This window comes from Pseudomarimonas arenosa (assembly GCF_014841215.1).
In the GTDB taxonomy this organism is placed as follows: Bacteria; Pseudomonadota; Gammaproteobacteria; order Xanthomonadales; family Xanthomonadaceae; genus Pseudomarimonas; species Pseudomarimonas arenosa.
Map to the genome: position 1 here is coordinate 1 of NZ_JACYTR010000034.1, position 47,672 is coordinate 47,672.

Below are 47,672 nucleotides of genomic sequence, written 5' to 3' on the forward strand. Positions count from 1 at the left end.
GGTCAGTCGTCCCTGCGAATCCTTGCTGTAGATGTAGACCTTTCCTTCGGAGTCCGTCACCTTGGTCAGGCCCACGACGCTGAGATCGATGATGACGCTCTGGCCGCCGTCTCGATTGATCGTGATGCGCCTATCTGCCCCAGCACCGTCGAGAACATAGGAGTACGTCCACGACAGGCCGTGAGTGTTGATGATCTTGCTGACACGAAGATCAGGCCCGAAATGGATGGCGCTATCGTCGTCACGCAGCAACATGTAGCCGCCATCGACGCTGCGCGTCATGTAGGAGAACCGATCGCCTTTCAGCTCCCAGCGCGAAATGGTTCCCGGCATTTTTTCATATTTGAATTGCTGCCCTTGATTCATCTGAACCAGCAGCGATGTGCCGCGGAGGGTCAGCGACACTTCGAGATTACTGGTCCAGCCGCGACCGAACCAACCACCCGGCGATCGCATGGCAGCACCGGCAGAGTAATGCCGAACCAGCCCGAGCCCCATGTCGCCTTCAGCGTGGAAGTCGGCGTCGTGTCGCAGCTTGTTGCCCGAGCGGTAGGCCACCGGGTTGGCTGAGGCTTCGCACGGATCCTCCGGCATATGGTCTGGCAGTGAAATCTCTCCGAGCTCCCCACTGAGCGGCTCCAAGAAACTTCCCAAGTCGAAAGGCCGATGTGTCGAACCCCAGCCGGTCGGCCGGGGCCAGTAGGTAGCACTCACCTCGACTTCGTCCATCGGCGTCCCTCGGTCGGTGTCGTCCCCTTTGGACTGAGGAGCCGAGCCTACGAGCTCGATCTTGCTGGCCGTGTTTGCCGAGGCAGCGCTGGCACCGACCATGCCGCAAATCAAGGTCCAGCGGCAGGCTCTCAGCAGCGCGTTGCTCAGGATCGAGCGCCTAATTTGATTGAAGGCGTTGCCCTGATAGGAGACAGCTAGGTCAGCATCGAGCGGTTTTGTAAGATTTTTCACAGCGGTAGCCAAGTCGAAGTTTGGAGGAACAGGAGCGAGCGAAAGCGAGCGGCACGACCCTAGATCGTGCAGGCGGCTTGATCGCAGAAAAGAAGAACTGGAGAGTTCCGACCGAGGTCTGGTGGCGCCGAGTTCGGGAGAGACTCAAGCCATCGGCAACGTCGGCTCAAAAATTCGGCGTGAATGCTATGTGATGGGGGGGTAACGCAATAGCATCTGGGCGCTTTTTTGTGTGAACTAGTTCACATCGGATAGAGCCGCGACGGGAGACGGCAGCAGGATAGGGCGAATCTTGACGTCTTGGCCCGCCAACCGGGCGCATGATGAGGCCATCGAATCCATAACACATGGTTTAGACACCAGTCGCAACCTCACGCGACCCAGGACGATCGCAATGCAGACGATCAAAGGCGCGCGCAGAAAACCCGCTACCGACGTGGGTTGAGAAGCAAGATGGCGGGCCAGGGCCCGCCCTACGCTGGCATCCCACATAACCGAACGTTTCACCAGACCGCCCTACGACCCGCCTGTAAAGCCGATACGTCCGAAAGCAACCAGCCGATCGCCTTCGGCGTGGTTGAAATCGTGATGGCGGGCCAACCCTACCCTACCCCAGCTCGCGAGCGCAGCCAGGCCCAGCCGCCGACCAGCATGCCGCCCAACAGCAACAACAAACCGCGCCAGTCGTAGCTAGGAATCACCGCAGGAGGCGCAATCGCAATACCGTTGGCCGGAATGGTGACTGTGGCACTGGCATTCGTCCCCAGTGTGGCTCCACCTTGCGGGTTGCTCAGGGCAATGCTGAAGGTCTCGGCAGGCTCGGTCAGTGCGTCGGCATTCACCGTGATCACAAACGATTGATTGCCGGCCACCCCATCGCCCCAGTTCAGCGTGCCGTTGCTACTGACATAGTCGCCAGGCGCCATCGCCGTACCGTCGGCGGTGGCGAACTGCGCACTCACCGCGCCATCGCTGCCGCCGCTGCGCACCGCATTGATGGTCAGCATGGCCTTGCCGGGCGTGCCTTCCACGATGGTGTAGGCCGCTTGCTCGAGCTGGATCGAGCCAGGCATCGGCGCCAGCGCATCCTCGCTGACAATGGTGACGGTCGCAGTGGTCGATTCCGACAGGCCTAATCCACCCAGCGGATTCGATAGCGTGACCTCAAAGGTCTCGTCAGCCTCGATGTCAGGGTCATCGAGTATCGTCACCACAATCTGTTTCGCTGCGCTGTCGCCACTGGCCCAGTTCAAGGTGCCAGAATTGCTGCTGTAATCGCTGCCTGCTGTCGCCGTACCGCCGCCGGTGGTGAAATCCAGGCTGACCGCGCCGTCGCTGCCAGCGCTACGGTTGACGCTCAGCGTCACTGAACCTGCCGTTTCGTTGACATTGGCAGTCAGGCTGTCGAAGCTGGCAGTGCCGGGATTGACCTCCACGGCACCGATATCGATCTGGCTTCCCAGGATTCGCGCCGAACCACGCTGATCGCTGCCGGGCGCACCGACAATGGCCGGGTCGCCGGCATTGATCACCACGCTGCCGGCGGCCGGCAAATGGGTAAAGGTCGCTCCACCGTTGTCCTGCAACGGGCCAAGCTGTGGGTCGGCGGGCGCGGCGTTGCCCATTCCGCTGAATGGATAGGAGGTCGCCGTCTCAAGCAGGGAGAAATTCAGCGTCAGCGCCGGTCCGCCACCGGCGCCCGCCAGCTCCTCGTTGACGCCGTTGGCCAGATTGTCGGCGAGCAAGGTGTGATCGACGGTCAGTGACTGCACCATGCCCTTGCCCGTGCCGCGCCAACGCAGGTGATTCTCGCGCGCCACCTGCAAGCCTTGGTGCCTGCCGCCACGGTTGCGGGTGCTGGCTCGGCCCTGGCGAAGTCCGCCTGCGGCCAGATACAGGCCACCGCCGTCGTTGGAAGCAGTGTTGCCGGCAATCGTGCTGTGGGCGATGCGATTGCCGACGCCGTAGATCGCCGACAAGTAGATGCCACCGGCATCGCCGCTCGAGGCAGTGTTGTTGCTGATGGTGCTGTTGACCACCCCGATCGGGCCGTTCACATTGAACACCGACATGCCAGCATCAGCTTGTGCGGAATTGCCGGAAACCGTGCTGCTGCTAATCGTAACTGCGCCCACGGCATTCAGCAGCAATCCGCCGCCAAAGTAATAACCCTCGTTGCCGACCAGCGAACTGTTGCTGATGGTGACATCGCCGTCAGCGCCGGTCACCGAGACGCCGCCGCCATACAGATACGAATAATTGTTCTCCACCCGCGAATCGCTGAGGCTGAACGCCACATCCGAACCATCGACGCCGATTCCGCCGCCGAGGGCGAAGGCATCACAATCGCTGACCGCCACCCGCTGCAGCGAGACTGTGGCGTTGTTCACCATCAGGCAGCCGCCCACCTGCTGGTCGAACTGCGATCCGAAGGCGTAGCCGTTGACCAGGCTGAGGTCGGAAATGCTGACGCTGGACATGCCCAGACTGCCGACGTACAGCACCTGCGAACTGTCATTGCCGGAGACCGCCAGGGTGGCCGTGCCGGGCCCGCTGATGGTGACACCGTCCTGGATGTCGATGCGACCACTGGTGAGGGTAATCGTGCCAGTGACCGAGCTGTCGAACAGGACCAGGTCATCGCCCATCGCCGCATTGGCATCAGCGATCGCCTGGCGCAGGCTGCCGGCGCCGGCATCGTCGGTATTGGTGACGGTAAACGTCGCGGCAGCGGCGGGTTGTGCCGCCCACATCGCGCCGAGTGCTGCCAATACCGCGGTAGGCAAGGCCAGCCGTTGGCCAGCGCGCGCTGGCAACGCAAGCGCAGCCGGCAAGTGACGGATGGAAAACGTGTTCTGCATGACTCCCCCTGGAAAGCTACAACTCGCGCGTCTTCACGAGCACGCGACATTGGGCGCTCATGCGCTCGTCGGGTCAAGGGGCAGCCCGACAATCTCGTCATCGCGTCGCGGGCGCTTTCTCGCTCAGCCTCGCGGCGGATGACGCGGCAAGTCGATCAGAATCCGCGCGCCGCCAAGCGAACTGCGTCCGCAGTTTGCCGAACCGCCGTGGCGCTCGGCAATCTGACGCACCAGGGCCAAACCGAGACCCACGCCAACGTTTTCTTGCCGCCCACCGATGCGAAAGAAGGGTTGGAACACGTGCTCGACGTCGAGTTCGGGAATTCCCGCGCCGGAATCCTCCACGCTAAGCTGCAATCGGCCCGGATCCGCCGCAACACCGAGGCGGACCGGCGGCGCGCCGTACCGCTTTGCGTTTTCCAGCAAATTGCGGATCAGTCTGCGCATCAGCTTGCGGTCGGCATCCAGACGCAAGCCGGTTCGACCTTCAATCCTGATGTCGAGCTCTGCGTAGCGTGACGCTTCCTCGGCAACCAAGGCAAGCGGATCAAGATCCGTTTCGTAGTTCAGAGGCAGTGCCGAATCCAACCGACTGGAGAGCAGGATCTCCTCCAGCAAGTCGTCCAGCTCATGCAGATCCCGAATCAGGTCTTGTCTTCGCTTCGAATCGGCCTTGTCGACAACCAGTTCCACCCCAAGACGAATTCTGGCCAACGGGGTGCGCAACTCGTGGCTCGCGTTAGCCAGCAAGGCTCGGTGCAATTGCACGTTCTCTTCGATTCGCGCGGCGGCCTCGTTGAATCCACGCGCCAAGTCTGCGATTTCGTCATGCCCTTCCACCGGCGCTCGCCGTTGCAGATTGCCTCGCCCGAAATCGGTCACCGCTTCGCTCAACCTTGCTAGTCGGGACGAAATGCGCCTCGCCAACGGGTAGGCAAGGATGCTGATTAACATGGCGACCCCGATCAATAGCAAGGTGCCGTCAGCAAAGCTCAGGCCCTGCATACCATGGCGAATGCTCATGCCCAGCAACAAGTACAAGAGAAGGGAGGCCAGCAGGAGCAGATAGAAACGCTGGAACAGATGCGTCAACTTGAGCACGACTACTCCTGCGATCGAGCAAACAGGTAGCCCACCCCGCGCAAGGTGAGAATACGGGTGGGTTGCTTGGGATTGTCTTCCAGCAGCTGACGCAGTTTGGACACATGCACATCGATCGAGCGATCCAGGCTTTCGGCGCTCTGGCCGCGTAGCGACTCGAGCAGAAAGTCGCGACTCAATACGCGCCCTGCATGCTCTGCCAGAATTCTGAGCAATGCGAACTGGTGCGCAGTGAGCGGCACCGGCTCGCCATCCTGGCGAACCTGAAACGCATCGCGGTCGATCTCAAGTCGGCCAAAGCGCAGGATCGGCTGAGTCTCGCTGGCGGCTGATTGGCTGCCGCGGCGCATGACAGCGCGCACCCGCGCCAGCAACTCGCGTGGATCAAACGGCTTGCTCAAGTAGTCATCGGCACCTAGCTCCAGACCGATGACACGATCGGTAGTGTCACCGCGTGCCGTGAGCATCAGAACGGGCAAGTGTCTAAGCGTTGGCTCACCCCGAATTCGGCGGCAAACGTCAAGACCGTCGGCATCGGGCAGCATCAGGTCAAGAATCAGCGCATCGAAGCCCCCGCCCGCAAGGCGGGCGAGAGCATCGTTGGCCGAGAACGCGTGACTTAGTTCAACGCCATTGGCGCCGAGATAATCGATCAGCATCTGGGCCAGCCGACGATCGTCTTCCAATAGGAGAACTCTTGCGCTCATTAGATCTGTCGACCGTCAATGATTGAAACGTCGCTTTTGCTCCGGCGTCAGACTGTCGGCCGCATCCGCTAGAAAGCGCAGGTAGCGCTGGCTGCTTTGCTCAACAAGGGCCAACTGTGCGGCGACGATCTGATCCCGATCTTCGCTGCTCGCCCTGCCGCCGACCAGTGCCAAGTGCAAATCTCGTTGACCCTGCGAGTACTCGCCCTGCAAGGCCAGGAGCTCAGCCGATGCAGTGCTGGCGGTCGAGACCAAGCGACAATCCGCACCCGCATCGATCACCTCACAGACATGGGCGGCCAGACGTTCGGCTCGCCCTGCGAGCTGACTCGGGCTGCCGGTGATGGACAGCAGATCAGGATCGTGTGGGGCGGAATGTGCAGCGGAGTGAACATGGCCATGCACTGCCATCGCCGCGCCGCCCAGCAGCAGTCCGCAGCAAGTACCCATCAACATGTGTCGCAGTTGCCATTGCATATCGAAGTCCTCGTTGGCGGGAAGGTTCCCGACCCCAAGCATCCTGGGACTCGATTTGCACTTGATGTGTCGAAGGTTAAGAAGTGTAAAGGGAGCTAATGCCGCTTGTCGTAGCTGCACTCCAGGCGCTTGACGATCGCGCCCTCGGCGTTCACCGATTCCAGATTCACCGCAAAGCGCCATAGCCGGGCGATGTGCTTCATCACCTCCTGCGAATCATCGTGCAGGGGGCGGCCGTGGTGCTGGAAGTGGCGCAGGGTGAGGTGGCGGTTACCGCGAATATCCACATCCCAGACCTGGATGTCGGGGTCGCGGGCGGCCAGGTTGTATTGCTCGCTGAGCAGACGGCGTACTTCGCGGTAGCCGACTTCGTCGTGGATAGCGGTGACTTGCAGCTCGGGGTTTTCCGGGTTGTCGAGCAGGCTGAAGAAGCGAAAATCGCGCATCACCTGCGGTGAAAGAAATTGCGCGACGAAACTCTCGTCGCGATAGTTGCGCATCACGTAGTCGAGCGTCTTCAGCCAGTCGCTGCCGGCGATGTCCGGGAACCACTCGCGGTCTTCGTCGGTGGGTGTCTCACAGATGCGCCGTATGTCGCGCATCATGGCAAAGCCCAGGGCATATGGATTGACCCCGTTGTACCAGCGATCGTGCACGCCGGGCTGATACACCACATTGGTATGTGAGCTGAGGATCTCCAGCATGTAGCCGTCGCTTACCACCCCTTGGTCGTACAAGGTGTTAAGCAGGGTGTAATGCCAGAAGGTGGCCCAGCCTTCGTTCATCACCTGGGTCTGACGCTGCGGATAGAAATACTGGGCGATCTTGCGCACGATGCGCACCACTTCGCGCTGCCAGTTCTCCAGTAGCGGCGCGTTCTTCTCGATGAAGTACAGCAGGTTCTCCTGCGGCTCCTTCGGGAAGCGTTCGCGCAACTGCACCGCTTCGCGTTCCGGCGTACTTGGCAAGGTGCGCCAGATGTCGTTGATCTGCGATTGCCGGTAGCGCTCGCGATCGGCACGACGACTAGCCTCCTCGGCCAGACTGAGCTTCTTCGGCCGCTTGTAGCGATCGACACCATGATTCATCAGCGCGTGACAGGCATCCAGCACTTCTTCCACGGCGTCGATGCCATGGCGCTCTTCGCATTCGTTGATGTAGTTCTTGGCGTAAACCAGATAGTCGATGATCGATGACGCATCCGTCCATGTCTTGAACAGATAGTTTCCCTTGAAGAAGCTGTTGTGACCATACGCGGCATGGGCAATCACCAGCGCCTGCATGGCCATGGTGTTCTCTTCCATCAGATAGGCGATGCAGGGATCGGAATTGATCACGATCTCGTAGGCCAGACCCATCTGACCGCGCTTGTAGCCACGCTCGGTGGCCAGGAACTGCTTGCCAAAACTCCAGTGCGGATAATTCACCGGCATGCCGACCGAGGCGTAGGCATCCATCATCTGCTCGGCGGTGATCAGCTCCAGCTGCACCGGGTAGGTATCCAGGTGATAGTCCGCTGCCACCCGGGCGATCTCGCGGTGATACTGCTCGATCAGCTCAAAACTCCACTCCGAAGGGGCGGGCAAGGCCTCATGGCGTTCCATCAGTGCGCTCATGCCTGTTGCACCTGTTTCTTGAACAGCTCACGAAATACCGGATAGATGTCGGCCGGCTGGCGGATCTTCTGCAGGGCAAAGTTCGGCACCCAGGGCTGCAGTCGGGCGTACTCGTCCCACAGGTTCTGGCCTGGCCCATCGCAGATCTCGACATAGGCGAAGTACTGGCACAGCGGCAGCAGCTTGTCGGCCAACAGGGTCTTGCAGGTCACTGAATCGTTATCCCAGTTGTCGCCATCCGAAGCCTGAGCGCCGTAGATGTTCCATTCTTCGACCGGGTAACGCTTCTCGATCACCTGCAGCATCAGTTTCAGCGCCGAGGACACCACGGTGCCGCCGGTTTCGCGCGAATGGAAGAAGGTCTCCTCATCGACTTCCTGGGCCTGCGTGTGATGGCGAATAAACACCACATCGATGCGCTCGTAGACTCTCTCCAGGAACAGGTAGAGCAGGATGAAGAAGCGCTTGGCCATATCCTTGCGCGATTCATCCATCGAACCGGACACGTCCATCAGGCAGAACATCACCGCCTGGTTGCTCGGCCGCGGCACATTCACCCGGTTGACGTAGCGCAGATCGAACGGATCGAGGAAGGGTATACCGAGCAGGCGACCCTTCAGCACGTGCAGTCGCTCTTCCAGACGGGCAATGTCCTCGGCGCGATCGCCCGGATCGGCGCGCAAGGATGCCAACTCCTGCTCGACCACGTGGATCTTGCTCATCAGCGGGCCGGCCAGGGCAATACGCCGCCCGATTGCGCCTTTCAGACTGCGCACGATATGCAGGTTGGTTGGCACGCCGTCGCTGGTGAACCCGGCCCGCACCCGATCGAACCTGCGCGGCTTGGAAAGATGCTCCTTGACCAGGTTGGGCAGCTCCAGCTCATCGAACAGGTAGTTCAGAAACTCCTGCTTGGAGAGAGTGAAGCTGAAATCGTCCTCGCCCTCACCGCTGTCGCTGGCCGAGCCCTGGCCACTGCCATCGCCGCCACCACCGCGCGGTCGCGGGATGGTATCGCCAGCGACAAAATCATCATTGCCCGGATGCACGGCCTCCCAGACGCCGCCACGTCCATGGTGAAACGTCGGCTCTCCGATGTCGCGCTTGGGAATATTGACCTTCTCGCCTTCACTGACATTGGTCACACTGCGATTGCGCACCGACTTCGCCACCGCCTCCTGAATCTGCCGCCGATAGCGCCGCAAGAACCTCTCGCGATTGATCGCGCTCTTGTTCTTCGGATTCAAACGGCGGTCGATGATTTGGGGCATGGGTAAAGAGCCGTGATTCGTGATTCGTGATTTGTGATTCGTTTCAGCGCGCAGGCCGCAAACTGAGGCGCGATCAAGCCGTGAGTGAGGTCGGGACTCGCGATGGCTCGCTCTGAACTAATCACCAATCACAAATCACCAATCACCAATCACAGAGTTCATAAGTCAGCTTGACTTACGAACTCTCAAATACCACTCACACAACAAGCGAACCTGCTTGGCGGTATAGCCTTTGTCCATCATGCGTTCGACGAAGTCCTGGTGTTTCTTCATTTCGTCGGCACTGGCTTTGGCGTTGAAGCTGATTACCGGTAGCAACTCTTCGGTGTTGCTGAACATCTTCTTCTCGATGACGCGACGGAGTTTCTCGTAACTGGTCCAGTTCGGGTTCTTGCCCTGGTTGCTGGCGCGGGCGCGGAGGACGAAGTTGACGATTTCGTGGCGGAAGTCTTTCGGGTTGGCGATGCCGGCAGGCTTCTCGATCTTCTCAAGCTCGTTGTTCAGTGAGCCACGGTCGAAGCTCTCGCCGGTATCCGGGTCGCGGAACTCCTGGTCCTGAATCCAGTAATCGGCGAAGGTGACGTAGCGGTCAAAGATGTTCTGCCCGTATTCGGAATAGCTTTCCAGATAGGCGGTCTGGATCTCCTTGCCGATGAAGTCGACATAGCGCTGCGACAGATACTCTTTCACATAGGCCAGGTAACGCTGTTCCTGCTCAGGCGGGAACTGTTCTCGCTCGATCTGTTGCTCGAGTACGTAGAGCAGATGCACCGGGTTGGCAGCGACTTCACTGTGATCGAAGTTGAACACCTTGGCCAGCACCTTGAATGCCCAGCGCGTGGAGATGCCGGTCATGCCTTCGTCGACGCCGGCATAGTCGCGATACTCAGCAATCGGTTTGGCCTTGGGATCGGTGTCTTTCAGGTTCTCGCCGTCGTAGACCCGCATCTTGCTGAAGATCGACGAGTTTTCCGGCTCCTTCAGGCGGGTCAACACACTGAATTGTGCCAGCATCTTCAGCGTGCCTGGGGCGCAGGGCGAGGCGGCAAGCGAGCTGTGGCGGACCAGTTTCTCGTAGATCTGCACCTCTTCGGTCACGCGCAGGCAATACGGCACCTTGACGATATAGATGCGGTCGAGGAAGGCCTCATTGTTCTTGTTGTTCTTGAACATCTTCCACTCCGATTCATTGGAGTGGGCGAGGATGATGCCGTCGAACGGAATGGCGCCAAAGCCTTCCGTGCCCTTGAAGTTGCCTTCCTGGGTCGCGGTCAGCAGCGGATGCAGCACCTTGATCGGCGCCTTGAACATCTCGACGAACTCAAGCAACCCCTGGTTGGCCAGACACAGGCCGCCGGAGAAGCTGTAGGCATCGGGGTCGTTCTGTGCGTATTGCTCGAGGCGGCGAATGTCGACCTTGCCGGTCAGTGAGCTGATGTCCTGATTGTTTTCGTCGCCCGGCTCGGTCTTGCTGATGGCGATCTGCTTGAGAATCGAGGGATAGCGCTTGACCACGCGGAAACGACGAATGTCTCCATCGTACTCATCCAGGCGTTTCACCGCCCAGGGCGACAGGATCTTGGTCAGATAGCGCTGCGGAATGCCATAGCGCTCTTCCAGGATCGGGCCATCCTCGGCCCGATTGAACAGGCCAAGCGGCGACTCGTTCACCGGCGAGCCCTTCAGGGCATAGAACGGGATGTGTTCCATCAACTGCTTCAGTCGCTCGGCAATCGAACTCTTGCCGCCGCCCACCGGACCGAGCAGATACAACACCTGCTTGCGCTCTTCCAGGCCTTGTGCAGCGTGACGGAAGAACGCCACCACCTGCTCGATCACCTCTTCCAGGCCAAAGAACTCCTCGAAGCTGGGATAGGATTTGATCAGCTTGTTCTGAAAGATGCGCGAATAGCGTGGATCACTGCGGGTATCGATCAGCTTGGGCTCACCGATCGCGGCCAGCATGCGTTCGGCAGCGCTGGCATAGACCATGGGGTCCTGCTTGCAAAGATCGAGGTACTCCTCCAGCGAGTACTCCTCTTCGCGGGTGCGTTCGTAGCGATTGGCAAAGCTGCTGAAGATGTCGCTCATGACGTCCTCCTCGAGGGCGCTGAGCAGCGCACCGTGCGCTGCCAAAGCGCGGCTGCTCGTCCATGAGGCGGACCGACGATCGTCCATGCGTTGCGCCGGACCTTGACTACATTATCGACTTTTACGTGAGTCTTTGTCTTTTACCACATCACATCTCAGCTTCTGTTTAGGGAATCGCTGAACACGTCCGTGTTCAGACCTTCCTTAGGCAACGGACGGCGAATGCATATCCGGCTCAGTCATCCAGCACATCGTCATGCGGCATTTCGTTGATGATACTGAGACAGCGCCGATCGAGATGGCTGCGAAACTGACTGAACAACACCTCGTCGTCCAGCCACAGATGCCGCGCCACCCACTCCACCGCGGCCGGCGCCAACTGACACAGGCGACAGACCTGACGCCAGCGATACATTTCCAATGGGCCTTCGTAGGCATCGCATTGGCCCAGCGCGCGCTCGGCGAGTCGACGTGCCCGGGCATCGGCCAAACGATGCAGTCGCGACAGGCTGTCTGCGGAGCGCCGAGCGCGGCGCCGTGCACAATCAAAGATACGCAGCACCCAGCCGCGCAGATGCTCGAAGTCGGGGCCGGTCTGGCGCGGCGCGCTGAGCGCTAGTGGGGGAAGACAGATCACGGCCATGGCGGGCGCTCCTCAACTGCAACATGTGCAGGTGTTGCTGCAAAAGACGCGCCAGGGCCGAGCTGCGGCTCAGCTGATCTGTACATGCTCACCTAACCGCATGATTTGCTGAGAGTTATGCGCTCGAACCGGGTCTGGCCCCGGGCCGGTCATGGCGGGCGCGTCAAATCCTTGTCGCCCATCCCACCGCGACGCAGCATCCACCTGTAACGGCGCAAATGCAGGTAAGGTGAGGCTCCGATGCACGCCGGAGTGCCGATCATGGCCCAGCCCACCCACCATGACTTCGATCCCCAGGTACTGGTGTTGTTCGATGCCTATGTGCATGGCGAGCTGGACCGCCGCGGCTTTCTGCAGCGCAGCGGCCAATTGGTCGGCGCGGCCGGCGCCTTGAGCTTGCTGGGGCTGCTCAGCCCCAAGTTTGTCGAGGCGCAACAGGTGGCCGAGGACGATCCGCGCCTGCTGATCAGCCGCCCGGAGTTCGATTCGCCGAGCGGCTATGGCCGGGGACGCGGCTATCTGGTGCGCCCGGCGCAGGCGACGGGCGCACTGCCCCTGGTGCTGGTGATCCACGAAAACCGCGGTCTCAACCCGCATATCGAGGATGTGGCCCGGCGCGTTGCACTGCATAACCATGTTGCCTTCGCGCCCGATGCGCTGTTTCCGCTCGGCGGCTACCCCGGCAGCGAGGATGAGGCACGCGCCAAGTTCGCCACCCTGGACCAGTCCAAGTGCCGGCAGGACTTTCTTGCCGCGGCGGCCTTCGCGCGCCAGCAAGACGGCCTGAACGGCAAGTTGGGCGCAGTGGGTTTCTGCTACGGCGGGGCGATGGTCAATTTCCTCGCCACGGAGCTTGGCGATCAGCTACAGGCCGCGGTGCCGTTCTACGGTGGCGCTCCGGCACTCGATCAGGTCAAACAGATACGCGCCGAGCTACTGATTGTGCTCGCCGCTGATGATCCCCGGGTCAACGCCAGCTGGCCGAGCTACCAAGAGGCACTGGACCAGGCCAAGGTCACCTACCAGCTTTTCCAGCCTGCGGACACCGTGCACGGATTCCACAACGACACCACACCGCGTTTCGCTGCCGAGCCCGCGGCAGAGGCCTGGAAGCGGACCTTGGCCCTGTTTGAGCGGACCTTGCGCTAACCCGAATATCCGGGCTAACCCTGCAGCAGCGCCATCACACGCTGTTTGTAGGTCTGCCCGATGGGAATCTCAGCGTCGCCGATTTGCAGCGACTGACTGCCGATCGAGCTGATCTTGTCCAGCGCCACCAGATAGGACTTGTGCACGCGCAGGAACTCGGCAGCGGGCAACTCCTGCTCGAAGTCGCTCAGTCGTCGATGGGTGATGATGTTGGCATCGATGGTACGCAGCACACAGTAGTTGCCACAGCCCTCAACATAGCGGATGTCGTGCAGCGCAACCTGGTGATGCTGGCGGTCGCCTTTGACAAAGATCCGCTGCAGCGGCGGCGGCGCCGAGCTGCGATCCGGCGCGGGCTGCGGGGCGGCTGCGCTGCCCAGGGCGCGATTCACTGCCTTGACGAAGCGCTCGAAACTGAAGGGCTTGAGCAGATAATCGGCGATATCGAGGTCGTAGCCATCGAGGGCGAACTCCTGATGCGCACTGGTGACGATGACCTTGGCCCGGATCGGCATGCTGCGCAGCAGATCAAAACCCTTCAGCTTCGGCATGTTCAGGTCAAGGAAGATCAGCTCAACGGAATGCTCTGCCAAGTAGGCCATGGCCTGCATGGCGTCATAGGCATGATGGGCCAGGCTGAGATGCGGCAGGGCCTGGCAGTAGTCGTCGATGATCCGATGCGCAATCGGTTCATCATCGACCACCAGATAGCGATACACGGCACTGCTCATGCGCTGGCCGCCGGCGCGTCCAAACCGAGCTGCAGCGAGGTCCGGTAGCGCTGGCCCAACACCCCGTGCTCCAGCCGGTGGCGATTCGGATACTCAAGCTCCAGCCGCCGGCTGAGGTTTCGAAGACCCATGCCACTGGCCACCGGATCGATCACCTTGGTCGGATCGTAGTTGTTCTCAAGTTCGAAGCTAAGCTGGCCGTTCAGCACGCTGAGATTGAGATTGAGCTCGGCCTCCCCAGGCTGCGGTTCGACGCCGTGCTTGTAGGCGTTCTCCAACAGCACGATCAGCAGCAGCGGCGCAATCGCGTAGTCATCGCGATCCTGTTCAATCTCGAACCGCACCTGCACCTGTTTGGCGTAGCGGATCTGTTGCAAGGCGATGTAGTCCTTGAGATAGCTGATTTCATCGTCCAGCGCCACCCGCTGACGAGCGCCCTGATACACCGAGTGCCGCAGCAGGGCGGAGAGCCGCAGAATCAGCTCCGGCGCAGCAGGTGAGTGCTCCTTGGTCAGGCCATACAGATTGTTCAGGGTATTGAACAGGAAGTGCGGATTGATTTGAGTCTTGAGCATGGCCAGCTCGGTCGCGATGCGCTCGCTTTCCAGCTGCTTGACGGCTCGCCGCTGCGCCAGAGTCCAGCTCACCACCAGGTGCAGACCCAGCAGTGCGCACAGCACCTGCAGCTGAAACTGACTGCCCAGTGGATCCCTATCGTCGACCGTGGGAATGCTGGCGATCAGCAAAAGTATGCCGACGCCGTAAAGGATGTAGATCTTCTGCCCCGACCAGGTCAGCGCCTGGCCGCTGGCAGCCAGCTTCCAGCGCATCAACAGCACGATATGAAACAGCAGCAGGCCAAACGCCAGGGCAATCGACAGATTGTTGATCAGGCGAATCGTGTGGCTATGAGCAAAGATCGGCAGCAGCAGCACGGCGATTGCAATGCTGATCGCGATGTTATGACGATGGATCGCTGCCGCCATGCCGAACCACCAGCGGCGGCGAGTGGCTGAATCGGCCCGCGCAGTCATCAGTGCGGCCCACAGCATGACCGCAAGCAGCAGGTAGCCGAGCGCCAGATACAGTGCCGCCAGCCCGGCCAGCAGGCCCTGCCCTGGGTAGGCGAGAAACGCCGGGCAGTCGCAGCGCTCCACCCAGTGATAGCTACTGATAGCGACCCATAGCCCAAACACCATCGTCAACCAGATCGGCCACGAGCGACGCAGATACTCGATAGCCAGCCACAGTTTGCCGCTGTCGACCTTGCCAGGCTGAGCAGCTTCGGTGGAAGCTGATGTTGAGAGGAACCTGCTGGACACCGCGACCTCAGGAGACGACCCATGTCGCCGGTAGGATCTGAAATGGAATCGCAGCGCGACCCTGAAAGCAAGTCCGAACCGAAGCATTGATGACCAACCCGATCCAAACCAGGGTCAACCGGCGCTTGTTGGTGGCGAACGCGCTTCACCCTGTGCCCCTTAGCGCTGGCACGCGCGCCTTTCCAGTTGGTCACAAAGCACGCTGCCGGGCCGAAATTCCGCTGCGCAGCGCCGTATAAGGGCGATTCCGTTGGCTAGGCAAGGACTCCTGCAGCTATGCACCATTTGATTGGCGGATCGACCGAATCCCATTCGGCCGACGTTCGACTTAGCCTGCACCAGGTCTGCAAGACCTACGGGAGTGGCAGCAAGGCCCTGCAAGGGCTGAGCCTCAGCTTGGGCAATGGCATATACGGCCTGCTCGGACCCAACGGCGCCGGCAAGTCGAGCCTGATGCGCAGCCTGGCCACCCTGCAGCAGATCGACAGCGGCAGCATGCGGTTCGACGGCATCGACCTGCAACGGCAGCCGCAGCGGCTGCGCAACCAGATCGGCTATCTGCCGCAGAGCTTTGGCGTTTATCCCGGAGCGTCGGCGCTTGAGCTGTTGCAGTATCTGGCCATTCTGAAAGGGGTACTCGATCGAACCCAGCGCCGCGAACAGATCGATCTGCTGCTGCATCGCACGCATCTCTACGCCGATCGCAGGCGCGCGGTGTCGGAGTTTTCCGGCGGCATGCGGCAGCGCTTTGGCATCGCCCAGGCGCTGCTGGGCTCGCCGCAGCTGTTGATCGTCGACGAGCCCACCGCCGGACTCGATCCGCAGGAACGCAACAGCTTCCATCAGCTGCTGTGTGGTTTGGCCGAGCAGCGGGTGGTGATCCTGTCGACCCATATCGTGGAGGATGTGCGCCATCTGTGTCCGCGGCTGGGCGTACTGCAGCGCGGCCAGTTGCTGTTTGACGGCACACCCGCCGAGCTGATTGAGCCACTGCGGGGCCGGCTCTGGGCGCGTGCGCTGGCAGCCGGCGAAGCAGCCAGCGCCCCTGAAGACAGCGTACTGCTGTCGTTCCGAATGCTCGGCGGCCAGCGCCAGCTGCGGGTGTTCTGCCCGGATCAACCCAGCATGGCGTTCCACCCTGCAGCGCCTGATCTTGAGGACGGCTACTTCCACGCGCTCAGCCAAATGCCGGCCAGCAGCGCAGAGGCCACGCCAAGCGAAGCGCGGTCGCGGGACATCTGTCATGTTTAGCCGACTGCTGAGCTTCGATCTGCGACTGCGACTGCGTCAGCCGAGCTTCCTCATGCTGGCCCTGGCCAGCATCGCCTACGGCATCACCCTGAGCGTGCAGGACATCGGCGAGGGTCTGTCCATGCTCGCCCTTAACGCACCGTATCGCCAGACCTACTTCCTGGCGCTGTGCTCATCCTTGGCCTGCTTTGCAGCGCTGATTTTTGGCACCCAGGATCTGCTGCGCGACGAGACCCACGGTTTCAGCGAGCTGATCGGCGCACGCGCACCCTTGGCGCGAGGCGCAAGCCGCTGGCTTACGGTGCAGATCGCCGTACTGGCCGTGCTTAGCCTGATCGGCCTGGCGCTAACGCTGGGTTTCGCCCTGCCGCGCGCCGACCGCGACGCGCTGCTGCCGCTGCAGCTGGCACCTGCACTCGGCGCTTGGCTGCTGTTTGTCATTCCAAATTGTCTGATCAGTGGCTCGCTGCTGCTGTATGTCACCCTGCGTTGGCGTCGCACCGGCATCAGTTTTTCCGCGGCGCTGCTGCTGTTCTCGATTGCATCGGGCCTGCTGATCGCCAGCGGCGCCCCATTGTTTGGCCCTTCGATCATGCGGTCCGCAGACTCCCTGGCCTGGATGGCACTGTTGGATCCGTTCGGCCTGGTTGCCTTCTTCGCTCAGACACAGTTTCTAAGCCCAGCAGAAAAGCAGGCGCCACTACCGTGGCCGGACGCCCTGTTGCTGGGTAATCGGCTGATCTGGCTGGCGGTGGCTGCACTGCTCAGCTGGATCGGCCTGCGCAGGCTGGCCCACGAACCGGCGCTCTGCCCGGCCAGCCGCGGACGATCGCACTCAGGCAGATCGGGCGACTCTCCGGTCGTGTCGAAGGAACAATCAGTGACAGCGGACAGCACAGCCGCCGCTTGGCGCTGGGCGACGCTGTGCCGAGCACAGTGGCCGCGGCTGTGGGCGGTCCTGAAACGAGAACTGGCAACGCTGTATGGCGGATGGAGTGTGCGCCTGCTGCTGGCGCTGTGGTGGCTGCAGGTGGTGGTCGGCGTGCTGATGACCATCGGCACCTTCTCCGCTGGGCTGAGCGCGGGCCGTTATCCGAGCACCGCGCTGCTGATTTCGTACTGCGCCGAGAATCTGGCCGGCTTCGGTGCCGCGATGCTGCTGCTCTGCAGCGTGCAGCTGATGTGGGCAGACCAGCGGCATCGGATGGACTCGCTGATCGATGCTTGCGATGTTGCCAGCCATGCCATCTACGGCGCACGGATGATCGCGCTTTGCAGCCTGCCGATGCTGATGATCGTGCTGCTGGTCGCCACCGCCGCAGGCTATCAGGCCAGCGTCGGCTACACCCGCTTTGAGTGGTCGCAGTATGCCTCGGTGTTCTGGTATTTCGGACTGCCGCTGGCGCTGCAGGCGGTGGCCTTGCTGCTGGTGCAGGCACTGTGGCAGCGCAGCCGCTGGGCCAACCCGTATACCGCGCTGATCGTCGGCGCCGGCTATCTGCTGCTGAGCGCGGTCTGCCTGCCCGGCCAGCTCGCCGAGTATCCCGCACTGCAGCTCAACCAGTTCCCGCGCCTGCTGCGGCAGTACTCGGAGCTGGCGGGCTACGGCCTGCTCGGTGAACGCTTTGCGGCGCTGGCTCTGCACTGGGGCGTGGTGGGGGTCTGTCTGGCGCTGCTCAGCGTGCTGCTCTGGCCGCGCGGCGCCTGGCGCTGGTCCGCAGCGCTGCGTGGGCGCTCGGCGCGTCGCCTGCTCACGCTCTGTCTGGTGCTGTGCGCGGCCAGCGCCTGGCATCTGCACAACCAACTACCGACTCGGCATGACTATCTTGGCGATCAGGCGCTGCTCGACGACCGCGCGCGCTACGAGCGACTGCACAGCACGTTTCGCCGGAAGCCGGTAGCGCAGATCAGCCGCAGCCTGACCCAGCTCGCCATCCACCCCGAGCAACAGCGATTGGAGGTCGAGGCGGAGAATACCCTGCACAACCGCAACCAGGTGCCACTTGAGACGGTACTGATCTCGTCGCGGTGGCCACTCACCTCGCTCAAGCTGGAGGGTGCCGACCTGATCGATCAGTCCTCCGGCCTGCAGTGGCATAGCTACAGGTTCCATCTTCGCCGACCGCTGGCACCGGGTGAGACCAGCACGCTGCGCTATTCGCTTGCGCATCGTTCAGATCGGTTCGCTATCGATCCGGCCCTGGTGACCAATGGCAGCTATTTTCATCAAGGCAAGATCGAACCTGCGCTGGGCTACGTCGAAGCCCTGGAGATCCAGGACCCCACGCAACGCGAACAGCGCGGCCTGCCGCCGCGAGCCGCGCTGGAAGAGGACCTCGCACACGGCAGTGGCGACGCCCGATTGATTGCCGAGAAGCGGCAGTTCGAAGCCATCCTGTCTACCGCAGGCGATCAGATCGCAGTCAGCGCCGGAGAGCTGATCGGCCAATGGCAGCGTGAGGGCCGGCGCTTTTTCCACTACCGCTCGGTGGAGCCGATCTATCCGCTGGTGGGCTACTTCTCGGCCCGCTACGCGAAGCTGAGCTATGAGCACGAGGGGATTCCGATCGAGTTCTACGTGCATCCCGATCAGCAGCGCAATGTCGAGACCATGCTGCGCGCGGTACGCACCACGCTGGAGTACTGCCGACGCTGGTTTGGCGACTATCCGTACCGACAGCTGCGCCTGGTGCAGGTGCCGCGATATCACGGCTTTGGCGGCCGCGCCTCAGCCGGCGTAATCGCGCTCAATGAGCGACTGTTTGAAGAGAACGTCGACAGCGCTGCGCTGGTGAGCAATGTGCTGCGCAATACCATTCATGAAGTCGCGCATCAGTGGTGGGGTGAGAAGCTGATGCCGAAAATCGCGCCGGGCCACCAGTTTCTCAACGAGTCCTTGGCCAAGTATGTAGAGGCAGTGCTGATTGGCGAGCTGCAGGGCAGGCGCGCGCAGACGTGGCTTGGCGACTACAACCGCCGTCGCTACTTCGCCGGCCGAGCTCACCGAAGCGAACCCGAGCCGCCGCTTATCGCGGCTGATCAAGCCTATCTGACCTACGGCAAGGGACCGGTCGTGCTGCTGGGGCTGCGTGCGCTACTCGGCGAGGAGCGACTGAACATAGCGTTACACCGCTTCATGCAGCGTCACCGCGAGAATATGAGCGCAACCGCCGACGACCTTGTGGCCGAACTCAGCCGCGAGGCCAGCGCGGCCGAGGCAACCAGCATTCAGCGTTGGCTGGGCACGGTCAGCGAGTATCGATTGGCCCTGCACCACGCCCAGCTCAGTCGCCAGTTGGATGGCCGCTATGTGGCCGAAATCGAGCTCAGCGCCGAGCGCCTCGTCGATGGCGCCGTCGCGCCTGAACGCGCAGCGGCCGAAGCAACGATTCCGCTGGTGCTGTTGGAATCGGATCCGAGAGCCGGCGCGGCAACGCCACTTGCACAGCGCGGCGTCGAGGTTCGCCGGGGTCTCCAGCGAATTCGAATGTTCAGTGATCAGCGTCCGCGATTCGTAGTGATAGACCCTGATCGAACCCGCTTGGAGCTTGACCTTGAGGACAATTGGCTGCAGGTTGAACCGGTACGTCATTGATCCGGACGTGGAACCGCAATTGGCCGGGGACACATCGGCTACAACGATACCACCCGACCCGGCGATCTTGGCCGTTCCGATTCCGCTATTCGATCGGGCGCAACTGCTCGGCCAGCCCGCGGGTCAGCTCGCTGTGCTGCTCGCCGGTGTGCGCCGTCGACTTGCGCTCCACCAGCATCACCGTGCAGGGCTGCTGTGCCAGCGGATTGTGCTCGCGCCCCTTCTCCACCACATACAATTCCCCTGCCTGCAGGGTGACCTGGCCATCGCGAAAGCGCAGACATAGCTCGCCTTCCAGCACCTGGAACAGCTCATCCTCCTCGGCATGGGCATGCCAGCCGAACTCGCCATGCAGTTTGGCCACCTTGACGTAGTAGTCATCCAACTCGGCGATGACTCGCGGCGACCACAGCTCATCGAGTTTGGCGGCGAGGTCGGCGGGCTTGAGGGCGTGCATGGCGGGCCTGCGGTCTTGAGAGGTGAGGGGATTTGCCGGCAGCTACATGCCGCGCAATCGCTGGGCAAAGGCCTGGCTGACCGGCAACCGTTCTGCATGCTGCTTCAAACTGAGCTCATACCGCCCAAGTTCGTCCTTCTGCACCTTGTCGATTGCGGCGGCACGGACAATGGCGCTGCGGTGGATCTGCCAGAACTGCTGCGGATCGAGGCCGCGCAGCAGCTCCTTCAGTGGCGTGCGGATAAAGGCCTCGCCCTCGCGGGTCAGCACACGGGTGAGCTTGTCCTGGGCCTGAAAGCACAGCACTTCCTCAATGCCGATAAAACGCACGCTGTCACCGAGGCTGGCGGTGATCCATTGCAGCGGCTGCTCACGTTCGCTGGGCAGCTGTTGCAGGGCCGTGAGCAGGGCCGGCAGAGCCTCGGCTACCGGCTGATTCAGGCGCTCACGCGCTCGTTGCAGGGCCTTCTCCAGACGATCTTCGCGCACCGGCTTGAGTATGTAGTCGATGGCGCCGGCTTCGAAGGCGCGCACTGCGTACTCGTCGTAGGCGGTGGTGAACAGAACCAGGCAGCCGGCCTCAATTGCCGCCTTGGCCACCTCGATGCCACTCACCCCGGGCATGCGAATATCCAGCACGGCAAGCTGTGGCGATGTCGTTGCCAGCGCTTCCAGCGCCGATAGCCCATCTTCGCATTCGGCGACGATGTCGAGCTCGGGCCACAGTGCCTGCAGCATGCGCAGCAGTTCGCGCCGCTGCGGCGCTTCGTCTTCGGCGATCAGCACACGCACCGGGTTCATCGAACACCACGCTCCAAGGGCAGGTGAATTTCCGCCACCACGCCGCCGTCGGCGCGGGGCTGCAGTTTCAGCTCGGCCTGACCGGCAAAGGCAGTGCTCAGTTGGGCACGAATATTGGCCAGGCCGACCCCGCTGCCGGCGCCGGTCTGCAGGCCGACCCCGTCATCCTCCACTCGCACACTCAAGCGCTGCTGTTGCTCATCGCCATCGGCCCGAATGGCAATGTGGCCGGCACCACGCTTGGGCTCAATGCCATGCTTGACTGCGTTTTCGACCAGGGTGATCAGCAACAAGGGTGGAAACGGATGTTCAGCGAGTGCTGCCGGCAGGTCAACAGCATAGTCCAGCCGGCCATCCAGACGCAGGCGCATCAGTTCGAGATAGCTGCGACAGATTTCCACCTGTTGCGACAGCGTTGAACTGAGCGCTTCGCTGCCGCCGCGCAGACGTGGCATGGTGGCGCGCAGATGGTCGACCAGGGCATCCAGGGTGGCCTCGGCACGGGCTGGATCCTGACGCAGCAGCGAGCGTATCGACGCCAGGGTGTTGAACAGAAAGTGTGGCTCAACCTGCGCCTGCAACACACCCAACTTCAACGCATCGTGCTGTGCCTTCTGCTGCAGCGCGCGCAGGTCAGCCTGCTGGCGCACGCTGTCGAGCCGGCGCTGCTCGCTAAAGTAGCCACGCAAGGCCAGACCGCCCCCCATCAGCAGATAGATGATGCCCAGGGTGACCAGATGCAGCAGCACACCCAGCGGGCTCTTCTCGAGCTGCCTGGCCTGGATCACCTGCTGTTCACTCAACATGCCGCGCTGCTGCATGCGCTGTTCGATCAGCGGCTCCAACTGCGCCGACGCCCAGGCATCGACGAAATAGCTGCAGACCATGCCGAGCAACACCGCGGCTACCACGGCATAGCGTTCCATCGGCTGCTCCCAGCGACGGTGGCGCACCCAGCAGGCCAGCGCCGGGCCGGCGAAGAACATCAGCATGAAACTGCCGAACAGCAGGGCACCGGCGCCGGCACTGAGGGCAAGATCACCGGTGGCCGCCCAGTTGCCCAGCCAGCTCAGCAATGACAGGGCCAACACGACGGCGCCCACATACAGCAGCCTGCCAAGCAGCCAGCGGATGCCGAAGATCGGATAGCGCTGATAGGAAAACCAGGCCGACAGACCGCCGACCACCGCCTCGGCCGGCAGCGGCGCGTGCAATGGCCGGGCGGCCGCCTCGCTCATCGACGCTTGCCGCTCATGGTCTGGCCACCCTGATGCAACTTCAGGGCAGTCACCGCGCCGGCGGTGTCGCGTTCGAAGACGATCTCGATGCCGTAGGCATCGGCCACAAAGCGGTCGCTGTCGGCGTAGTCAATGACGAAGGCACCCTGACCGGTGGCCTGCGCCTTCAGTTGCTCGCCGTCGGCAAAGACCCTCAGCTCAAACCCGGGCATCAGGGGATAGCGTCCCGCATAATCGCCAAGCGACAGGTCAGGCGGCGTAGCGACCTGCTCGATGCGCTTGGCAGCCATCACCCCACCGCCCTGCAGCCAGCTGAAGCCGACGCTGCCATCGCTGCGCTTGGCCGGTCTCAGCAACGCGTCGAAAGCCAGCGGATAGAAGTCACCGGCGCTGTCATAGCCCATGGCAAAGGCCGGCTGGCCGGTGGCCTGAATCTCCAAGGCGTCACCCTTGCGGCGCAATTCCATGTTGAGCCCGCCAGCGAGACGATATGAACCGACCAACGCATCCAGCAGTTCAGCGTCAGGCTGGGTTTCCAGCCGCGGCTTGCCCATCGGCACGCTCGGGTCAAGCAAGTGCAGGCCCACCGAACTCAGCCCACCGATCGAGGTGAGCGCCGTATCCGACAGCACCACCGCGCCGCGCTCACCATCGCGACTGAAGGCGACAAAGGCGGAGAAACCGCCCGTGCCACCCTCGTGGACCAGGTATTCCCGATCATTCAGCGGCGCCACCATCCAGGCCCAGGCAATGCCCTTGCCGGGGTTCTCATCCAGGGTCTCGTGAGTGCGCGCCAGCGCCTGACCCAATGCATCCTCGGCGGGCTGCAGGTGCGCCTGCAGATAGCGAATCATGTCGTTAAGGGAAGCGCGCACGCCGCCGACCCCCGCGGTATCGGCAGGGAAAGTCCAGGCCGGCGTCGGCTGTCGATTGGGGGTGTGACCCTGGACAACCGGAACGCTCTTGCCCGGCTTCTTGATGTAGGCCTGCTGCATGGTCAGCGGCTCGAACAATCGCTGCTGGATCAAGGTCTGGTAGTCCTGGTCGGCGGTCTTGGACACCACCCAGGACAGCAACATGGCGCCAAAATTGGAGTATTCGAACTTGCTGCCCGGCGCCGTCGCCAGCTCAATCTTGCCGAGCGCGCTGAACAGATCCTTTTGCTTCAGCGTGGAATACGGATTGGCCGGATTGCTCAACTGCCAGCTCGGCGCAATCGAAGGCAATCCCGAGGTGTGGGTCAATAAATGCCGCAGGCGAATCGGCTGGCCGTCGAATTCCGGCGCCTTGCTGCCCTTCGGCAGATGCTTGGTCAGGGGATCATCAAGATCGAGCTTGCCCTCAGCCACCAGCATCGCCAGCAGGGCCGCGTTCATGGTCTTGCTCACCGAGCCAATCTCAAAGCTATGCTCGAAGCCGATGCGATCGAGCTGAGCCGGATCGGCACAGCTCAAGGCCCGCGAGACCTGCCCCTGTTCGATGACTGCGGCCGCCATACAGGCGCCACTGCGATCGCCGGCCAGACGTTGATTGAGGGCCTGCTGCAGGCTGGCGTCATCAAAGGCGGATGCGCCGTTGGCCAGTCCGATGGCGGCCAGAATAAATGCCAGTCGATGGCGGGTCATGGGTGCCTCCTTGGTTGACTAGTGTGCCGCAGTCTGGATCGGCGCACAGGACAGCGCTGGAGTTTGCGATGAAATCGGGCTGGCTGCCGATGAGTCGCCCAATCTGGACGATGAAAAGCCCGGCCAATGCAACGCTGCGCGCGGCCAGGCTTTGGCACCGGAGCCCTGGCGACTCTTTGCCAGTGTCGCCGCCTTTGGGGGCAGCACAACAATGAAACTACAGGTGTTGGGCGAGCGGCTCGTCCTGCTGGCTGTGCTACTACTCGCCCGGTTGCTGATCCTCGCTCGTATCAAGGGCGTGGTGCTGATGAATTCACGCAGTGGCCGTGTCTTCGCTTGGCACCCAGAGGCAGTGCCGCGTTGCAACGCGGGCGAAAAGGCTCAACCCAGCCACTCGCGTCGAGCCAGTTGCCGCAGCATCATCGCCAGGATCAGGCAGCCGCCCAGAAAGCCCAGGGCCAGGCTGAAGTCGGCGCGGGCGGGATCGGCGGCCAGCTGGTTGACCGGAATCTGCCAGGGCATCAGGGCGCCGACCTTGGCCGAGGTGGCGACCACGGCGAAGAAGGTACCGCCGATCCCCAGGGCCAGTGCCGGTACAAAGCTGCTGAAGCGCAAGGCCATCCACAGCTGTACCGCTATCACCAACCACGCGGCGAGGAAGATGCGCCCGAGTAGCCCCAGGTAAGGCGCCATCTCCAGCGCCCCACTGGCGGCGGCGGCCGGATTGAACTGGCTGGCCAGGGCCACCGCCAGCGGTGTCAGGATGGCCAGGCACAAGGACATCGCCAGCACCAGCCCTAACACACAGATCAGCTTGGCGGCGTAGAGCTGCCAGCGCGGCAAAGGCAGCGAGTGCAATCCATCCCAGCTGCGTGCCGAGTGCTCCATCTGCGCTACCAGGGCGGTCAGGGCGGTGACGCTCATCGGCAACATGAAGAAGGCCCAGATGGCTGCCGACGACTGCAAGGACATCGACCAGGCCATGGGCTTTTCCATCCGCAGCAGATTGAAGAACACAAACAACGCAATCAGGCTGGGTGCGATCAAGGCCAACAACAACGCCAATGAGCGACGCAGCTTGAACAGTTCCACATGCAATACGGTGGCAAAGCCGACCGCTGGGTTTGACGATAGGTGCATGATGCGGTCCTCAGGCCAGAGCGATGTTGGACGTCGACGACAGCGCCTGACTGGCGCGGCGGTACACGGCCTCCAGGCTGCGTCGCTGTGGCGCCACCGTATGCACCGCGATGCCCGCTGTACACAACTGATGGTTCAGTGCGGCAGAGGCGGCTTCGATCGGCTGATCCAGCGCAAACCGCGCCAGCATGCCGCCGTCGCAGGGATCAGCAGGGATACCCAGGCCTCGCGCCAGATCGATCGCGGCCGCCGCGGCATCGGTCCCGAACAGTACGGCGCCATCCTGTTCGGCCTGCAGATCCTCGAGCCGACCCTGCAGCACTAGACGGCCCTCACATAACATGCCGATATGACTGGCGATCTGTTCGATCTCGCCGAGCAGATGGCTGGACAGCAGCACCGTGGCGCCGCTGCGCTCGGGCAGACTGCGCAGGAAGCCACGCATATCGGCCATGCCCTCGGGGTCAAGGCCATTGGTCGGCTCATCCAGGATCAACACACTGGGCGCGCCGAGCAGGGCGCGCGCCAGACCCAGACGCTGGCGCATGCCCAACGAGTAGTCGCCAATGGTGCGCCCACCATGCGCCTGCATCTCGGTCAATTCCAGCACGCGATCCACTTCGCTCGCCGGCAGACCGAGCAGCCGGCGCTGCAGGTCGAGTTGCTCGCGCCCCTTCAGGTGGGGGTAGAAGCCCTGTGCCTCCAGCAATGCGCCGACCTGGCGCAGGGCGGCGATGCGCTGCCGCACCACATCGATGCCGCCGATGCGCACCTGTCCAGCATCGGGCCTGAGCAAACCGAGCAGCAGCTTGAACGTGGTGGTCTTGCCGGCGCCATTGCGACCGAGAAAGCCATACACACTGCGGCTCGGCACCCGCAGCGAGACCTGATCGACTACGGTGTGGGCGCCGAAGCGACGGACCAGATGCTCGGTTTCGATAGCGAGCGACATCGCGCCTTCTCCAACTTTAAGTCAGAGATAAAGTTACCCCGAGCAGAAAATTTAAGTCAAGGTTAAACTTTCCTGGCTCAGACCTGGGATTCAGCTGGTGACTACGATCGATCACTTCCGTTTGCACTGCCGCCTGTTGCGGTTCGCTACCTGGCTGGTCTTGCTCGGGCTGGCGCTGCTGTTTGCATTGGGCCTGGCTGGGGCGCCCTGGCTGGGCCCCCCGCCCGCGTCCGACCAGCATCGCTGGCTGCTGATGCTGGTCGCCGCCTTGCCGGCGATGGCCTATCTGTGGGGACTGTGGGCCGTACAGCGAGCCTTGGCCGACCTCGCCGAGGGTCGGATGTTTCATCTGACCGTGTCGCGCGCGATGCGACGCATGGGCACGGGCGTACTGATCGGCGCCCTGCTCAATGTGTTGGTGGTGATCAATCTGGCGCGCTGGATCAGCGGCGCCCGCGGCAGTTACCTGTACTTTGACTTGTCCGGCATCGTGCTCGGTGTGGTCGGCGCGGCCCTGATCCTGCTGGCCCGGCTGGTCGATCAGGCGCGCGTTGTGCAGGCCGAACTGGACGAGATCGTCTGATGCCGATCCAGGTCACGCTCGACCAGATGCTGACTCGGCGCGGCATGAAAGCGCGCGAACTGGCGGCCGAAGTGGGCATCAGCGAGACCCAGCTGTCGCTGTTTCGCAGCGGCAAGGTCAAAGGCATCCGCTTTCGTACCTTGGCGAAACTCTGTGCTGTGCTGCAGTGTGTTCCGGGTGATCTGCTCGACTACCAGCTCGACCCCGAAGATCTCAACGAGAGCGACGACGCCCGCTCGGAGCTCTGAGCAGAGCCGGCGCAGGACTGGGTTGGATTGACTTGGCCTTGCGCGCCGCGGCGCGGATGGATGTCGAGCCTGCTGCTGCCACCTGAGGCCGAGGCGTCTTTCTCTAGCCCGTGGGTGGTAGGACGCGAGTAGCGTTTGACCTGCGTAGCGTCGATCGTGCTCGACTTCAGGCAGATCGCCAGGGCAGCGCCCTGGCGTCTGCTTGAACGCTGGGTTACAGCGCTGCTTCTTTCAACTTCTTCAGCGGGCGAATCTTCACCTTGGTGGTCGCCGGCTTGGCGGCAAACACGCGCTCCTGCTTGGTGAACGGATCAATACCCTTGCGCTTCGGCTTGGCCGCGACCTTGACCGACGTGATCTTCAACAGACCCGGCAGCACGAAGGCACCCGCGCCCTTCTTGCTGATCGATGAGGAAACCGCCTGTTCGAGGGCGCCCATCACCGCCTTGACGTCCTTCGAAGCGACGCCACTGGCTTCCACCAGATAGCTCACCAGACCGGACTTGTTCAACGGCTCGGTGATCGCCTTCGCGGCTTTCGGTTTTGCTGCCGCTTTCGCGGCCGGCTTGGCGGCCGGCTTGGCGGCTACCTTCTTGCTCGATTTCTTTGCAGCCATTCTGCTACTCCATTCGGGGCGTGCGTGTTGCACCCGGTGAATTTAGCCCTCCTGATTGCGCAGTCAAGAGGAAAATGCACTTTGGCCCCAAAAAATAAGTACTTTCGGCGACCCCCAGGGCGACGACGGCGTGGAATGCGATAGCCGAGCAGCTGGTCTGATCAGTGCAAGCACCGCACGCCGAGGCGCAAGCAGTCCCACAAGCACACGCTGATCGCGCCTCCCACCGCCCGCAGCGGTCAGCGCCGCACCCCTCGAAGCTTATTGTTGTGAGCGCTGGCCGTGACAGGTTTCGGCCGCAACCGCGTCATCTCCATGGGCAGATCGGTATGGCGCAGCAGCAGGTTTAGCCCGGATATTTCATGAGGTCGCGCCGAAAGATCCGGGTTAGCTCGGAGCCTTTCTTCACTCAGAGTGAGGACGATTCGCAAACCAAGGGCAAGCTGCGGGCTTATCAATCGGCCAGAATCCTCACCCTAGGTGAGGAAATTTGGCGATTCGTAGACCTGGCGAAGCTACGCTGTCAGCTTGCCGCGGCTGCGTCGGCCGCTGCCCTTGCTAACGTGGGATCGCTCGAGCGCTTGAAGCCCAGTCAGGCGACTCTGGCTCACTCGGAAGGTGGGTGCGATAACCTGGCGAACAATGGGGCGGCAAATGAGGGGCGCATGGCGACAGGAAGCAACTGGTCTCGGATCGAAGTGGAGGCCTGCGTCGCCGACTACCTGCGTATGCTGAGCTACGAGCTCAATGGTCAGCGCTACAGCAAGACCGAACACGCCAAGGCCTTGCTGCAAAAGTTGCGCGGGCGAAGTCGCGCATCATTGGAGTTCAAGCACTGCAACATTAGCGCGGTGATGATCGAGTTTGGTTATCCCTATATTGCGGGCTACAAGCCACGCAGCAATTACCAGGCGCTACTTGGAGATATCGTCGAGGCGCAGCTCGCCACCAACCACGGCGTGCAGGACGCCGTCCAATCCGCCGTTGAACGACCCGCTGTCGAAGTTGCCGTTGCAGACATCGGCGCTGTGTGGATGTCACCCCCCAAATCGGCGCGCGTTCACGAGCCACAGGCAAGGTACAACGCGCGACCGTCAATGGCACAGCGCGACTACCTGGCTCGGGAAGCGCGCAATCAATCGCTCGGCCGAGCCGGCGAACTGTTCGTGCTTGAGGTGGAGGCTCAGCGCTTACATGCGGCAGGCAGGAAGAGTTTGAGCGAGCGGGTCGAGCATGTGGCCGCTACGCGAGGTGATGGCCTGGGGTTCGATGTCTTATCGTTTGAGGAGGATGGGCGTGAACGACTGATCGAAGTCAAGACCACAGCATTCGGTGAGCTCACCCCATTCTTTGTCAGTCACAATGAGCTGCTTCGTTCCGAAGCCGATGCCGCCCAGTATCAGCTCTATCGAGTATTCAACTTTCGCGACAAGCCCAGGCTGTTCAATCTACCCGGTGCGATCACGACCCACTGCAGGTTGAACGCGGTGTCCTATCTCGCCCGTCTGTGTGAATAGCGCGGTGCGAATGCGCCGAACAAAAATGGCATTGCGAATTCGGTGATGGGCAGCACTCGCAGGATTGCACTTGAAGGACTACGACTTAGCACAAGAATCCGCGGCCGACTTCGCTTCTCTGCTGCGCGGCTTTCACTACCTGAAAGATGGGCTTGAGTGTCTTCAATTGTGTCCCACTCGAGTTTCGCATAAATGACTGTCTTAGTTAGCTTTTTCTTCTTCTATCCGGAAATTAAGTCGGATAAAATGTCGCGTGAGTGAGGGCTTCCGACGTCTTCGGCTAGCCGCCAAGTTTACGCACCGCTTGGCGTAGCCCCCGAAAGATCGCGGCAGCTACATGTTCAGGAAAGTCGGCCGGCAAGCCGGTGGTGACCTTGTCGATTGCCGGTTCGACCTCGGCCAGCACTTGGTCGATCAGACGCTTCATGGCTTCAGGTGCGAAGCCGCAGGCAGCGGCGGTGGATTGCCAGTGGCGGGTCTGGATCTTGATCCAGTGGTAATGCCGGTTCTTCGAAACCGCCGCCATCGCCATTTTCGCCCTCTCGACCGCCAGCTGATTCTTGCCGTGGCCGATCAGCGGCCAGACCGAGATCACATCGTAGAGGGGTGTGAGGCGAAAGCGGCCTTCGGGCTCGATCGCAATGCTGTAATTCTTAGCGTGTCCGTCGGTGGCACAGAGCAGCCAGAACACGAACAGCGACTTCAGGAACAAAGCCCGATCCTCCGCTGCCTGTTGTGAGCCCAGCAGCAGGTCCATGATCCGCACCGGGCCGGGTCCGCCGTCAGCTTCGTACTTCAGCGCGGGGGGCACGTCGAGCGCTTGGCATAGGTCTTCCTGCGGCAGACGCAGCCAGTAGCTGCCGTCGGCAGACGGGCGACGGTCAAAGCGCTCGACGATCAGGGCCTTCTGGTCTTCGAACTTGCCAATCTCGGTCTTGGCAATGGGTAAGCCCAGCGCCGCAACCAGCTGGCTGCAGAGCCATTCGTTTTCGACCGAGGTGCTCAGGTCGCCTTGGAAGTTTCCAACCCGGCCCATTGGCAGCTTGAAAATGTGGGTGGAGGGCGTGGCACCCAGTGGCCGCTGCCAGCCGCCGCGATGCCAGAGCAGGGCGGTCTTTTCCTGGGCGCCGGCCAGGGAAATGCGAAAGTCGGACGACTCATCTTCAGCGCCCGCCACCGTGGTTGTCCTCAATAGCGCGGCGATAGCAGACTCGCTTAGCGGCTCGCCGCGAATCTGCCGCATGTCTTCGGGCTCGCGGTCTTCGGGCAATAGCTGGACTGCTCCGACGCAGTCGCGGCCGATTTCCTCCAGCAGGTCGAACGCCTGCAACGACGCCGCTCGGAATCGGCTCTGGATCCGCTGGCGGATAGCCCGACTGTCCGGCAGCAGGTTGTCAAACCAACTCTCGACCACCGCGCTTCGATACGGCGCGTTGCTGCGCATCGGCATCGACAGTGATAGCGGCCGGGCTTCGGGTCGGGCAAGCCAGTCAGCGGCGTAGGCGAATACGTGCTCGCCGGTGGGCTCCAAGCTCCACCTGCCCACCCGCAACCCATTCATCCAGACGCCGAGAACCTTTCGTTTACGCGGTCTGGCCATGACCTACCACTCGGTCTTGCTGGTGGCCGACGTCTTCGGTTTTGGCTGCAACACCAGCTCGATATCCAGTGCGGACAGCAGCTTGAACAGGCTGGTCACACTGCTGCGCCCGGGGTCGGACTCCATCGCCGATATCGTCTTGGGCAGCAGACCGACCAGGGCGGCGACCTGTTTCTGAGTGAGCTTGCATGTATCCCGGCGATCGCGCAGCACGGTGGCCAGCTGCGCGGGAGATGCGATGACAGCGCTCCGATCCATATCCCCTCCAGGGTATTTTCACACAATATACCCTGTAAGGTATATTTTGTAAATGCACCCTGTAGGGTACGAGGGTCGACAGTGTGGACCTGCTGTGCGCCGAAGGTTTGCGTCAGGCCGCGCGCACCGTCTCCCAGTCCAGACCGAACCGCGCGAGATACTTGCGCAGGCGGTCGGCGTCGTTGGTGCTGGCGCGTTGTTGCCGCGACACGGCGAATAGCTCGCGCCCGGCCTGGGACATCGATTTGCAGCGAGCGCACAATGCCACCACGTCCTCCAATTGCACGCGGTCGAAGCGATCAAGCTCGGCATAACGCTCGCCCAGCAAGGTCTCGAGGCGGCTGGGCGCGACACCGCCTTGCCACTGCCGACGCAGGCGCGCGATCTCTTCATCCACCTGAGCGACGTTGATGCGGCCTGCCTCGGCGAGCGTGGCCAGCCGCTGCACGGAAGCGCCGAGGTCGCGGAAGTTGCCGGCCCAGCGCGCCTCGGGGCCGGCTGCGAATGCCAAGTACCGCGCACGCGCCTCGCGGTTGAACGCCACACGCTGATGCTGTTCGCGCGACCAGCGTTCAAGCTCAAAGTCGAGGTTGGGTTCAATGTCTTCGCGCCGCTCGGCCAGGCCGGGCAGCCGGTACGTCCACAGGTTCAGACGCGCGAGCAGGTCGTCTCGGAACCGGCCGGCGGCCACGGCGAGGTCGAGGTCGCGGTTGGTGCCAGCGATGAGTTGAAAATCGCTCTCGACCTCCTTGTCGCTGCCCACCGGCAGAAAGCGCTTCTCCTCCAGTGCGCGCAAAAGCATGGCCTGCTCGTCGAGGCCCAGCTCGCCGATCTCGTCGAGAAACAGCAGACCCTGGTGTGCCGAGCGCAGCAGCCCCGCACGTTCGCCGACCGCGCCGGTATACGCGCCCTTGATGTGGCCGAACAACGTGCTCATCGCTCCATCGCCGCGCAGCGTGGCGCAGTTGACCTCGACGAAGCGGCCCGGCAACTGGTGCCGCGTCGACTTGAGCTCGAACACGCGGCGCGCGAGCTGGCTCTTGCCGGCGCCGGTCGGCCCCATCAGAAGCATGGGTGCACGCGAACGCGTGGCCACCGTTTCGATCTGCTCGATCATCCGGTTGAACTCGGCGTTACGGGTGGCGATGCCGCTCTTGAGCAGTTCGTGGTCGGCCAGCTTGCGCTGGGCGAAGCGCTGCGCAATGAGGTCGTAGCGCGACAGATCAAGGTCGATGATGGTGAAGCTGCCCGGGCTGCCACCAGCCTGCGTGCGCGGCGGCGAAGTCTGCAGCAACTTGCCCGGGAAGTGCCGGCTCTCGGTCAGGGCGAACCAGCAGATCTGCGAGACGTGCGTGCCAGTGGTGATGTGGACGTAGTAGTCCTCCTCCTCCGGCTGGAAATCGTAGTCGCGCAGGAAGTCATGCAGCGCGCCGTAGACGCCCTCGAAATCCCAGGGGTCGGCCAGCGCGAGGTCGTGGCGCAGCACCTGCGTTTCGGGCGACACGTGAGCGAGGTCGGCTACGGCCACGTCAGCGTGTTTGCCGAATCTGGCCTCGTCGACGAGCAGCTCGATGCGATCGACCTGCCAGTGCTCGTGCATGCCGAGCGAGACGGTCGGGCGCCATTTCTCCCAACGTCTCGGGCCGGTGCCCGAATCGAGCTGGGTGCCGAACATGCCGAGGATCACTTGGCGGCGAGCCATATATTCATGTCGATAAAGAGCGCGCTAGGAATATACATTTATGCGCACAACTTGTCGCCACCCATAGGCGCTGTCGATATGTAAATCAATGAGATAGGTTGATGGCAGGACAGTTGGCACGGCCATTGCTCTAGTGGGTTCGTCCCCAGCTCAACGAGGAATGCCCCCATGGCCAACGCCCAACTTTTTGCATCGCTCCGCGGCGCCTTCGTGCCGAACGCCACTGCCACCAACGAGGCGGGCGGTCTCGCCTACGCTCGCAGCCCGGAAGCGGTGCTTGCCCTGTACGCGGCGACGGGTTGCCTCAACGGTACCTACTACGCTTCGGCCGGCGAGCAGCTCGACAAGGCGTTGGCGCTGGCCGCGCAGTGCGACCCCGAGTTCGTCGCCCGCACCGCGGTCTACGCCCGCAAGGTCGCGCATATGAAGGACATGCCGGCGCTGTTGCTGGCGACATTGAGTACCCGCGACGGTGAGCTGTTGGCCAAGACGTTCCCGCGTGTGGTCGACAACGGCCGCATGCTGCGCAACTTCGTGCAGATCGTCCGCAGCGGCGTGGTGGGCCGCAAGTCGCTGGGCTCGCTGCCCAAGCGACTGGTCCGCCAGTGGCTCGAGCGCGCGTCGGTCGATGCGATCGTGCAGGCCGCGATCGGCAACCAGCCGTCGCTGGCCGACGTGATCCGCATGGTTCACCCGAAGCCGGCGGACGCCGCGCGTCAGGCGCTGTATGCCTGGGTCGTGGGTAAGCCGTTCGAAACGGAGGCGCTGCCGGCCAAGCTGCAAGCGTACGAGGCGTTCAAGCGCGCGCCGGTCGGCGAACTGCCGGACCTGCCGTTCCAGTACTACACCTCGCTGCGCCTGTCGGCAAAGCAGTGGTGTGTACTGGCCCGCAACGCCTCCTGGCAGACGCTGCGCCAGAACCTCAACACCTTTGCCCGCAACGAGGTGTTTGCGGACGGCGCGACGGTGAAGGCACTGTCGGCGACGCTGCGTGACCCGGTGAAGATCGCCAAGGCACGCGCATTTCCGTATCAGTTGATGATGGCGTACACGGCATCGGGCGGCGGCGATGTGCCGTCGGCGATCCGCGAGGCCCTGCAGGACGCGATGGAAATCGCCACCCGCCAGGTGCCGAAGCTGGACGGCCGGGTGGTGGTGGCGGTCGACGTGTCGGGCTCGATGGGCTCGCCGGTGACCGGCCATCGTCGGGGTGCGACGACCGCGGTGCGGTGCGTGGACGTGGCGGCACTGGTGGCCGCGTGCGTGCAGCGTACCAACCCCGGTGCCCGCGTGATGCCGTTCGACACCGACGTGCGCGCACTGCAGCTGAACCCGCGCGACAGCGTGATGACGCAGGCAAAGCAGTTGGCGTCGTTGTGCGGCGGTGGCACCTCGATCAGTTCTCCGCTGGCGCGGTTGAATCGCGAGGGCGCCAACGTCGACCTGCTGGTGATTGTGTCCGACAACGAGAGTTGGGCCGACACCCGCCGGGCCGGTGCGACCGAGACGATGCGTCAGTGGGCGCAGATCAAGGCGCGCTGCCCGCAGGCGAAGCTGGTTTGCATCGACCTGCAGCCGGTGGCAACGAGTCAGGCGGCCGAGCGTGAGGATGTGATCCACGTCGGCGGTTTCAGCGACGCGGTGTTCGACCTGCTCGCGGTGTTCGCGGCGCAGGGCGCCAACACGCCGCGCTGGGTCGACAAGATTCGGTCCATCGAGTTGTAGGAAACAGAGGTTGCCCGTCCGCAATGGGGCGGACGGGCTTGAGGAGAAAGTACCCACTTTGAATTCGAAAAACGTTGGCGGTACGCGAATGCCGTCGGAACTACATCACTCTTAATGACCAGGTCGCGGGTTCGAATCCCGTCCGCTCCATATCGACGGGGCGGTAGCTCAGCGGTAGAGCAGGATGTTCCGGCACCACTCGTCGCGTAGCGGCAACGGCAATGCGGTACCCGGCGTCGCCGCCGAATGCCGATGGAACTACAGAATCCTCAGGTCGCGGGTTCGAATCCCGCCCGTCGCGAGACGGTAGCTCAGCGGATAGAGCAGTCGACAATGTTCCATCATCCTGGTCGGCGACGGCGTCGGATCCACTCAAGGCAACAGGAGTCCCATCGTTTCGCCGTGTCGGACACGAATGCCGACAGGAACTACACCCTTTGACGGTCGAGGTCACGGGTTCGAGTCCCGTCCGCCCAGGTCTGTGGGGCGGTAGCTCAGATGGCAGAGCGCGAAAATACGTTCCTTCACTTTCGTCGTGCCCGGCGCGGTTTTGTTTTCAAGGTTTTTGATTCAAGCGGTGAATGCCGTCGGAACTACACTGGTTCCCCCGCAAGGGGTTGGGTTCAAGTCCCACTGCCGCAAGGCAGAGCGTTCCGTCAATTTCGTCACCGCCCTTTCTGAACGCTTCGGCGGTGTTGCACGCAGAAGCTGGCGAATGCCGGCCCGACTACAGTCAAGCGTCCGGCCTCGACCTGGTCGCCGGCTCCTGCGCGGAGCATCGCCTCAACAGGAATTCTTTCAATGAGTCAGCAGAACTACGACGTCATCAACGAGCCCGGCGCGGTGCCGATCAAGATGTGGACCCGCGGCGTGCCGCTGGAAGACGAAGCGCGCAAGCAGCTCGTCAATATCGCGAAGCTGCCGTTCATCCATCGCTGGGTGGCGGTGATGCCCGACGTGCACCTTGGCAAGGGTGCGACCGTGGGTTCGGTCGTGCCGACTATCGGCGCCATTGTGCCCGCGGCGGTCGGCGTTGACATCGGCTGCGGCATGATCGCGGCGCGCACCACGCTGGTCGCGTCCGACCTGCCTGACGACCTCGCTGGGCTGCGCAGTGCCATCGAGCAGGCCGTGCCGCACGGTCGTACCCCGGGTAATCGCGACAAGGGTGCCTGGGAGCATCCGCCGGCGCTTGCCATCGAGGGCTGGTCCCAGCTCGAGCGCGACTTCGAGCACATCAAGGCCCGCCACCCGAAGCTCGCGAAGACCAACAACCTCGCCCATCTCGGGACGCTCGGCACGGGCAACCATTTCGTCGAGGTCTGCCTGGACGAAGACCAACGCGTATGGTTCATGCTGCACTCGGGCTCGCGCGGCGTGGGCAACGCGATCGGCACACACTTCATCGAACTCGCCAAGCAGGACATGCGCCGCTGGATGATCAACCTGCCGGACCAGGACCTCGCCTACCTGCCGGAAGGGAGCGAGCACTACGCCGACTATGTGTTCGCGGTCGAGTGGGCACAGCGTTTCGCTCGCGCGAACCGGGAGATCATGATGAAACATGTAGTTCAAGCGGCACGCCAGGTGATCACCAAACCGTTTGAGGCCACGGCCGAGGCGGTGAACTGCCACCACAACTACGTGCAGCGTGAGCATCACTTCGGCAAGGACGTGTTCGTGACCCGCAAAGGTGCGGTGAGCGCGCGCAAGGGCGAGCTGGGCATCATTCCGGGCAGCATGGGAGCCAAGAGTTTCATCGTGCGCGGCCTCGGCAACCCGGACAGCTTTCACTCCTGCAGTCACGGTGCGGGACGTGTCATGAGCCGAACCGAAGCCAAGCGCCGGATTAGCCTCGAAGATCATGTGAAGGCGACCGCGCACGTTGAATGCCGCAAGGATGCAGAGGTAGTCGACGAGTCGCCGGCCGCGTACAAGTCGATCGATGCGGTGATGGCGGCACAGAGTGACCTGGTGGAGGTGGTGCATACACTTCGCCAGGTGGTGTGTGTCAAAGGCTGAATGCGACGCGGCAGTGCCGCGTCGCCTGTTACTTGGAGCTTCATAGAAATGGAAATGCTTGAACTCGATGGCTCCCAAGGCGGCGGTCAGCTGCTGCGCAGCGCGCTGTCGCTTTCGCTGTGCACGGGTATTGGCTTCACGCTGCAGGACATCCGCGCAAAGCGCTCGAAGCCGGGGCTGATGCGCCAGCACCTGACTGCCGTGAACGCGGCCGCGAAGGTTGGCGGTGCAAACGTGATTGGCGCCGAGCTGGGCGCCACGTCGTTGCGTTTCGAGCCCGGCACTATTCGCAGTGGCGACTACGAGTTTTCGACGGGCAGTGCTGGGTCCTGCACGCTTGTGCTGCAAACGGTGCTGCCCGCGCTGTGGAGCGCGGACGCAACGTCACGTGTGCGCCTGCAGGGCGGCACGCACAATCCGCTCGCCCCCTGCGCTGACTTTCTGGCCGAGAGCTTCGTGCCGCGGCTGCGTGACTTTGGCATCGAGGTCGACCTCGAGTTGGAGAGCCCGGGCTTCTATCCGGCGGGCGGCGGCGTGCTGCACGCGACGGTGCACCCCGCACGCGAACTGCGCGCCTGCGCGTTCGAGTCGCGCGGCGAGCTTGAGCGCATCGATGGCACCGCGCTGCTGTCGGCGCTCTCTTCGGACATCGGCCTGCGCGAGCTCGCCGTGCTACAGGCCCGATTCGACCTCGGCGAAGACGCGCGGCATCTGCGCCAGGTGCGACCACCGCGCGGACCCGGCAACGCGCTGATACTGCGCGTGCGGCATGCAGCGCACACGACGACATTCACCGGCTTCGGCCAGCGCGGTACCAGCGCCGAGACAGTCGCCGCGCGTGTGGCCAACGAGGCTCAGACCTACCTCGACTCCGGGGCCTGCATCGACGAGTACCTCGGCGACCAACTGCTTCTGCCGATGGCATTGGCCGGCGGAGGCAGCTTAACCACGACTGCGCCGAGTGACCACCTGCGCAGCAACGCGGCGCTGATCGAGAAGTTCCTGCCCGTGGAGATCACGTGGGAACAACAGGACGCGGGAACGTGGCGGGTTACAGTGAAGAGCTAGTGTCCTGTCGCCGAAATAACATTCATAAATGACGTATACTTTTCCGGGCTTGGTTGCGGGAAACGCTGATGGGCCGATTGCGCGCGGATGGTGAGATTGAGCTCTTCGTAACCCGATACAACGCTGACGCAACCCCTTTCCAGTGGATCGCCACCGCCGACTCAATCTTGCAAAAGATCGCGCGCCTTGCGAAACGTATTTCTGCGACAGGACACTAGCGTCTGGAGGCCCGAAGGTTGCAAAAGGCACCGTAGCATTCTGAAGAACGGGCTTCGCCCCTGCACTGACGCCATCTGTTGGGCGTGACTGGCCGCTTCTGGTCGAAATCGGTCCGGCCCTCCTCCCTTTTGCCTCGAGACAATGGCGCGCCCGGAGGGATTCGAACCCCCGACCAACGGCTTCGGAAGCCGCTACTCTATCCGGCTGAGCTACGGGCGCGTGTCTGGGCGGGCTGGGCCGCCGCGGCTCGGCGGGCGGGCCCGCGCGAGGCCGGGTAGTCTACCGCTGTGGCTCGGTAGGCGCCAGCAGCGCGTGTCCGGGCGAACTCAGGGTTGGGTCAGCGCGATCTCGACCCGCTTGTTGCGTTTACCCTGATTGCTGATCTTCAGCACCTTGATCGGGCCGATCTCGCCGATATTGGCCACATGGGTGCCGCCGCAGGGTTGCAGGTCGATGCCGGGGATCCTTAACAGGCGGATCCGCCCGGCGCCGCGCGGTGGGGCGACGCTCATGGTCTTGACCAGCTCGGGTTGGGCATCGAGTTCTTCGTCGCTGATCCACACCGTTTCGGTGTTCACCGCGCTGGCGATCAGACGGTTGGTTTCGGCTTCAATGTGCGCAGCATCGAGCAGGCTGGGGTCGATATCGAAATCGAGGCGGCCGCTGTGTTCGCTGATATTGCCGCCGGTGACCGGCGCCACCACCACGCAGCTCAACACATGCAGGGCGGTATGCAGACGCATCAGTGTGTAGCGACGCGGCCAGTCGAGAATCAGTTCGACCGTTGCGCCGACCTCGGGCAGTGGCGAATCCGGCGCCAGTCGATGGCGGATCTCATTCGCTGCTTCACCTTTGCGGGTGTCAATGATGCGCAATGTTAAGTCATCGGCAAGTTTGACCTCGCCCTGGTCGCCGGCCTGACCACCGCCCATCGGGTAGAACACTGTCTGTTCGGTGCTGAACCAGTCGTCGCCGCACGCCGTGACGAGGGACTGGCAGCGTTGCAGATAGGCGTCGTCGCGGAACAGGGCTTGGGTCATGGCGGACGTTTGCAACAAGGAGAATGTGTTCGACGCGGCTGGGGTAACGAAAGTTCCTCCGATCGTGGTTGTGCGCTGATGCGCTGACACGCTCCCCCTCTCCCCAACCCCTCCCCCGCCAGGGGGGAGGGGCTTTTCTGCTGCCAGCTCCGATGTTGGGGCTTTTCTGCTGCCGGTGCCGATGTCGGGGCCTTTCTGTCGCTGCATTCGATGTTGTCGCACATGCTGGCCGCGCCGCGACGTAGCTGCATGGTGAAACCGCGCGTTAACCCCATGACGACGAAACGAAGCGCTATTGAGAGGTGGGCAAGGTGACGAAAGCTGCTCCGATCTTGGTTGTGCGCTGACGCGCCCCCCTATCCCCACCCCCTCCCCCGCCAGGGGGGAGGGGCTTTTCTGCTGCCAGCTCCGATGTTGGGGCTTTTCTGCTGCCGGTGCCGATGTCGGGGCCTTTCTGTCGCTGCATTCGATGTTGTCGCAAGTGCTGGCCGCGCCGCGACGGAGCAACGCGTGCCTCCATGTTCACCGTTGTCTTCGCTAATAACGGATCAAGACGGTCCTGTTGTGGCGACTGCTCGGGAAGTGGCCGAACGAGCCCCTCCCCCCTCGCGGGGGAGGGGTTGGGGAGAGGGGGATAGTCGTTCGCCCGAACTAACGCCCACGACCGATCACCGCCCGATGGATTTCGTCCAGCACCTGGTTGGTGTGCAGCAGGATGTCGTGGTTCCAGAATCGCAGTAGTAGATAGCCTTGCGTGCGTAGCCAGCGATCGCGAGTTTGGTCGTGCGCGCAATCCTGGTGTTGTGAGCCGTCGGCTTCGATGATCAGTCGTGCACCGAAGTGGACGAAGTCGACGATGTAGGCGCCGATGGGTTGTTGTCGGCGGAATTTCTCGCCGGCGAAGCGCTGGGCGCGGAGGTGGCGCCAGAGCAGGGATTCGGCCTGGGTCATGGAGTGGCGCAGGTGTCTGGCGAGGTGGAGTTGTTGGTTCATGCGGTGTGTTCCCTGTCCCCCTCTCCCCAACCCCTCCCCCGCCAGGGGGGAGGGGCTTTTCTGCTGCCGGTGCCGATGTCGGGGCCTTTCTGTCGCTGCATTCGATGTTGTCGCAAGTGCTGGCCGCGCCGCGACGGAGCAACGCGTGCCTCCATGTTCACCGTTGTCTTCGCTAATAACGGATCAAGACGGTCCTGTTGTGGCGACTACGCGGGAAGTGGCCCAACGAGCCCCTCCCCCCTCGCGGGGGAGGGGTTGGGGGGAGGGGGATAGTCGTTCGCCCGAACTAACGCCCACGACCGATCACCGCCCGATGGATCTCGTCCAGCACCTGGTTGGTGTGCAGCAGGATGTCGTGGTTCCAGAAGCGCAGTAGTAGATAGCCTTGCGCACAAAGCCACCGATCGCGAGTTTGGTCGTGCGCGCAATCCTGGTGTTGTGAGCCATCGGCTTCGATGATCAGTCGTGCACCGAAGTGGACGAAGTCGACGATGTAGGCGCCGATGGGTTGTTGTCGGCGGAATTTCTCGCCGGCGAAGCGCTGTGCGCGGAGGTGGCGCCAGAGCAGGGATTCGGCCTGGGTCATGGCGTGGCGTAGGTGTCTGGCGAGGTGGAGTTGTTGGTTCATGCACTGTGTTCCCTGTCCCCCTCTCCCCAACCCCTCCCCCGCCAGGGGGGAGGGGCTTTAGCCTTGCTCCGAATCCCGAATCCCGTAATCCCGTAATCCCGTAATCCCGTAATCCCGTAATCCCGTAATCCCGTAATCCCGTAATCCCGTAATCCCGTAATCCCGTAATCCCGTAATCCCGTAATCCCGCAATCCCGCAATCACCAATCACCAATCACCAATCACCAATCACCAATCACCCATTCGCCATCCGGCGAAAGCTGATGGCTTCGGCCAGGGCGGTTTGGTCGATGGCGGGTTTGTCTTGCAGGTCGGCGATGGTGCGGGCGACGCGGAGGATGCGTTGGCTGGCACGGGCGCTGAGTTGCAGGCGGTCGATGGCGCGGTCGAGCAGGGCTTGGCTGTCGGCTTCCAGCATGCAGTGCTGGTTCAGCAGGCCTTGACTCAAGTGGGCGTTAAGTTCGCCGCGCTGGTGTTGACGATGGCGGGCTTGCAGTACCCGTTGGGCGACCTGTTGGCTGCTTTCGCCACGGCGGCCGTCGGCGCGCAGTTCCTGCGCGTGCAAGCGCGGGACTTCGACGATCAAGTCGATGCGATCGAGCAGGGGGCCGGAGATACGGCCGCGGTAGCGGGCGACCAGATCGGCGCTGCAGCGACAGCGTCCGGAGGGGTCGCCATGCCAGCCGCAGGGGCAGGGGTTCATCGCCGCGATCAGTTGGAAACGGGCCGGAAACTCGGCCTGGCGGGCGGCGCGGGAGATGACGATATGGCCGGATTCCAGTGGCTCGCGCAGCACCTCCAACACACGACGTTCCCACTCGGGCAGCTCATCGAGAAACAGCACGCCGTGGTGGGCCAAGCTGATTTCGCCGGGGCGCGGGGGTGAGCCGCCGCCGACCAAGGCGACCGCGCTGGCGGTGTGGTGGGGAGCACGGTAGCTGGGCCGGTTCCAGCGTCGCAGGTCCAGCGTGTGTTGCGACAGACTGCGTACCGCGGCAGCCTCCAGCGCGGCCTGTTCGGGCAGGTCGGGCAGCAGGCCGGGTAGGCGCTGGGCCAGCATGCTCTTGCCGCTGCCGGGTGGGCCAATCAGCAGTAGATGGTGGGCGCCGGCAGCGGCGATCTCCAACGCGCGGCGCGCCACCGGTTGGCCGCGCACATCGGCCAGATCGAGGCCGGCCTCAACGCAGTCATCGGCTAAGTGCAGTTCCTGCAGGGGGTTGATGAGCTGGTCCCCGCGTAGATGGGCGCAGACTTCAAGCAGGCTCTGCGCGCAGATCACTTCGGCCTGGCGGGCGAGGCCCGCTTCCTGGCGGTTGTCGGTCGGTACGATCACCTTGCGTTGTTGGCGCGTGGCGGCCAGAACGGCGGGCAGGCAGCCGGGCACGGCGCGCAACTGGCCGGTGAGAGCCAGCTCGCCGACAAATTCGCAATCGGCCAGCGATTCCACCGGAATCTGGCCACTGGCGGCCAGAATGCCGAGGGCTATCGGCAGGTCGAAGCGCGAGCCTTCCTTCGGCAGGTCGGCCGGGGCGAGGTTGACGGTAATCCGGCGCTGCGGCATTTCGAACTGGGCGCAGATCAGGGCCGCACGCACTCGATCCTTGCTCTCGCGCACCGCCGCTTCCGGCAGGCCGACAATCGACATGCCCGGCAAGCCGCCGGAGAGGTGCACTTCGACCTGCACCGGCGGCGCGTGCACGCCATCCTGCGCGCGCGAATGGACCAAGGCGAGAGACATCGGACAGGGCACTCCGTTGCCAACCAAGGGAATTGGTTGACGGGTCGATGATCATCGGCGGGCGCGGGATCAGCGCCGCAGTGGCTTGCTCCGACCGCTGCGCCGGAGCGGTGACTCAGTCGGCGTCTGAGTTGTGCTGAGCTTCGAGTTCCGCCACGCTGCGCTCCAGCGCATCGAGTTTTTCGCGGGTGCGCAATAGCACGGCGCGCTGCACGTCGAACTCCTCGCGGGTCACCAGATCGAGCCGGCCAAGACCGGCCTGCAGGGCGGAACGGAAGTTCTTCTGCAGATCTTCGCGGGCGGCGCCCAGACCAGGCGGCAGTAAGTCGCTCAGGCGACGTGCCAGATCATCTACCGATTTGAAATCCAGCATGGCCGGCTCCTTGCAGTGGGGTGGGGACAGCCTAGCGCGCGGCCAGTCGCTCGTCCGTCGGGCGATGTTGTGCCCTGGGGTAGGAATTGTCCTACATCGGGCGCTGGCGGCCTACCTTCGACTTTCGGCTAGCAGCTCGAGCACCGCCTGTCTGGCATGATGGCGCGGTCCTGTTCGGGGGAGCCCGATGTCCGGTACCGCCCTGCTGCTGGTTTCCTTGCTGTACCTTGGCATTCTGTTTGCCGTAGCCGCCCTGGGCGATCGCGGCTACTTTCAGTTAAGTGGGCGCCAGCGCGCCTGGGTGTATGCCTTTACCCTGGCGGTGTACTGCTCCTCCTGGACCTTCTACGGCGCGGTGGGCAGTGCGGCGCGCGAGTTCTGGCGTTTTTTGCCGATCTATCTCGGGCCGATGCTGCTGCTGTTGCTGGCGCCGGAAATTCTGCGCCGACTGATCGAGATCGGCCGCGAGCGCGGCATCACCTCGATTGCCGATTTTCTGGCCGCGCGCTTTGGGCGCTCCGGCCCGCTGGCCGCCCTGGTCACCCTGATTGCCCTGATCGCCGCCCTGCCCTATCTCGCCCTGCAGTTGCGCGCGGTGGCGATGAGCATCGATGTGCTGAGCCAGGCGCAGCAGCGGCCGGACTGGTGGGCCGACAGCGCGCTGCCGGTCGCCTTGATCCTGGCCGTGTTCGCCATCGGCTTTGGCACTCGCGAGGTCGACGCCCGTGAGCACCACCGCGGCCTGATGCTCGCCGTTGCACTTGAATCACTGGTTAAGTTGCTGGCCTTCGTGGCGATCGGCCTGTGGGCACTGTGGTCGCTGCTGGGCATGCCGGCGCAAGCCTTCACAGCGTCAATTCCGCTCGAGCTTCCTGACGGCTTTTTCGCCCATACGCTGCTGGCCTTCTGTGCCCTGTTCTGCCTGCCACGGCAGTTTCAGGTCACCGTGGTGGAATGCGCCGACAGTCGAGACTTTGAAACCGCGCGTTGGGGCTTCCTGGCCTATCTGGCCCTAATCACGGTGCTGGTGGTGCCGATCACCCTGCTTGGTAGCCAGATGCTCGGTGCCGAGGTGCGGCCCGATCAATGGATACTGGCCCTGCCACTGGAAGCCGGCCAGCCCTTGCTGGCCTTGCTGGTCTATCTCGGCGGATTCTCCGCCGCCACCGGTATGGTGATCGTGGCCAGCGTGGCCCTGGCGACCATGGTCAGCAATCACCTGGTGGTGCCCGGCCTGATTCGCTTCGGTGTGCTGGAGTATGGCCGCGATCTGGCGCCGATCGTGCTCTGGGTACGCCGCTTGAGCATCGTGTTATTGGCCGGTGGCGCCTTCCTGTTCCATCGGATGAGCGGCGCCGACAATGGCCTGGCTTCGATCGGTCTGCTGGCCTTTGCCGCGGTCGCGCAGTTTGCCCCGGCCATCCTGGCCGGCCTGTTCTGGCGCCGGGTCAGCGCCGTGGGTGCCGCGGCCGGCTTGATCGGCGGCTTTGCGGTCTGGGCCTACACCTTGTTGCTGCCCGCCCTGGCGCCGGAACTCTGGCTGGCACACGGACCCTTCGGCGTCGACGGGCTGCGACCGCGCAGTCTGCTTGGCCTGAGCGGATGGGAGCCGATCAGTCACGGCACCTTCGTCTCATTGGCGGTGAACATCAGCCTGCTGATCCTGGTTTCGCTGCGCTGGCGGCCCGGCATTCAGGAGCGCCTGCAGGCCAGCAACTTTCTTGGCCCGGTGCTGCGCCCAGCACGTAGTTCCACCGATGACCTGGGTCGCAAGGTAACCCTGGCCGATCTTCGCGCGATCACCGCCCGCATACTCGGCGAACGCACCGCGCAGCGGGTGCTGGACGACTATGCCAGCCAGCACGGTCACCTGGACGATGCCCAATTGGCCGATCGGCCACTGCTGCAGTTCGTCGAACGGCAGCTGGCCGGGGCGATCGGCGCACCCTCGGCGCGCCGGGTGCTGACCACGGCCCTGCGCGGCAGCGGCCTGGAACTGGAAGAAGTGGTGGCCCTGCTGGATGAAACCTCGCAGGCGCTGCGCTTCAACCGCGAGCTGCTAGAGGCGACTCTGGACAACATCAGCCAGGGCATCAGTGTGGTTGACGCCGAGATGCGGCTGGTGGCCTGGAATCGCCGCTACCTGGAGCTGTTCGAGTATCCCGAGGGCATGGTCTACGTCGGCCGGCCGGTGGCCGATCTGATTCGCTGGAATGCCGAGCGCGGCGAGATCGGCCCGGGTGATGTCGAGGCCCAGGTACAGCGTCGACTTAACCACATGATCAAGGGTCACCCGCACGTGTTCGAACGGGTGCAGGCCGACGGTCGAGTGATCGAAATGCGCGGCCAACCGATGCCCGGTGGCGGCTTCGCCACTACCTTCACCGACATCACTGACTACAAGCGCAGCGAGCAGGCCCTGATCGAAGCCAAGGCCGGTCTGGAACGGCGGGTCGAGGAGCGCACCGCCGAACTAAGCGATGCCCTGCAAGCGCAGCGGCTGGCGAAGGGCGAGGCGGAACGAGCCAACCATAGCAAGTCGCGCTTTCTGGCCGCCGCCAGTCACGATCTGGTGCAGCCCCTGAACGCCGCGCGACTGTTTGTCTCAGCGTTGAAGAGCCAGCCGATCGAGCCGCAAGACGCCCGCGTCCTGGTCGAGCGGATTCACAGTTCGCTGCACAATGCCGAGGAATTGCTCGACGGGCTGCTGGAGGTGTCGCGGCTGGATTCAGGTGCGCTGCGTGCTGAGATGTCGGCCTTCCAGGCGCGTGCTTTCTGCGAGAGTCTGCACACGCCGTTTGCTGCGGTGGCCGAGCAACGCGAGCTGAGTCTGCGCTGGCATGCCGCGCCGATCGCCCTGTACAGCGATCGCGTGCTGCTGCGTCGAATCGTACAGAACCTGGTGTCGAATGCGCTGCGTTATACCCGCCATGGCGGCGTTCTGTTGGCGGTGCGCAAACGGCCCAGTCACGCCCTGATCCAGGTCTGGGATACCGGCCCTGGCATTCCCAGTGAGCAGGTTGAGCGCGTGTTCGAGGAGTTTCAGCGTCTCGACCCGCCCTCACCCTGGGGCGAGCAGGGCTTGGGCCTGGGTCTGTCGATCTGCCAGCGCATGGCGCATCTTCTTGATCTGCCATTGCGCCTGAAATCACGACCGGGCCGCGGCAGCTTGTTTGAACTGGAGGTGCCGCTGGCGCCAGCCGATGCACAGATCAGATCGGAGCCACGCGTACCGAGCAGTGGTCTGAGCCGGCATATTCACGTGCTCTGCGTCGATGATGATGCAGCCAATCTCGATGGCCTGGCGGCCCTGCTGCAGCGCTGGGGTGCGACGGTCGACACGGCGCTGGACCTTGAGCAGGCTTTGCTGTGTCTCGATCGGCGCGCTGCCGATCTGCTGCTGGTCGATTACCGACTGGGCAGTGAACTGGATGGCTTCGCCGTAATCGAGATTCTCGCTCGCCGACAGCAACCGGCTCCAGCCTACGCTCTGGTGACCGCCGAGAACCGCGCCGAACTGCAGCAGCGTGCGCGCGCTGCCGGCATACCCGTGCTTAACAAGCCGGTTCGTCCGGCAGCACTGCGTGCCCTGGTCGAGGCAGCGCTGGCCCGTGGCGCGGCGCCCTGAGCTCTCCGACCTCTGCAGTTCGGCGTATCCCTCTGTTAGAAGACGCCAGGATGAACCTTCAACAACGAGGCGCGTGGGGTGATGCTCAGAGCCACCCACCGGCGCACTGCAATGACTTGCTCAGCCCTCGAAGCCATCAGCAAACACGCTAGCGCCAACGGTGAAGAACGTGCTGACGGTTTCACCGGCCGCGGTGACTTCGAAGGACCAGGTGCCGACCATGGCGTTGGCCGGCAGGATGTAACTCCAGTACCAATACGAGGCGTTGAACTCGCCATTGAGGTTGGTATTGAAGTTCTGGAAGTCACTGCCGTCCGGCCTGCGAATGCGAATGGTCGCCGGCAGGGCATTGGTTTGATCGCGCAGGTAGATGGCGAAGTAGGCCTGCTGTCCGGGCTCGAAACTGCTCGCGAAGGTATCCGGCTCCTGCCCGGGGTTGGGACAACTGACATTGAAACTGGGTACGGCATCGTGGGCGGCCACACGGTTGATGCGGGTTGAGCGATACGGGCGCTGCGCCGCCCAGTTGCTCAGGCCGGCACGGCAGCTACCGGCATGCGGTTCAATGATCGTGGCGCCGCCACTGGCGGAGCTGCGCAGCTCCATGTGCAGATGCGGTCCAGTGGAAAATCCGGAGCTGCCAACCAGACCGAGGTAGGCGCCGGTTTGGACCTGGCTGCCGACCGGCGCGCTGGTCAGCGATCCGGTCTTCAAATGGCCATACCACATGACGGTGCCATCGCCATGCTGGATATACACCGCGTTCCAATCGTCGGAATAATTGTTGGGGCAGCTGCGGTCATCATTGCCATCGCTCTTGTAGAGGATCGTGCCGGGGGCTGCGGCCACCACTTCGATCTGCTCGGCATCCATCATCCGCCAGGAAAACGGCCACAGAAAATAGTCGATGCCGGCATGGTTGTATCCACTGCTTAAGTCGTAGCTGCGCGTACCGCAGTTGTAATCCTGCACCACGCCAATGGTCGGGTTGAGATCGACGAAGTTCGACACGCCCCAATAGTCGTTGTCGGGAAAACTGCCGCGTGCGCGCAACGGCCAGTCCAGGCCATCGATCTTCGGCGCCAGCCGCAACGGATCGATGCCGCGCTTGGCCAGCTGGCGGGCTGCCTGTTCCACCTGCAGCGCGTATTTCTGCGCGACCATCAAGGGGATCTCATCGTGCGCCGCCTCCACGCCACCGCCGCCCTCGGGTGGCCGGGCCAGCGGGCCATCCACGGAAAGCAGTGCCAGCAAACCAAGCAGTGGGGCGATGCGCATGGTGCACTCCTCAGTGAGTCGCTCGATATCAGCCTTCCGCGGCTGGGTTGCGCCTGGATGCGTGACCTGTCGGCAGCGGGCCGGCTGCGGCCAAGGCTAAGCCCAGCGCCCTGCGGCGTCCAGAGATTGACGACGTCCCGCGACTCGTTGCGCCCGACGAACGCGGAATGCGGGATGTCAGCTGACCGCTAGCTAGCCCGGATATGTCATGAGGTCGCTGCGCGGCTACGCAGGGCATTCGCCCTGAGGTCCTTTGCGCCGATTGCCGCGTTGTTCGGCTGCTTCGTAGCCTGCGCCTTCGCTACGCTCGGTCGGCTGCTGTCGCAGCAACGGCTACTTCGTAGCCTGCGCCTTCGCTACGCTCGGTCGGCTGCTGTCGCAGCAACGGCTACTTCGTAGCCTGCGCCTTCGCTACGCTCGGTCGGCTGCTACGCAGCAACGGCTA

37 protein-coding genes and 1 tRNA gene are annotated in these 47,672 nt (G+C 63.0%); 10 read left to right on the top strand and 28 right to left on the bottom strand.

The features are described from left to right. The 9 genes from IFO71_RS22505 to IFO71_RS14170 all read right to left on the bottom strand — a co-directional run. Positions 1–963, bottom strand: a 963-nt coding sequence (locus tag IFO71_RS22505) for a DUF6531 domain-containing protein (RefSeq protein ID WP_192030296.1), incomplete at its 3' end; no start/stop codon positions are given. Between the two features lie 602 nt (positions 964–1,565). Further along, a complete protein-coding gene (locus tag IFO71_RS14135) occupies positions 1,566–3,824 on the bottom strand; it encodes a Calx-beta domain-containing protein (RefSeq protein ID WP_192030297.1) in 2,259 nt (752 codons plus the stop codon). A gap of 123 nt (positions 3,825–3,947) precedes the next feature. Next, complete coding sequence (locus IFO71_RS14140; protein WP_192030298.1) at positions 3,948–4,925, bottom strand: sensor histidine kinase; 978 nt, start codon at positions 4,923–4,925, stop codon at positions 3,948–3,950. Positions 4,926–4,927: 2 nt separating this feature from the next. Then, positions 4,928–5,632 (bottom strand): response regulator transcription factor, encoded by a 705-nt coding sequence (locus IFO71_RS14145; protein ID WP_192030299.1) that lies wholly within the window; start codon positions 5,630–5,632, stop codon positions 4,928–4,930. Between the two features lie 15 nt (positions 5,633–5,647). Further along, entirely contained in the window at positions 5,648–6,109 is a 462-nt protein-coding gene (locus IFO71_RS14150; RefSeq protein WP_192030300.1) for a hypothetical protein, read from the bottom strand. A gap of 95 nt (positions 6,110–6,204) precedes the next feature. Continuing rightward, positions 6,205–7,725, bottom strand: a complete 1,521-nt coding sequence (locus tag IFO71_RS14155) for a SpoVR family protein (protein WP_192030301.1) — start codon at positions 7,723–7,725, stop codon at positions 6,205–6,207. Then, a complete protein-coding gene (locus IFO71_RS14160) occupies positions 7,722–8,996 on the bottom strand; it encodes a YeaH/YhbH family protein (protein WP_192030302.1) in 1,275 nt (424 codons plus the stop codon). The genes IFO71_RS14155 and IFO71_RS14160 overlap by 4 nt, the downstream gene beginning before the upstream one ends. A gap of 165 nt (positions 8,997–9,161) precedes the next feature. Further along, entirely contained in the window at positions 9,162–11,087 is a 1,926-nt protein-coding gene (locus tag IFO71_RS14165; protein WP_192030303.1) for a PrkA family serine protein kinase, read from the bottom strand. A gap of 235 nt (positions 11,088–11,322) precedes the next feature. Continuing rightward, positions 11,323–11,730 (bottom strand): hypothetical protein, encoded by a 408-nt coding sequence (locus IFO71_RS14170; RefSeq protein WP_192030304.1) that lies wholly within the window; start codon positions 11,728–11,730, stop codon positions 11,323–11,325. Between the two features lie 261 nt (positions 11,731–11,991). Between IFO71_RS14170 and IFO71_RS14175 the strand changes: the two genes are divergently transcribed. Continuing rightward, on the top strand, positions 11,992–12,879 hold the full coding sequence (locus IFO71_RS14175) for a dienelactone hydrolase family protein (protein ID WP_192030305.1): 888 nt from the start codon (positions 11,992–11,994) through the stop codon (positions 12,877–12,879). A gap of 14 nt (positions 12,880–12,893) precedes the next feature. Here IFO71_RS14175 and IFO71_RS14180 read toward each other — a convergent pair whose 3' ends face one another. Then, the gene (locus IFO71_RS14180; protein WP_192030306.1) at positions 12,894–13,610 is read right to left on the bottom strand and encodes a LytR/AlgR family response regulator transcription factor; all 717 of its coding nucleotides are present in this window, start codon (positions 13,608–13,610) and stop codon (positions 12,894–12,896) included. Continuing rightward, positions 13,607–14,932: a sensor histidine kinase gene (locus tag IFO71_RS22510; RefSeq protein WP_192030307.1), complete on the bottom strand. Its 1,326-nt coding sequence runs from the start codon at positions 14,930–14,932 to the stop codon at positions 13,607–13,609. The genes IFO71_RS14180 and IFO71_RS22510 overlap by 4 nt, the downstream gene beginning before the upstream one ends. A gap of 276 nt (positions 14,933–15,208) precedes the next feature. On the opposite strand from IFO71_RS22510, the gene IFO71_RS14190 reads away from it, so the two are divergent. Together IFO71_RS14190 and IFO71_RS14195 are read left to right on the top strand one after the other, a co-directional pair. Next, entirely contained in the window at positions 15,209–16,183 is a 975-nt protein-coding gene (locus tag IFO71_RS14190) for an ABC transporter ATP-binding protein (RefSeq protein ID WP_192030308.1), read from the top strand. Next, positions 16,176–19,778 carry a M1 family aminopeptidase gene (locus IFO71_RS14195; RefSeq protein WP_192030309.1) on the top strand — a complete coding sequence of 1,201 codons (3,603 nt, stop codon included), beginning with the start codon at positions 16,176–16,178 and terminating at the stop codon, positions 19,776–19,778. Before IFO71_RS14190 ends, IFO71_RS14195 begins: the two co-directional genes overlap by 8 nt. 85 nt (positions 19,779–19,863) lie before the next feature. Here the strand turns inward: IFO71_RS14195 and IFO71_RS14200 are convergent, their stop codons facing one another. From IFO71_RS14200 to IFO71_RS14225, 6 genes are all read right to left on the bottom strand, one after another. Next, positions 19,864–20,235, bottom strand: a complete 372-nt coding sequence (locus IFO71_RS14200; protein ID WP_192030310.1) for a cupin domain-containing protein — start codon at positions 20,233–20,235, stop codon at positions 19,864–19,866. Between the two features lie 42 nt (positions 20,236–20,277). Beyond that, positions 20,278–21,036 (bottom strand): LytR/AlgR family response regulator transcription factor, encoded by a 759-nt coding sequence (locus IFO71_RS14205; protein ID WP_192030311.1) that lies wholly within the window; start codon positions 21,034–21,036, stop codon positions 20,278–20,280. Further along, positions 21,033–22,274: a sensor histidine kinase gene (locus IFO71_RS14210; protein ID WP_192030312.1), complete on the bottom strand. Its 1,242-nt coding sequence runs from the start codon at positions 22,272–22,274 to the stop codon at positions 21,033–21,035. The genes IFO71_RS14205 and IFO71_RS14210 overlap by 4 nt, the downstream gene beginning before the upstream one ends. Further along, positions 22,271–23,899, bottom strand: a complete 1,629-nt coding sequence (locus IFO71_RS14215; RefSeq protein WP_192030313.1) for a serine hydrolase — start codon at positions 23,897–23,899, stop codon at positions 22,271–22,273. Before IFO71_RS14215 ends, IFO71_RS14210 begins: the two co-directional genes overlap by 4 nt. A gap of 381 nt (positions 23,900–24,280) precedes the next feature. Beyond that, the gene (locus IFO71_RS14220) at positions 24,281–25,039 is read right to left on the bottom strand and encodes an ABC transporter permease (protein WP_192030314.1); all 759 of its coding nucleotides are present in this window, start codon (positions 25,037–25,039) and stop codon (positions 24,281–24,283) included. 10 nt (positions 25,040–25,049) lie between these two features. Continuing rightward, positions 25,050–25,991: an ABC transporter ATP-binding protein gene (locus tag IFO71_RS14225; RefSeq protein ID WP_192030315.1), complete on the bottom strand. Its 942-nt coding sequence runs from the start codon at positions 25,989–25,991 to the stop codon at positions 25,050–25,052. A gap of 97 nt (positions 25,992–26,088) precedes the next feature. Here IFO71_RS14225 and IFO71_RS14230 point away from each other — a divergent pair, with 97 nt between their 5' ends. Together IFO71_RS14230 and IFO71_RS14235 are read left to right on the top strand one after the other, a co-directional pair. Continuing rightward, entirely contained in the window at positions 26,089–26,574 is a 486-nt protein-coding gene (locus tag IFO71_RS14230) for a DUF2975 domain-containing protein (RefSeq protein WP_192030316.1), read from the top strand. Then, a complete protein-coding gene (locus IFO71_RS14235; RefSeq protein WP_192030317.1) occupies positions 26,574–26,822 on the top strand; it encodes a helix-turn-helix domain-containing protein in 249 nt (82 codons plus the stop codon). The genes IFO71_RS14230 and IFO71_RS14235 overlap by 1 nt, the downstream gene beginning before the upstream one ends. A gap of 214 nt (positions 26,823–27,036) precedes the next feature. Here IFO71_RS14235 and IFO71_RS14240 read toward each other — a convergent pair whose 3' ends face one another. After that, positions 27,037–27,438: an HU family DNA-binding protein gene (locus IFO71_RS14240; RefSeq protein ID WP_192030318.1), complete on the bottom strand. Its 402-nt coding sequence runs from the start codon at positions 27,436–27,438 to the stop codon at positions 27,037–27,039. 665 nt (positions 27,439–28,103) lie between these two features. Here IFO71_RS14240 and IFO71_RS14245 point away from each other — a divergent pair. Then, positions 28,104–28,955: a protein NO VEIN domain-containing protein gene (locus tag IFO71_RS14245; RefSeq protein WP_192030319.1), complete on the top strand. Its 852-nt coding sequence runs from the start codon at positions 28,104–28,106 to the stop codon at positions 28,953–28,955. A 280-nt stretch (positions 28,956–29,235) separates the two neighbouring features. On the opposite strand, the gene IFO71_RS14250 is transcribed toward IFO71_RS14245, so the two are convergent. The 3 genes from IFO71_RS14250 to rtcR all read right to left on the bottom strand — a co-directional run bounded on the left by IFO71_RS14250 (position 29,236) and on the right by rtcR (position 32,515). Further along, positions 29,236–30,555 (bottom strand): type II toxin-antitoxin system HipA family toxin, encoded by a 1,320-nt coding sequence (locus tag IFO71_RS14250; protein WP_192030320.1) that lies wholly within the window; start codon positions 30,553–30,555, stop codon positions 29,236–29,238. A gap of 3 nt (positions 30,556–30,558) precedes the next feature. Continuing rightward, on the bottom strand, positions 30,559–30,813 hold the full coding sequence (locus IFO71_RS14255; protein WP_192030321.1) for a helix-turn-helix domain-containing protein: 255 nt from the start codon (positions 30,811–30,813) through the stop codon (positions 30,559–30,561). A gap of 112 nt (positions 30,814–30,925) precedes the next feature. Then, entirely contained in the window at positions 30,926–32,515 is a 1,590-nt protein-coding gene (rtcR, locus tag IFO71_RS14260) for an RNA repair transcriptional activator RtcR (RefSeq protein ID WP_192030322.1), read from the bottom strand. Positions 32,516–32,683: 168 nt separating this feature from the next. Here rtcR and IFO71_RS14265 point away from each other — a divergent pair, with 168 nt between their 5' ends. The 3 genes from IFO71_RS14265 (at position 32,684) to rtcA (ending at position 37,330) form a co-directional block, all read left to right on the top strand. Further along, complete coding sequence (locus tag IFO71_RS14265) at positions 32,684–34,240, top strand: vWA domain-containing protein (protein ID WP_192030323.1); 1,557 nt, start codon at positions 32,684–32,686, stop codon at positions 34,238–34,240. 801 nt (positions 34,241–35,041) lie between these two features. Continuing rightward, positions 35,042–36,262, top strand: a complete 1,221-nt coding sequence (locus IFO71_RS14270) for an RtcB family protein (RefSeq protein WP_192030324.1) — start codon at positions 35,042–35,044, stop codon at positions 36,260–36,262. A gap of 48 nt (positions 36,263–36,310) precedes the next feature. After that, positions 36,311–37,330, top strand: coding sequence for an RNA 3'-terminal phosphate cyclase (rtcA, locus tag IFO71_RS14275; protein ID WP_192030325.1), 1,020 nt, complete (start codon positions 36,311–36,313; stop codon positions 37,328–37,330). A gap of 361 nt (positions 37,331–37,691) precedes the next feature. On the opposite strand, the gene IFO71_RS14280 is transcribed toward rtcA, so the two are convergent. The 6 genes from IFO71_RS14280 to ubiK form a co-directional block, all read right to left on the bottom strand. Further along, positions 37,692–37,768, bottom strand: a tRNA-Arg gene (locus tag IFO71_RS14280). Between the two features lie 107 nt (positions 37,769–37,875). Then, entirely contained in the window at positions 37,876–38,589 is a 714-nt protein-coding gene (locus IFO71_RS14285) for an alanyl-tRNA editing protein (protein WP_192030326.1), read from the bottom strand. Positions 38,590–39,240: 651 nt separating this feature from the next. Then, on the bottom strand, positions 39,241–39,582 hold the full coding sequence (locus IFO71_RS14290; protein ID WP_192030327.1) for an endonuclease domain-containing protein: 342 nt from the start codon (positions 39,580–39,582) through the stop codon (positions 39,241–39,243). A gap of 286 nt (positions 39,583–39,868) precedes the next feature. After that, complete coding sequence (locus IFO71_RS14295; protein ID WP_192030328.1) at positions 39,869–40,210, bottom strand: endonuclease domain-containing protein; 342 nt, start codon at positions 40,208–40,210, stop codon at positions 39,869–39,871. A 235-nt stretch (positions 40,211–40,445) separates the two neighbouring features. Beyond that, on the bottom strand, positions 40,446–41,948 hold the full coding sequence (locus tag IFO71_RS14300) for a YifB family Mg chelatase-like AAA ATPase (RefSeq protein WP_192030329.1): 1,503 nt from the start codon (positions 41,946–41,948) through the stop codon (positions 40,446–40,448). A 115-nt stretch (positions 41,949–42,063) separates the two neighbouring features. Next, positions 42,064–42,321, bottom strand: coding sequence for a ubiquinone biosynthesis accessory factor UbiK (gene ubiK, locus IFO71_RS14305; protein WP_192030330.1), 258 nt, complete (start codon positions 42,319–42,321; stop codon positions 42,064–42,066). A gap of 187 nt (positions 42,322–42,508) precedes the next feature. Here ubiK and IFO71_RS14310 point away from each other — a divergent pair, with 187 nt between their 5' ends. Next, positions 42,509–45,949 (top strand): PAS domain-containing hybrid sensor histidine kinase/response regulator, encoded by a 3,441-nt coding sequence (locus IFO71_RS14310; RefSeq protein WP_192030331.1) that lies wholly within the window; start codon positions 42,509–42,511, stop codon positions 45,947–45,949. A gap of 120 nt (positions 45,950–46,069) precedes the next feature. Here the strand turns inward: IFO71_RS14310 and IFO71_RS14315 are convergent, their stop codons facing one another. Continuing rightward, positions 46,070–47,227 carry a M23 family metallopeptidase gene (locus IFO71_RS14315; protein WP_192030332.1) on the bottom strand — a complete coding sequence of 386 codons (1,158 nt, stop codon included), beginning with the start codon at positions 47,225–47,227 and terminating at the stop codon, positions 46,070–46,072. Positions 47,228–47,672: the final 445 nt, after the last annotated feature.

What these genes read in the sequence shown, in the direction of transcription:
- IFO71_RS14135 (WP_192030297.1), bottom strand. Translation starts at nt 3,824, where the DNA reads ATGCAGAACACGTTTTCCATCCGTCACTTGCCGGCTGCGCTTGCGTTG.
- IFO71_RS14145 (WP_192030299.1), bottom strand. Translation starts at nt 5,632, where the DNA reads ATGAGCGCAAGAGTTCTCCTATTGGAAGACGATCGTCGGCTGGCCCAG.
- IFO71_RS14150 (WP_192030300.1), bottom strand. Translation starts at nt 6,109, where the DNA reads ATGCAATGGCAACTGCGACACATGTTGATGGGTACTTGCTGCGGACTG.
- IFO71_RS14155 (WP_192030301.1), bottom strand. Translation starts at nt 7,725, where the DNA reads ATGAGCGCACTGATGGAACGCCATGAGGCCTTGCCCGCCCCTTCGGAG.
- IFO71_RS14160 (WP_192030302.1), bottom strand. Translation starts at nt 8,996, where the DNA reads ATGCCCCAAATCATCGACCGCCGTTTGAATCCGAAGAACAAGAGCGCG.
- IFO71_RS14165 (WP_192030303.1), bottom strand. Translation starts at nt 11,087, where the DNA reads ATGAGCGACATCTTCAGCAGCTTTGCCAATCGCTACGAACGCACCCGC.
- IFO71_RS14170 (WP_192030304.1), bottom strand. Translation starts at nt 11,730, where the DNA reads ATGGCCGTGATCTGTCTTCCCCCACTAGCGCTCAGCGCGCCGCGCCAG.
- IFO71_RS14175 (WP_192030305.1), top strand. Translation starts at nt 11,992, where the DNA reads ATGGCCCAGCCCACCCACCATGACTTCGATCCCCAGGTACTGGTGTTG.
- IFO71_RS14180 (WP_192030306.1), bottom strand. Translation starts at nt 13,610, where the DNA reads ATGAGCAGTGCCGTGTATCGCTATCTGGTGGTCGATGATGAACCGATT.
- IFO71_RS14190 (WP_192030308.1), top strand. Translation starts at nt 15,209, where the DNA reads ATGCACCATTTGATTGGCGGATCGACCGAATCCCATTCGGCCGACGTT.
- IFO71_RS14195 (WP_192030309.1), top strand. Translation starts at nt 16,176, where the DNA reads ATGTTTAGCCGACTGCTGAGCTTCGATCTGCGACTGCGACTGCGTCAG.
- IFO71_RS14200 (WP_192030310.1), bottom strand. Translation starts at nt 20,235, where the DNA reads ATGCACGCCCTCAAGCCCGCCGACCTCGCCGCCAAACTCGATGAGCTG.
- IFO71_RS14205 (WP_192030311.1), bottom strand. Translation starts at nt 21,036, where the DNA reads ATGAACCCGGTGCGTGTGCTGATCGCCGAAGACGAAGCGCCGCAGCGG.
- IFO71_RS14210 (WP_192030312.1), bottom strand. Translation starts at nt 22,274, where the DNA reads ATGAGCGAGGCGGCCGCCCGGCCATTGCACGCGCCGCTGCCGGCCGAG.
- IFO71_RS14215 (WP_192030313.1), bottom strand. Translation starts at nt 23,899, where the DNA reads ATGACCCGCCATCGACTGGCATTTATTCTGGCCGCCATCGGACTGGCC.
- IFO71_RS14220 (WP_192030314.1), bottom strand. Translation starts at nt 25,039, where the DNA reads ATGCACCTATCGTCAAACCCAGCGGTCGGCTTTGCCACCGTATTGCAT.
- IFO71_RS14225 (WP_192030315.1), bottom strand. Translation starts at nt 25,991, where the DNA reads ATGTCGCTCGCTATCGAAACCGAGCATCTGGTCCGTCGCTTCGGCGCC.
- IFO71_RS14235 (WP_192030317.1), top strand. Translation starts at nt 26,574, where the DNA reads ATGCCGATCCAGGTCACGCTCGACCAGATGCTGACTCGGCGCGGCATG.
- IFO71_RS14240 (WP_192030318.1), bottom strand. Translation starts at nt 27,438, where the DNA reads ATGGCTGCAAAGAAATCGAGCAAGAAGGTAGCCGCCAAGCCGGCCGCC.
- IFO71_RS14245 (WP_192030319.1), top strand. Translation starts at nt 28,104, where the DNA reads ATGGCGACAGGAAGCAACTGGTCTCGGATCGAAGTGGAGGCCTGCGTC.
- IFO71_RS14250 (WP_192030320.1), bottom strand. Translation starts at nt 30,555, where the DNA reads ATGGCCAGACCGCGTAAACGAAAGGTTCTCGGCGTCTGGATGAATGGG.
- IFO71_RS14255 (WP_192030321.1), bottom strand. Translation starts at nt 30,813, where the DNA reads ATGGATCGGAGCGCTGTCATCGCATCTCCCGCGCAGCTGGCCACCGTG.
- rtcR (WP_192030322.1), bottom strand. Translation starts at nt 32,515, where the DNA reads ATGGCTCGCCGCCAAGTGATCCTCGGCATGTTCGGCACCCAGCTCGAT.
- IFO71_RS14265 (WP_192030323.1), top strand. Translation starts at nt 32,684, where the DNA reads ATGGCCAACGCCCAACTTTTTGCATCGCTCCGCGGCGCCTTCGTGCCG.
- IFO71_RS14270 (WP_192030324.1), top strand. Translation starts at nt 35,042, where the DNA reads ATGAGTCAGCAGAACTACGACGTCATCAACGAGCCCGGCGCGGTGCCG.
- rtcA (WP_192030325.1), top strand. Translation starts at nt 36,311, where the DNA reads ATGGAAATGCTTGAACTCGATGGCTCCCAAGGCGGCGGTCAGCTGCTG.
- IFO71_RS14285 (WP_192030326.1), bottom strand. Translation starts at nt 38,589, where the DNA reads ATGACCCAAGCCCTGTTCCGCGACGACGCCTATCTGCAACGCTGCCAG.
- IFO71_RS14290 (WP_192030327.1), bottom strand. Translation starts at nt 39,582, where the DNA reads ATGAACCAACAACTCCACCTCGCCAGACACCTGCGCCACTCCATGACC.
- IFO71_RS14295 (WP_192030328.1), bottom strand. Translation starts at nt 40,210, where the DNA reads ATGAACCAACAACTCCACCTCGCCAGACACCTACGCCACGCCATGACC.
- IFO71_RS14300 (WP_192030329.1), bottom strand. Translation starts at nt 41,948, where the DNA reads ATGTCTCTCGCCTTGGTCCATTCGCGCGCGCAGGATGGCGTGCACGCG.
- ubiK (WP_192030330.1), bottom strand. Translation starts at nt 42,321, where the DNA reads ATGCTGGATTTCAAATCGGTAGATGATCTGGCACGTCGCCTGAGCGAC.
- IFO71_RS14310 (WP_192030331.1), top strand. Translation starts at nt 42,509, where the DNA reads ATGTCCGGTACCGCCCTGCTGCTGGTTTCCTTGCTGTACCTTGGCATT.
- IFO71_RS14315 (WP_192030332.1), bottom strand. Translation starts at nt 47,227, where the DNA reads ATGCGCATCGCCCCACTGCTTGGTTTGCTGGCACTGCTTTCCGTGGAT.